This window comes from Cupriavidus sp. GW823-FHT06D04 (genome assembly GCF_058795055.1).
Genome location: NZ_JBXAHL010000024.1, coordinates 56647 through 114317, shown reverse-complemented (window position 1 = coordinate 114317; position 57671 = coordinate 56647). Strand labels below are relative to the sequence as shown.

General features: G+C 66.3%; 46 protein-coding genes, 2 tRNA genes and 1 pseudogene (1 of these 49 running past the window's edge). 34 read left to right on the top strand and 15 right to left on the bottom strand.

The genetic code is table 11. The features are described from left to right. Positions 1–490, top strand: partial view of a hypothetical protein gene (locus AC1Q7H_RS25635; protein ID WP_013953272.1) — the 3' portion only. It extends 404 nt beyond the left edge of the window; the window shows 490 of its 894 coding nt (coding positions 405–894); the start codon falls outside the window, past its left edge; the stop codon is at positions 488–490. Between the two features lie 69 nt (positions 491–559). Here AC1Q7H_RS25635 and AC1Q7H_RS25630 read toward each other — a convergent pair whose 3' ends face one another. Both AC1Q7H_RS25630 and AC1Q7H_RS25625 read right to left on the bottom strand, forming a co-directional pair. Then, the gene (locus AC1Q7H_RS25630) at positions 560–871 is read right to left on the bottom strand and encodes a hypothetical protein (protein ID WP_013953271.1); all 312 of its coding nucleotides are present in this window, start codon (positions 869–871) and stop codon (positions 560–562) included. A 188-nt stretch (positions 872–1059) separates the two neighbouring features. Further along, the gene (locus AC1Q7H_RS25625; protein WP_492378009.1) at positions 1060–1998 is read right to left on the bottom strand and encodes an amino acid ABC transporter substrate-binding protein; all 939 of its coding nucleotides are present in this window, start codon (positions 1996–1998) and stop codon (positions 1060–1062) included. Positions 1999–2481: 483 nt separating this feature from the next. On the opposite strand from AC1Q7H_RS25625, the gene AC1Q7H_RS25620 reads away from it, so the two are divergent. From AC1Q7H_RS25620 to AC1Q7H_RS25595, 6 genes are read left to right on the top strand one after another with little or no spacing between them, the layout of a single operon-like run. Beyond that, on the top strand, positions 2482–3420 hold the full coding sequence (locus AC1Q7H_RS25620; protein WP_013953268.1) for a hypothetical protein: 939 nt from the start codon (positions 2482–2484) through the stop codon (positions 3418–3420). 17 nt (positions 3421–3437) lie between these two features. Further along, on the top strand, positions 3438–4796 hold the full coding sequence (locus AC1Q7H_RS25615) for a hypothetical protein (protein WP_211981665.1): 1359 nt from the start codon (positions 3438–3440) through the stop codon (positions 4794–4796). Between the two features lie 22 nt (positions 4797–4818). Further along, on the top strand, positions 4819–6969 hold the full coding sequence (locus tag AC1Q7H_RS25610; RefSeq protein ID WP_492381878.1) for an 8-amino-7-oxononanoate synthase: 2151 nt from the start codon (positions 4819–4821) through the stop codon (positions 6967–6969). A 12-nt stretch (positions 6970–6981) separates the two neighbouring features. Beyond that, positions 6982–8103, top strand: a complete 1122-nt coding sequence (locus AC1Q7H_RS25605) for an 8-amino-7-oxononanoate synthase (RefSeq protein ID WP_211981663.1) — start codon at positions 6982–6984, stop codon at positions 8101–8103. Further along, positions 8096–8947, top strand: a complete 852-nt coding sequence (locus AC1Q7H_RS25600; protein WP_013953264.1) for a hypothetical protein — start codon at positions 8096–8098, stop codon at positions 8945–8947. The genes AC1Q7H_RS25605 and AC1Q7H_RS25600 overlap by 8 nt, the downstream gene beginning before the upstream one ends. Further along, on the top strand, positions 8944–9681 hold the full coding sequence (locus AC1Q7H_RS25595) for an amidohydrolase family protein (protein ID WP_013953263.1): 738 nt from the start codon (positions 8944–8946) through the stop codon (positions 9679–9681). The genes AC1Q7H_RS25600 and AC1Q7H_RS25595 overlap by 4 nt, the downstream gene beginning before the upstream one ends. A gap of 9 nt (positions 9682–9690) precedes the next feature. On the opposite strand, the gene AC1Q7H_RS25590 is transcribed toward AC1Q7H_RS25595, so the two are convergent. Further along, a complete protein-coding gene (locus tag AC1Q7H_RS25590; RefSeq protein WP_153953457.1) occupies positions 9691–11031 on the bottom strand; it encodes a sigma 54-interacting transcriptional regulator in 1341 nt (446 codons plus the stop codon). 313 nt (positions 11032–11344) lie between these two features. Between AC1Q7H_RS25590 and AC1Q7H_RS25585 the strand changes: the two genes are divergently transcribed. Further along, entirely contained in the window at positions 11345–12394 is a 1050-nt protein-coding gene (locus tag AC1Q7H_RS25585; RefSeq protein WP_085959706.1) for a porin, read from the top strand. A gap of 90 nt (positions 12395–12484) precedes the next feature. Here AC1Q7H_RS25585 and AC1Q7H_RS25580 read toward each other — a convergent pair whose 3' ends face one another. Genes AC1Q7H_RS25580 through AC1Q7H_RS25565 form a run of 4 tightly spaced genes read right to left on the bottom strand, consistent with a single transcriptional unit; the run spans position 12485 to position 16522 of the window. Next, a complete protein-coding gene (locus tag AC1Q7H_RS25580) occupies positions 12485–13543 on the bottom strand; it encodes a VWA domain-containing protein (protein WP_492378011.1) in 1059 nt (352 codons plus the stop codon). After that, positions 13540–14574 (bottom strand): DUF58 domain-containing protein, encoded by a 1035-nt coding sequence (locus AC1Q7H_RS25575; RefSeq protein ID WP_492378012.1) that lies wholly within the window; start codon positions 14572–14574, stop codon positions 13540–13542. Before AC1Q7H_RS25575 ends, AC1Q7H_RS25580 begins: the two co-directional genes overlap by 4 nt. Further along, the gene (locus tag AC1Q7H_RS25570; RefSeq protein ID WP_013953258.1) at positions 14552–15565 is read right to left on the bottom strand and encodes an AAA family ATPase; all 1014 of its coding nucleotides are present in this window, start codon (positions 15563–15565) and stop codon (positions 14552–14554) included. Before AC1Q7H_RS25570 ends, AC1Q7H_RS25575 begins: the two co-directional genes overlap by 23 nt. A gap of 15 nt (positions 15566–15580) precedes the next feature. Continuing rightward, positions 15581–16522, bottom strand: a complete 942-nt coding sequence (locus AC1Q7H_RS25565; RefSeq protein ID WP_153953459.1) for a S1C family serine protease — start codon at positions 16520–16522, stop codon at positions 15581–15583. A 75-nt stretch (positions 16523–16597) separates the two neighbouring features. Between AC1Q7H_RS25565 and AC1Q7H_RS25560 the strand changes: the two genes are divergently transcribed. From AC1Q7H_RS25560 to AC1Q7H_RS25515, 10 genes and pseudogenes are all read left to right on the top strand, one after another. After that, the gene (locus tag AC1Q7H_RS25560; RefSeq protein WP_492378013.1) at positions 16598–17662 is read left to right on the top strand and encodes a VWA domain-containing protein; all 1065 of its coding nucleotides are present in this window, start codon (positions 16598–16600) and stop codon (positions 17660–17662) included. Positions 17663–17797: 135 nt separating this feature from the next. Next, a complete protein-coding gene (locus AC1Q7H_RS25555) occupies positions 17798–18493 on the top strand; it encodes an ABC transporter ATP-binding protein (RefSeq protein ID WP_013953255.1) in 696 nt (231 codons plus the stop codon). 3 nt (positions 18494–18496) lie between these two features. Beyond that, positions 18497–21022 carry an FtsX-like permease family protein gene (locus AC1Q7H_RS25550; protein ID WP_492378014.1) on the top strand — a complete coding sequence of 842 codons (2526 nt, stop codon included), beginning with the start codon at positions 18497–18499 and terminating at the stop codon, positions 21020–21022. Next, complete coding sequence (locus AC1Q7H_RS25545; RefSeq protein ID WP_492378015.1) at positions 21019–22095, top strand: lipocalin-like domain-containing protein; 1077 nt, start codon at positions 21019–21021, stop codon at positions 22093–22095. Before AC1Q7H_RS25550 ends, AC1Q7H_RS25545 begins: the two co-directional genes overlap by 4 nt. A 1291-nt stretch (positions 22096–23386) precedes the next feature. Then, a complete protein-coding gene (locus tag AC1Q7H_RS25540) occupies positions 23387–24148 on the top strand; it encodes a bestrophin-like domain (RefSeq protein WP_249679196.1) in 762 nt (253 codons plus the stop codon). 95 nt (positions 24149–24243) lie between these two features. Next, positions 24244–24386: pseudogene (locus tag AC1Q7H_RS25535) on the top strand (IS110 family transposase); the annotation flags it as partial. A 142-nt stretch (positions 24387–24528) separates the two neighbouring features. Then, positions 24529–27789, top strand: a complete 3261-nt coding sequence (locus AC1Q7H_RS25530; RefSeq protein WP_492381877.1) for an ATP-binding protein — start codon at positions 24529–24531, stop codon at positions 27787–27789. A gap of 120 nt (positions 27790–27909) precedes the next feature. After that, on the top strand, positions 27910–29295 hold the full coding sequence (locus AC1Q7H_RS25525; protein WP_492381876.1) for an FAD-binding oxidoreductase: 1386 nt from the start codon (positions 27910–27912) through the stop codon (positions 29293–29295). A gap of 210 nt (positions 29296–29505) precedes the next feature. After that, complete coding sequence (locus AC1Q7H_RS25520) at positions 29506–29859, top strand: hypothetical protein (protein WP_013953249.1); 354 nt, start codon at positions 29506–29508, stop codon at positions 29857–29859. A 383-nt stretch (positions 29860–30242) separates the two neighbouring features. Continuing rightward, a complete protein-coding gene (locus tag AC1Q7H_RS25515; RefSeq protein ID WP_153953464.1) occupies positions 30243–30710 on the top strand; it encodes a fumarate hydratase in 468 nt (155 codons plus the stop codon). 355 nt (positions 30711–31065) lie between these two features. Here the strand turns inward: AC1Q7H_RS25515 and AC1Q7H_RS25510 are convergent, their stop codons facing one another. The 3 genes from AC1Q7H_RS25510 to AC1Q7H_RS25500 form a co-directional block, all read right to left on the bottom strand. After that, positions 31066–32460, bottom strand: a complete 1395-nt coding sequence (locus AC1Q7H_RS25510; protein WP_153953465.1) for a class II fumarate hydratase — start codon at positions 32458–32460, stop codon at positions 31066–31068. A 5-nt stretch (positions 32461–32465) separates the two neighbouring features. Then, positions 32466–33455, bottom strand: a complete 990-nt coding sequence (locus tag AC1Q7H_RS25505; protein ID WP_013953246.1) for a tripartite tricarboxylate transporter substrate binding protein BugD — start codon at positions 33453–33455, stop codon at positions 32466–32468. Between the two features lie 86 nt (positions 33456–33541). Next, positions 33542–34930 (bottom strand): class-II fumarase/aspartase family protein, encoded by a 1389-nt coding sequence (locus AC1Q7H_RS25500; protein ID WP_153953466.1) that lies wholly within the window; start codon positions 34928–34930, stop codon positions 33542–33544. Positions 34931–35057: 127 nt separating this feature from the next. Between AC1Q7H_RS25500 and AC1Q7H_RS25495 the strand changes: the two genes are divergently transcribed. The 8 genes from AC1Q7H_RS25495 to AC1Q7H_RS25460 all read left to right on the top strand — a co-directional run bounded on the left by AC1Q7H_RS25495 (position 35058) and on the right by AC1Q7H_RS25460 (position 43244). Beyond that, positions 35058–35792 carry a GntR family transcriptional regulator gene (locus AC1Q7H_RS25495; protein WP_041228907.1) on the top strand — a complete coding sequence of 245 codons (735 nt, stop codon included), beginning with the start codon at positions 35058–35060 and terminating at the stop codon, positions 35790–35792. A 520-nt stretch (positions 35793–36312) separates the two neighbouring features. Beyond that, positions 36313–37413, top strand: a complete 1101-nt coding sequence (locus AC1Q7H_RS25490; protein ID WP_013953243.1) for an acyltransferase family protein — start codon at positions 36313–36315, stop codon at positions 37411–37413. Positions 37414–37690: 277 nt separating this feature from the next. Then, positions 37691–38929, top strand: coding sequence for a GTP cyclohydrolase II (locus tag AC1Q7H_RS25485; protein WP_013953242.1), 1239 nt, complete (start codon positions 37691–37693; stop codon positions 38927–38929). Next, positions 38926–40248, top strand: coding sequence for a URC4/urg3 family protein (locus AC1Q7H_RS25480; RefSeq protein ID WP_013953241.1), 1323 nt, complete (start codon positions 38926–38928; stop codon positions 40246–40248). Before AC1Q7H_RS25485 ends, AC1Q7H_RS25480 begins: the two co-directional genes overlap by 4 nt. Positions 40249–40320: 72 nt before the next feature. Further along, on the top strand, positions 40321–41007 hold the full coding sequence (gene upp, locus AC1Q7H_RS25475) for a uracil phosphoribosyltransferase (protein WP_013953240.1): 687 nt from the start codon (positions 40321–40323) through the stop codon (positions 41005–41007). Further along, complete coding sequence (locus tag AC1Q7H_RS25470; RefSeq protein ID WP_013953239.1) at positions 41007–41699, top strand: TetR/AcrR family transcriptional regulator; 693 nt, start codon at positions 41007–41009, stop codon at positions 41697–41699. The genes upp and AC1Q7H_RS25470 overlap by 1 nt, the downstream gene beginning before the upstream one ends. A gap of 76 nt (positions 41700–41775) precedes the next feature. After that, a complete protein-coding gene (locus tag AC1Q7H_RS25465; protein ID WP_153953467.1) occupies positions 41776–43062 on the top strand; it encodes an amidohydrolase family protein in 1287 nt (428 codons plus the stop codon). A gap of 95 nt (positions 43063–43157) precedes the next feature. Next, positions 43158–43244: transfer RNA gene (locus AC1Q7H_RS25460), tRNA-Leu, on the top strand. A 160-nt stretch (positions 43245–43404) separates the two neighbouring features. Here the strand turns inward: AC1Q7H_RS25460 and AC1Q7H_RS25455 are convergent. Further along, positions 43405–45162, bottom strand: coding sequence for a GGDEF domain-containing protein (locus tag AC1Q7H_RS25455; RefSeq protein WP_492378019.1), 1758 nt, complete (start codon positions 45160–45162; stop codon positions 43405–43407). A gap of 265 nt (positions 45163–45427) precedes the next feature. On the opposite strand from AC1Q7H_RS25455, the gene AC1Q7H_RS25450 reads away from it, so the two are divergent. Further along, positions 45428–46321, top strand: coding sequence for a hydrolase (locus tag AC1Q7H_RS25450; protein ID WP_013953236.1), 894 nt, complete (start codon positions 45428–45430; stop codon positions 46319–46321). A gap of 90 nt (positions 46322–46411) precedes the next feature. Here the strand turns inward: AC1Q7H_RS25450 and AC1Q7H_RS25445 are convergent. Both AC1Q7H_RS25445 and AC1Q7H_RS25440 read right to left on the bottom strand, forming a co-directional pair. Next, positions 46412–46488: transfer RNA gene (locus tag AC1Q7H_RS25445), tRNA-Arg, on the bottom strand. 88 nt (positions 46489–46576) lie between these two features. Further along, positions 46577–48274 (bottom strand): MBL fold metallo-hydrolase, encoded by a 1698-nt coding sequence (locus AC1Q7H_RS25440; protein ID WP_492381875.1) that lies wholly within the window; start codon positions 48272–48274, stop codon positions 46577–46579. Between the two features lie 225 nt (positions 48275–48499). On the opposite strand from AC1Q7H_RS25440, the gene AC1Q7H_RS25435 reads away from it, so the two are divergent. The 6 genes from AC1Q7H_RS25435 (at position 48500) to AC1Q7H_RS25410 (ending at position 53602) form a co-directional block, all read left to right on the top strand. Next, entirely contained in the window at positions 48500–48877 is a 378-nt protein-coding gene (locus tag AC1Q7H_RS25435) for a hypothetical protein (protein ID WP_013953234.1), read from the top strand. 215 nt (positions 48878–49092) lie between these two features. Continuing rightward, a complete protein-coding gene (locus AC1Q7H_RS25430; RefSeq protein WP_013953233.1) occupies positions 49093–50433 on the top strand; it encodes a short-chain fatty acid transporter in 1341 nt (446 codons plus the stop codon). A gap of 41 nt (positions 50434–50474) precedes the next feature. Next, the gene (locus AC1Q7H_RS25425) at positions 50475–50771 is read left to right on the top strand and encodes a YciI family protein (RefSeq protein WP_013953232.1); all 297 of its coding nucleotides are present in this window, start codon (positions 50475–50477) and stop codon (positions 50769–50771) included. Between the two features lie 53 nt (positions 50772–50824). Next, positions 50825–51109 carry a muconolactone Delta-isomerase gene (gene catC, locus AC1Q7H_RS25420; RefSeq protein ID WP_211981640.1) on the top strand — a complete coding sequence of 95 codons (285 nt, stop codon included), beginning with the start codon at positions 50825–50827 and terminating at the stop codon, positions 51107–51109. Between the two features lie 39 nt (positions 51110–51148). Continuing rightward, positions 51149–51928 carry a 3-oxoadipate enol-lactonase gene (gene pcaD, locus AC1Q7H_RS25415; protein ID WP_211981638.1) on the top strand — a complete coding sequence of 260 codons (780 nt, stop codon included), beginning with the start codon at positions 51149–51151 and terminating at the stop codon, positions 51926–51928. Positions 51929–52186: 258 nt separating this feature from the next. After that, positions 52187–53602: a DUF1254 domain-containing protein gene (locus AC1Q7H_RS25410; protein WP_041228661.1), complete on the top strand. Its 1416-nt coding sequence runs from the start codon at positions 52187–52189 to the stop codon at positions 53600–53602. A gap of 156 nt (positions 53603–53758) precedes the next feature. On the opposite strand, the gene metE is transcribed toward AC1Q7H_RS25410, so the two are convergent. After that, positions 53759–56137: a 5-methyltetrahydropteroyltriglutamate--homocysteine S-methyltransferase gene (metE, locus tag AC1Q7H_RS25405; RefSeq protein ID WP_211981636.1), complete on the bottom strand. Its 2379-nt coding sequence runs from the start codon at positions 56135–56137 to the stop codon at positions 53759–53761. Positions 56138–56267: 130 nt separating this feature from the next. Here metE and AC1Q7H_RS25400 point away from each other — a divergent pair, with 130 nt between their 5' ends. Further along, positions 56268–57191: a LysR family transcriptional regulator gene (locus AC1Q7H_RS25400; RefSeq protein WP_013953227.1), complete on the top strand. Its 924-nt coding sequence runs from the start codon at positions 56268–56270 to the stop codon at positions 57189–57191. A gap of 7 nt (positions 57192–57198) precedes the next feature. Here the strand turns inward: AC1Q7H_RS25400 and AC1Q7H_RS25395 are convergent, their stop codons facing one another. Further along, complete coding sequence (locus AC1Q7H_RS25395; RefSeq protein ID WP_041228660.1) at positions 57199–57540, bottom strand: hypothetical protein; 342 nt, start codon at positions 57538–57540, stop codon at positions 57199–57201. Positions 57541–57671 lie beyond the last annotated feature (131 nt).

The window sequence follows — 57671 nt, the reverse complement described above, 5'->3', positions numbered from 1 at the left end:
CGAAAGCCAGCATGCCGTCATCAATGCCCGCGCCCGCTACGCGCGCATGTACGGCGAGGCGGCCTTCCGCGGCATGGGCGTGTTCAACTATGCCGGCCTGGACCTGCGCGAGGGCGCCACGCTGGAGGGCGAGACCTTTGAATCGAGCGTCTCGCTGAAGGTCTACCCGCTGGGATCGGATGACGTGGTCAGCACCGTGCGGGCGCAGCATGCGTCGATCCATATCGGCTCGCGCCACGTCGGCAAGCGGCAGACGATCAATACCGTCCTGGGACGCAAGGAATGCCTGCCGGTCACCTACGAGAAGCGCACCTCGCTGGGGCCGGTGCTGGTTGGCGAAGAAGTCGTGCAGGTCGAGCCGACCGTGATGCACGTCACCGACTGGTACTGCCCGGCCGACGCCTTCGTGCTGCGCACGGAAGTGCGCCAGGATGACAAGGTGCAGCGCATCGATGTCACCGCGCTGGAGAGCGACACGCAAGCGCCATAGGCTGGTGCGCCCGGGCAGGACGCAAAAAAACCCGCCAAGGCGGGATTTTTTGCGTCAGGCGCTTGCGGCTCAGCTGGCAGCCGGCGCCGAAGCAGCCTTCTTCTTGCTCTTCTTCTTGGTGGACTTCTTGGCCGGCTTTTGCTCGGCGGCCGGCGCGGAAGCGTCGGTCAGCTCGCTGCGGGTGCTCTTGTTCGCGCCCTGGGTGTACGGGTCGAACTTGTCGCCGGCCTTGGCCCCCTGGGTGTACGGGTCGAACTTCTCACCCGACTTGGCGCCCTGGGAATACGGATCGAACTGCTTCTTGCCGCCGGTCTGTGCCTGCACGGCCAGCGAAGCGGCGCCAAGGCAGAGTGCGATCGCGGTCGCGACGAACTTGTTCATGGTTTCTCCTGAAAAATGCCGCCGTCGGGCGGTCGTGTATGTGGCCTGTCCCTTGCACGGGACGGCTTGGCCCAGTGTCGCCAACATCGTTGATCGCTGTCAACTTGGGGCTTGCCCAGGCGCCACGACCTCATGGAAACCCTGAATTGCGGCCCCAGGCCGATTGAGGTTGGGGACCGCTTGCCGGCTTACTCCGTGACCGCGTCCGACGGGTGCTTCCAGGCCGCGCGCACCTCGCCGGACGGCGCCAGCGCCAGGTTGATGCCGCGGCTGCCGATGGGCTGCTGGAACCAGCGCTTCTGCAGCGCCGTGACCTCCGGGCCGGCAAAGGTGTTGGCCAGCGCCTGGTCGACCAGGCGCTTCCATTCCGGATCGGCCTTGGACAGCATCAGCGCATTCTGCTCCACCGACAGCGCCGGGCCTACGATCACGTACTGCGACGGGTCCTTGGCGCGGGCGCGCAGGCCGGCCAGCAGCACGTCGTCCATGACGAAGGCTTGCGCACGGCCGGATTCGAGCAGCAGGAACGATTCGCCGTGGTCCTTGGCGTAGACGTCGTGGTAGCCGTACTGGGCCTTCATGCGGCGCACGTGGCGGTCGCCGGTCGACCCGGCGCTGGTGACCACGGTCTTGCCGCGCAGGTCGCCGAACGAGCGGATGCCAGAGTCGGCGCGCACCAGCATGCGCACGGTCGACACGTAGTGCGAGACGCTGAACGCAACCTGCTTCTGGCGCTCGAGAGAATTGGTGTTGGGGGCGCAGTCCAGGTCCACCAGCCCGTTGACCACGGCAGGAATGCGGTTCTGCGGCGTGAGCGGCATCCAGCGCACTTTCAGGTCTTTCAGGCCCAGTTGCTGGCGCGCCGCTTCGGCCGCGCGCAGGCACAGGTCGACCGCATAGCCGGCAGGCTGGCCCTTATCGTCGGCAAACGAGAATGGCAGTGCCGACTCGCGGTAACCGAGCACGATGGTGCCGGATTCACGGATCTTGTCGAGCACAGGGCTCTGGGCGTTGGCCAGCGCCGGCGCCAGCGCGGCAGCGGACATGACGGCGAGGGCGACAGCCGCCAGCGAGCGGCGGGCGCGGAAGAGTCGGGCGGACAGTGCGGGCAGGGTGAAGGCAGGCATGCGGGGGAAACCGGAAAGCGGCCGGCAATGCGGCAAAGACGCAAGGGTATACCCCTGGTCAGGGGCGGGCGAAGGACATTGTTGTCATAAGCAAATTCCTGCCCCGAAAGCCTTTTTTCCCCCCGAGGTCCGAGTGGGGGCCATACGTCTGGTTCGGGCACGCCATTGAGATGGCGGCGCTGAAATCTAGCCGCGATGCTGCGCGAGTTGGGCTACGGCAGACACAGGCGCAGCTGTGCAGCCTGCAGCGGCAGGACATGCTGTTTTCGCCGCGGTACTGGATGCCATCGGCGAAGCCTGCTTCGCGTCCAGTCTAGCGATAGCCCTTGAAAGCGAAGCAATCTTCGCGCTCCTGTGGTCCGCCCATCGGCAAAATTCCCCAATAAATCAGCGGCCTACCGTCTTGTGACGCGATGGCACGGCTCCTGCGTTAGCTGGTTCGCGAGGTTCTCTCTCGCCTACCTCAACGGAAAGGAGCCGCAAATGCACGATATCGGAAGCTCGAGGCCTGGCGGTTGGAGCGCTGGCTACAACGAGTTCGAACACGAACTCGCCACGGAAATGTCGGGTGAATTCGAGCAGGAGAACGAATTCGCCAACGAGTTCGAGAACGAGTTCGAACAGGCCGAGCATGAGTTCGAGAACGAGTTCGAGCAGGAAGTCTCGGGCGAGATGCATGAACTCGAGCTCGCCGCGGAGCTGCTGGCGGTGAACAGCGAGCAGGAGCTTGAACAGTTCCTTGGCGGCCTGGTCAGGTCTGTAGGCCGTGCGGCCACGGGATTCGCCCGGTCGGCGGCCGGCAAGGCGCTCGGCGGCATTCTGCGTTCCGCTACCAAGTCGGCACTGCCGATCGTCGGATCGGCGCTCGGCAATCTGGTGGTTCCAGGGGCGGGTGGGTTGATCGGCGGCAAGCTCGCGGGCATGGCCGGCAGTGCGCTCGGGCTCGAGCTCGAGGGACTCAGTAACGAGGACCGCGAATTCGAAGTCGCGCGCCGGCTGGTCAGGATCGGCCAGCATGCGACCAACCACCTCATGTCGATGCCGCGCAATATGCCGCCCGCACGCGCGGCGCGCATTGCGTTCCTGCGCGGTGCGCGGCAGGTGGCGCCGGGCCTGCTGCCAGCGATGCGTGCCATCTCGCAGAACGGTGTGGCTTCCGCACGCCAATTGCCCATGCCGATCTTCGGCGGGGCAACGGAAACTGTGCCCGCGCCCCCGACGTTCGGCGGCGTCCCCGCTGTCAACGGCGCGACCGGCGCTCCCGGCGTTACGGGCATTGCCGGCGCGACAGCGACCTGCCCCACCTGCGGCACCCGCCCGACGGGCCATGTGCATGCGATCCCCGCCCGCGGCACCTGGCGCCGCTCGCGCAATGGCCGCGCCATCATTCTGTATCTCGCGTCGCCGCGGCCGGCGTACTGAGCGCGCGGAGACCCGCCGTGACCAACGCATGCACACACGCGCTGCGCCTGCTCGAGCAGGAGGTGCTGGGCATACGCGCCCGGCTCGATGCCCAGCTGCCCTATGCGCTGCAGATGCCGATGGTGCCCGCCGCCAATGTCAGCGACGAAGCGATGGGGGCCATCGAGCGTCATATGCAGGCCGCGCGCAGGCAGTTGCGCATCCGCATCGCGCGGTTCCTGCGCGATCTGCGGCACGCGCTGCCGGTGCCCGTCGACGTGGCCCGTGCGCAGCAACGCTACGCCTTGCTCAAGCTCTATTTCCATGCGGCACTGACGCACTTCGAGATCTTTGCGGAAGTGCTGACGCAGCGCAGCCAGCATGGCACGGGCATCTGGCTGTCGGGGCTCGACGTGGCGGCGCAGGACGGGCTCAGGCAGCCGGGCCTGTCGATGGCGCCGCCACCGGTCATCTGCTACGTGGAGCGCGGGCATGGCGGTGCCATCCGGCGCGCACGCACGCGCCTGCCGGGCGGTGGCGCCAATCCGGTCGCGGTGATTCGCATGCCGCGCGAACGCATGGTCGGCACCGGCGTGGCCGCGTCGCTGTTTCATGAGGTCGGGCACCAGGCAGCGGCGTTGCTCGATCTCGTGAACAGCTACCGGCGCGCGTCGGCGGCCAGCTTCGGATGCGGTCCGGCACATTCGATCTGGCGGGTCTGGGAGCGCTGGATCAGCGAGATTGTCGCGGATCTGTGGGCGGTGTCGCGCGTTGGCATCGCGGCGACCTGCGGGCTGATGAGCGTGGTGAGCCTGCCGCGCGCGTTCGTCCTGCGCATCAATCTCGACGATCCCCACCCGGCGCCGTGGATCCGCGTCAAGCTGTCGATCGCCATGGGCAACGCGCTCTATCCCCATCCGCAGTGGGCCGAACTGGCGCAGCTGTGGGAGCGACTGTATCCGCCCTCGCAAATGTCGGCCAGCCAGCGAAAGTCGTTCGAGACGCTAGGCGCGGCCATCCCCGCTTTCGTGTCGGCGCTGCTGTCAATCCGCCCGCCGTCGTTGCAGGGACGCATGCTTGGCGAAGCCTTGCGTTTGCCCGACCGCCATCCGCGCCTGCTGCTGCAACGCTGGCACATGGTCAGGTCCAGGCCGCAGCAGTACCTGGCCGATACCCCCACGCTCGCGTTCGCGGTACTCGGGCAGGCGCGCTTCAGTGGGCTGCTGCCCGCCAGTCAGGAACTGGGCGTGATTTCGGAACTGCTGCAGCGCTGGGCACTGGCGGGGTATCTGCCGTGGCGCGCGGGAGACCCGCAACTGAGCGTAGTGCTGAACCAGCGGCGGCCGGTGCCAGCGCCGCGCCAGAGTCATGGGTTGCCGTTTGCGGCGTATGCGTGAAGCTCGATGATCAAGGAGAACGATGATGAGCGAGATCTATCTGCCGGTCCAGCTTCGCCCGCGTGCGGCGATTGGAAAAGGGAAGCACGAGCTACCGAACCCCCGCAGCGTGCTCAAGCACGCATGGGTTGTCGTCCGAGACTGTCAGTACATCGCTGATTCCATGCCCGATTTCCTGAGTTTCCCCAAGGAAAGTAGCGTGGACTACGATCCCGCGTACCGTGTCGAATTGAAAATTTGGCTTGAAGGGCAAGGGGTTGAGAGGGGCCCAAACGGGCCGGACATCGACAAGCAAATAGTCGAATTCAGGCACAAGCTCCAGAGCATGTTCACCTTATCGGACTTTGAATCGCACGCGATGCCGTATACGATTCTGAGCGCGACGCTAGATCATGACAACGGAGTGATGATCTACGCGACATTGGCCGCAGATCAACCGGAGACGGTTGCGGCACCCGCCGTCGTGGCGCCGGCGCCCACACCGGATCCGACGATCATCGCTACGGCCACTGCTCTGCATGCTACGCCGATCGCGATGCCTGCCGAAGCCGCCGCCTCAGCCAATCTGCCGGCGGTAACACCTAAGACGCACCGCTATCTCCCGCTCCCCGACCCCATCACCGAGCGCTCCGGCCCGATGTCGCGGGAACACGACGGTCATCCCAGGCCCGTCACGCTCCAGCGCACCACCCGCGCATTGACCGGTGACGTCGGCTTGTGGATGCTGATCAAGCTCAATTCGGTGACGCTCGGGTGGGACAACTACATCGAACAGATGGACCGCCTGTTCTTCCCGAAATCGTTCGCTAAATCAGGGGATGTCGGCAGGGACGTCGGCACTAACGCACCGCTGTACAAAAAGGCCGTCGAACTCAGTCACCGCCGCTTTCTGCCATTCACGGACACTGATGCCTATCGCGCCCTCAAGGTCGCGACCGAAGCATTCGTCGTGACCTGGGGCGCTGTGGTACCGCCGGCCTCGGAGCTGCAGGCGATGGTAGACCTGCTGATTGCCGATCCCGCTGTTCGCGACCTCGCGAATGAACGGTTGGGGCTGAACCTCACCGAGCCCGATATCAAGGCACTGGCCCTCAAGTACTTCGGCGAGGAAAACAACATTCCGCCGGCCATTCCCTACCTGCAGCGTGTGGCGTTGGCCATGGGCGGTACCGATGCCGCGGGCATGATCGAGAACATGGTCGACGATGAAATCACGCTCGCCGGCGAGAAGCGGGACATGTGTGGCGAGGGATGTCTCTGGCTGCAATTCTGGAACCGCAATGTCTCGGCCAAGCTCGCGCAGCCGCCCCTCGTCGAACTGATCTGGAGTTACTGGATGGAAGAGCTCCAGCTCGTGCAGACGATGAACGCCATCTCGCGCCGCTTCCAGAACGTAGCGTCGGGCCCGAACGATCCGCTTGGCGCACTCGAGATGGATCCGCTGCGGCCGCTCAACAACATGATCTGGGGCTGGGTCCAGGACGAGCAGCACCGGCTGCCGATCGAGCGCCGCGCCGCGGAGTATCTGCACGAATACGGGTTCCAGCTGATCGGCAAGGCGGTGCCGCGCATGCAAGCGGCCGACACGCGCAGCAAGTTCCTCGCCGCGTTCCATACGCTGCTCAATCTGTGCGTGCCGTTCTTCCGCCAGGCCGACGACACCACGGTGGTGCCGGACGGGTTCCCGCTGCTCAACGCGCTGCGCGAAGTCCACCTGATTCTTTCGGAAGGCGCGCACAACCAGTTCCGCGATCTGCCCACTACATCACGCGTGGAAATGATGATGCAGCAATGGATGCTGGCGCGGCCCGAGTTCCGCGAGTTCCTGCCGCGGCGCTCGATGATCGCGTACCCTGAGCCGTGGATGCATTCGGTGGAAAGCATGCGCAAGCTGCAGGGCTGGGGCGACACCAATCCCTACCAGTTCTGGCAGCTCGCCACCATGGGCGAGCAGATCGTGGCGTCGATCCGCTGGAGCGACTGGAACTCGATCCACGATCCCGCGAATGCTGCCAACTGGGCCGCATTCTTCCGGCCTGAGATCCAGGCGTATATCCACTCGTATCGCGCGGTAACGGGCGTCGACGTGGGTGCTGAGCCGGTGGACGTGCAGGTCCCGGGCATGCATCTGCTGCGCCGGTTGCACGAGTACAAAGGGAAGCGGGTGGCGTGAGGGGCCGCGGCCATGATCGACTTTGCCTCGGCGTTATACCTTGGCATGACGCATCCGGCCGCGCGCCTCGGCGACTATGCCGCATTGACGAGCGGTGTGCCCGCATCGCTCGCGGCATCGCCGCAGGCGCGTGGCGTTGCCGCGCGCGCAGCCGAGTTGCAGGGTTGCGAGGCGGGTGCGGTGGCGCCGTCCACGCTGCATCTGGCGATCGATACCTTCGACCGCCTCGCGCGCAGCCACGTGTTGATTGCCGACGAAGCGCTATATCCGGTCATGCGCTGGAGCCTCGAGCGCGTAAGTGGCTTGGGCGCATCGCTGTCGTGGTTCGCGCATGGCGATCCTGCCGCACTGGTAGGCGTATTGCGCCGTAGCAGGGCGGGCAAGCCGCCGGCAGTCATCACAGACGCCACACTGCGGAACGGCATGCCGATCGCGCCGCAGGGATATCTGGAAGCCGTCGCTTCACGCGATGGCTTGCTCGTGATCGACCATAGTCAGGTCCTTGGGCTCCTCGGTGAGCATCCCATACCAAAGCAGCCGTGGGGGCTGGGTGGTGGTGGCATCGCCGTGCACGGCGGCCTGGGGCCATCGGACCCGGTCCTGCTGTTGGCGTCATGGGCCAAGGCATTCGGCGTGCCGCTGGCCACGCTGTGCGGGCCCGCCGCGTTGGTCAGTGACATTGCGTGCAATGGTCCCACGCAGTCGCATTGCAGCGCTGCTAACCAGGCCGCGCTGTTGGCGGCGCTCGATGCACTAGACGCCAATCGGCGCACCGGAGACTGGCTGCGTACGCGCCTGCTCTACTTCGTGCGGCGGCTGCGTGCGGGCCTGCTGTCGCTGGCTCGTACCGTGCTGCCAGATCTGTCCGCAACGCTGCCACTGCATCCGATGCAACGTATTCATCTGAGTACGCCGGGGCGAACACAGGCGCTGCATGCCTCGCTGCGTGCGTGTGGGTTTCGTACCGCGTTATTGCACGATGCCGAGATCCGCCATGCGGTGGTCGTGATCGTGCGTGCCGATCATCGGCTGTCCGATATCGACGGACTGGTGCAGACGATGGCAGCGACGGCGCCTGCGCTGCCCGCGTCCGACGAAACGCTATCCAAGTCCATGGGGAGGCATCATGTTTAAGACCGCAGACGGCGAAATCCTTGACCTGGCACCGTGGCGCATGCGCCGGCTGATGCGGCTCGTGGCCGACGCGCGCCGCTATCCGCCCGGAACGCCGCCGCAGATGCTCGTCAACGACCTGCGCCAGATTGTTGCGCGTGCTCGGCGCGTCAGCACCCAGCCGCGGCTGGGTACCGCGCGATTCGAGAGCCGGGGCGAGGGTGCATGTTGCCAGGCGTGTCTACTGGCGCGCCAGCAGCAGGGCGTGCTGTCGCTGGTGGGACTGAGCTTGTCCCCGATGCCGTCGCTGGGGCACCTGTCCGAAGCCTTCGATGAGGAATTGACACATCTGCGGCCGAAGTTGGCACCGCCGCCCGTGTCATTGGATATCGAACTGAAGTGGAGGCGCTGGAGCTCCCTGGAAGACGCTTCTCGCGGCGTTGCGGGACCTGGGGTCTACATATTCAGTGATGGCGCGGTGCCCACCTACATCGGTCACTCCAATGCGCTCGAAGCCCGGCTTAGACAATGGTTTCAGTACCAGCGGGCGCTGACATGCGTGGGACCGAAATTCATCTGGACCGCTCCTACGCGGAAGAACCCGGTAGCGGCGGCAATCGAGCACACATTGCTCAGCTGGGTGGATCGGAAGCTGCGATTGAACGGAAGGCTTAGATCGGGAATGCCATCGACGCTGGCGAACCGGGTGCTGACCAATCTGGTGACAGTCGGTGAGAAAGACCTTGTCATACGCAACGCCATGCCCCCGGAGCTGGCAAAGGACTTTCGGCCGACGGCCAATACGATGCATATCAAGGCGGGAACGCAGTTCGAAGTGCCTTTCGATGCCTACGCCGCGCCATGATCCTCGACTTCCACGTCCACGCCGGGCAGGGCGATGGCATGACCGGTCCCTGGGACACCACGGCACCGTTGGCGGCTTACGCACGCCGGGCGCGCGAAGCGGGTATCAGCCATTCGATTCTGCTGCCGGTATTCCAGTCTGACTATGCGCAAGGGAATCGCGACGTCGCTGCGTTGGTGCGTGCCGATCCGGGTCGCTGGACCGGCTTCGCGATGGTCCACGCCGTGCGCGACCGTGACCGTGTGCACGCGATGATCGAGGAGGCGGTCCTGCGGCTGGGACTGCGCGGCATCAAGGTGCATAACCACGACGCACCCATCCATCGACAGGTTTGCGATGCTGCGCAACGTTGGCAACTGCCGGTACTCTACGACCCCGGTGGCGATGTCGGTGCGCTAAGCCTGCTGGCGCAGACGCACCCCAGCGTCGCGTTCGTGTTCGCGCATCTTGGTAGTTTCGCCGACGACTGGGCGGCCCAGCGCCGCGTGATTGACCTGATCGAACGGCATCCCAACCTGTTCGCCGACACCGCCGGTGTGCGCCGCTTCGATCTGCTTGAAGAGGCGCTGCATCGCGCGGGGCCGCACAAGCTGTTGTTCGGCTCCGATGGTCCCTGGTTGCACCCGGGCCTCGAACTTGCCAAGATCCGCGCTTTGCGTCCATCCGCCGACGCGTTCGCGTGGATCGCGGGCGGTAATGCCTTGCGATTGCTGCGACGTGTATCGGTTGCGTGAGATCGGGTCCTACGCGCTGCCACCGTCGGGCCGCACCTGCCGTCGCAATTGCAAGGCGCGCGGTGTGACCTGCAATAGCTCGGCGGCGCGGTTGGTCGATCCCGTGCGTCGTTCGGCAGCCTGCACGGCGATGGTCTCGGCAATTTGCCCGATATGTTTTAGACCCAGCCCTGCATCAAGCGCGCCTTCCACCGCAAGCGCCAGCATCTGCGTCCATGCCGCGAGCGTATCGGCAGCGGCAGGGATGGACGGACGATCGAGCGATCCTGTGCTCAATACACCGAAGCCACGCTGACGCTCGGCCATGCGTAATACCACGTTGCGCAACTCGCGCACATTGCCGGGGTAGTCGCGGCACATCAGCTGTTCCATGACCTCCGGCATAATACGCGGCGCGTCGTCATGCTCGCTCAGGAAGTGCCGCACCAGCAGCGGGATATCTTCGCGTCGTTCCGACAATGACGGTGCACGTACGGTCCATTGCGAGATGCGGAAATACAGGTCGCAGCGAAAGCGCCCGGCCTCCACCTCGGCTTCGAGATCGCGATTCGTCGCACAGGTGAGGCGAAAGTCAGAGCGCCGCCAGGTGTCTTCCCCCACGCGCTTGTACATCCGCTCCTGAATCACGCGCAACAGCCGCGCCTGGAGCGGCAGCTCGAGTTCGCCGATCTCGTCAAGAAACAGCGTTCCGCAGTCCGCCAATGCCACGGCGCCGTCGCGCGCCGTGACGGCATGCGTGAATGCACCCTTGGCATGGCCGAACAGTTCGCTGCCGGACAGTTCGGGACTCAGCGTCGTGCAGTCGACCACGACAAACGGACCACGCCTGCGCGAAGGATCGAGATCATGCACCAGCCGGGCCAGCAACTCCTTGCCGACGCCACTTTCCCCAAGCAGCAGACAAGCGCCGCGCCCAAGCCGGCCGGCCTCCGCCACCGCACGCAAGGTGCTGCGCCATGCAATCGATTCTCCGACAGCGCGCCGGCGCAGCCAGTCGGACGTGACGATCTCCTCGAGCTCCGCCAGCCGGGCAAGCCGCAGCGCCAGTTCTTTCAGCAGTGAGTCATCATCGACAGCGGTCACGATATCGCAAACCGACGATGGCCACCAGGATTCGGGGCGGCAATGACAGCGAGTCTCGTCCGTGCAGCCGACGATAAAGGCATCCGGCAACGGCCGCCCGCGCAGCCATTGCTCCGCGGCCTCCGCCACGCGGCTGGGCGCAGCACGCACGACGACCACGAGCAGCCCGTCACCGCTTGCGGATAGGCTCACTCCGTCAGGCAACCCGTGCCTGCACAGCGCGTGCGTGACTTGCCCGGCATCTTCCTGATAGAGAACAGTACGCATTCCGCACCCCGGAGCAATATGGAAGTTCGGTGATGGACTGCGGGGGAGTCGAGGCGCGGTATGGCAGGCGAGCCCTGACAATGGAGTTATCGTAGGTGGCCGCTGTCGGAGTGCAATTGAGGGGTGTTTTATGCTGATATGCAGTTGGTTTCTGGCGTGACTTCAAGCCCGAATGGGTTTTACCAGGACCATCCTTTGGGGGCCCACCGTTTGGATGATTGCCGCGGGCGCATTGCTGGCCAAAAATCAAGAAGAAAGAGGGGGGACCACCATGCGACGACTACGTCTCGTTGATATATCCTTGTTCTTCGCCATGATTGGGTGTTGTGCAAGCGCACACGCCCAGTCAGGGGTGACGCTGTTCGGTATTGCCGACGCCGGTATCGAATTCAACAATAATGCAGGGCGCAACGGCAACAGTCTCGTGCGGCTGGTTTCCGGGAACCAGTCTGGCTCGCGTTGGGGGCTGCGGGGCGTGGAGGAGTTGGGCAGCGGGCTGAAGGCAGTCTTTCTGCTGGAAAGCGGCTTCGACATCGATACCGGCAATTCGGGCCAGAGCGGGCGTCTGTTCGGCCGCAATGCCTATGTAGGGCTCGATAGCCTACACGGCTCACTGCTGTTGGGGCGGCAGCAGACCGGCATGCGCGAATTCGGCAATCTCTATGATCCCAATGCGATTGCCGACCGCTACAGCATCCTCTCGATTGCGCCGGAGTTTGGCGCGCGCGCGGACAATGCCATCAAGTATGTCGGCAAGTTCGGAAAGCTGACTGGACTGGCTTTCTACTCATTCCAGGCTAATGGCAGCGAAGTGGCTGGCAGCAACGTATTCGGACGTAATTTCGGCGCGTTCGTCAACTATGCCTCCGGCCCCTTTGCGCTGGGCGCGGCCTATGACGATGCGCACGTCGGCACGCCGTCAAACCAGGCGCCGGTCCTGAGGCGCGTTTCGGTGGCTGCCACATATGCGGTGGGTGATGCCAAGGTTTATGCGGGCTACCGTCTGGCGAAGGCCCATGATGGTGCTATCGTGCCGGGCGCGCAGGCGGCTGATGCCGGCTCGAACCTCTACTGGCTGGGCCTGGCTTACAAAGTGACGCCGGCTTTCTCCCTGACTGGCGCGGCTTACTACCAGGACTTCCGGCAGACCGGATCCGACCCGTGGCAGTTCGTGCTTACTAGCGATTATTCGCTCAGCAAACGCACCGACCTCTACGCGTCAGTCTCCTACGCGCTAAACAAGGATAACTCGGCACTAGGCGTCAACGGCTTCAACAGTGGCAGCGGCACGTCGGCCGTCTTCAACGTACAGCCTGGCAAGGATCAGGTGGGTGCGGTGATGGGCGTTCGTCACCGGTTCTGATGCGCCTTGCCACGGAGCGCGCGCCAAACCGGGGGCCCAATATTCTGGCAAAGGAACACCCGGGTTTCCTCTGCCAGAGCCAGTCCCTGCCTACATCACGCGCCCGAACCACCACAACGACAGCAGCCCCGCACACGTGGCCAGCAACGCCCCCAGCGCGGCAAAGAACGCAGTAATTTCAACCTGTTCGCGCTTGCCAAACGCCAGCCGCATATTGAGCGCCCGGTACACCCTCTTCAGTTGCGCGGCATCCGCAAGCGGGAAATACTCCGCCCCTGTCGCATCGGCGACTTCCTTCAACACCTTCTCATCCAGCCTGACGCGCGCCGACCAGCCATTGACCGAAAGCACCACACCCTCGGTCGTGCCAACCCCGACGGTATAAACGCGCACGCCGTGCGCGGCGGCAAGCTGCGCCGCCTGCGTCGCGGCCGGGCCGGTGTTGCTTTCACCGTCGGAAAACAGGACGATTGCCCCAGAGGGATAGGAGCCGGGCGTCACGGCTTCGCCGCTGCGGGATGCGTCCGGCTTTTGCAGCGGCGTGGTGTCGCCGTTCATGAGGCGCTCGGCGTCATCAGCCGTCTGCGGCAGCAGCGTCGTCAGCGCGATGAGCAGGCCATTGCCCAGCGCGGTGCCGCCTTGCGGCTTGAGGCGGTCGATTGCCGTGGCCGCGGCATCCTTGCTGCGACTGGGCGCCTGTGCCACGGCGGCGGTGCCGGCCATCGCGACGACTCCCACGCTGACGCCCGCGGGCAGTGCGTCGAGCAGAACCTTGGCCGCTTGCTGGGCGGCGCGGATGCGGCTGGGCTGGACATCCTGCGCGCGCATGCTGCCAGACAGATCGATGACCAGGACCACGGTCTCGACGCGCGAGGGCAGCAGCATCACCGCCTGGGGTCGGGCGATGGCGAAGATCAGCGCGGCCAGGGCCAGCAGGAGCAGCATGGGCGACACGTGGCGGCGCAAGGTCGCGCCGCCCTTGATGGCAACGCCGACGGTTTTCAGGGTGGGATAGTGCACCGTCGCGTGGCGCTGGCGCCTATCGAGCCATACGTAGCCAGCGGACAGCACGAGGACGAGCGCGAGCAACCACAGCATGCCTGGCCACAGGAAGCTGAAGACGGGTAGCCGGCTTATGGCATCGGTCATGCTGCCCCCTTTGGCCCGTTTTCCTGCTTTGCTACTGCAGCGGCCCCTTGACGGTGGCGGCGCCGGCGGGTGAAGTGCAGCAGGGCCAGGTCCAGGCGGGCGTAGGTCGACAGCGTCAGGCACGCCACGCCAGCCTGGGTGAAGGCCAGGCGCAACTCGGCCTCGCGCGCCTGGGCGGCGGCGGCGAAGCGTTTGCGGAAGGCCGGGTCGTGCGTGTCGACGAACATCTGCTCCGCGGTTTCGGCATCCTGCAGCACGACCAGGCCCAGGTCGGGCAAGGCCATCTCCAGCGGGTCGACCAGCCGCACGGCGACGACCTCATGGCGCCGGGCCAGCATTCCGAGCGATGCCTGCCAGCCCGGGGCGCTGATGAAGTCGGAGACCACGAACAGCACCGATCGGTGTTTCGCGAACGCCCGTGCGCGCTCCAGCAGGTCGCGCAAGCGGGTGTCGCCCGGCAACGCGGCGGGTGTGGCATGCATGCGGTCGAGCAGGTGCAGCAGATGCCGGCGCCCCGAGCGCGCCGGCACCACCGACGCGCCCGCGTCTGTGGCCCCGCCGTAGAGCAGGGCGCCGACCCGGTTGCCGTAACGTGTCAGCAGCAGCGCCATGACGGTGGTGAAGTCGCTCAGCAGGTCGCGCTTGCTCACGCTGCCAGAACCGAAACCGACCGATCCGCTCAGGTCCAGCAGGAACCAGACGGAGACCTCCCGGTCTTCCTGGTACTCACGCACATGCGGTGTCTGCAGCCGCGCCGTCACGTTCCAGTCGATGTGCCGTACGTCGTCGCCGGGGTGGTATTCGCGCAGGTCGGCAAGATCCAGCCCAAAGCCGCGGAACAGCGTGCGGTAGTCGCCCTGCAACAGGCCATCGAGGCGGCGCACCACGGTCCATTCCAGGCGGCGCAGCAAGGCCTCGGTCTGCCTTGCGTCGACGCTGGCCAGCGCCGTGCCGGCGGGTGCGCTACCGGGTGCGCTATAGGGTGCGGCTTCCGGGCCGCTCCGGCGCCTAGCGCGCAGGCGCCCGAACATGGGATTCCAATGGGCGCTCCGGAACCGGCAGCGCCTGCAGGATGCGGGTGACGAGCTGGTCGGCAGTCACGCCGTCGGACATGGCCTCGTATGAGAGCACCAGGCGGTGGCGCAAGACATCCGGCACGAGGTCGACCACGTCTTCGGGCAGCGCATAGTGCCGGCGGCGCAGGAACGCCAGGGCGCGCGCGCCTTCGATCAGGCCGATGGTGGCGCGGGGGCTGGCACCGAACGCTATGTATCGATCCAGGTCTTCCAGCCCGTAGCTTCCCGGCTTGCGGGTGGCCGACACCACGCGCACTGCATACTGGACCAGGCTCGGATCCACATAGATCCTGCCGCATTCCTCCTGCAGGCTTGCCAGGCGCTCGGGCGTGGCGATGGGGCTCACGCTGATGCGGGGGCCGGTGACACGGTTGACGATGACGGCCTCCTCCTCTTCGCTGGGATAGCCCACCAGGACCTTCATCATGAAGCGGTCGACCTGCGCTTCGGGCAAGGGGTAGGTGCCTTCCGTTTCTATCGGGTTCTGCGTGGCCATGACGAGGAAGGGCGTGGGCACCAGATGGGACTCGCCGGCGATGGTGACCTGCTTTTCCTGCATGACCTCCAGCAAGGCGCTCTGCACCTTGGCCGGCGCGCGGTTGATCTCGTCGGCCAGCAGCAGGTTGGCAAAGACCGGGCCCCGCACGGTGGAGAACTCGCCCGTGCCCTGGTTATACATGCGCGTGCCGATCAGGTCGGCCGGCAGCAGGTCAGGCGTGAACTGGATGCGCTTGAAGGAGCCGCTCATGGTACTGGCCAGCGTCTTGACGGTCAGCGTCTTGGCCAGGCCCGGCACGCCTTCCACCAGCAGGTGGCCACCCGCAAGGATCGCCACCAGTACCCGTTCCAGGAACTGGTCCTGCCCCACCACCACGCGCTTCACCTCATACAGCAGGCGCTCCATCAAGTCGGCGCTGTCCACAGTGCCCCTGGCTTGGTCGTTCATTTAAGGCCCCCGCGTCTAGAAAGGAGAGGATCCGATGGCAATGCCGGCGCTTTCGATCGTGACAGCGAAGCCGATGCCGAGGAAAGTGCCGCTCTGGTTGGGGTTGAGGATGGCGGTGACGATCCCGACCACCTCGCCATCCAGATTCACCAGCGGCCCGCCCGAGTTGCCCGGATTGGCGGCGGCGTCGAACTGGATGAGCTTGTCCAGGTCCCGCTTGCCGTCCGGCGAAACGAACCTGCGGTCGAGCCCCGACACCACGCCGGCAGACACCGACGGACCGATGCCGAACGGAAAGCCGACCGCGACGACTTCGGTCCCGGGCGCGAGGTTCCGGCTGGAACCAAGCGTCGCCGGCGGCACGTCGTCGGGGATTGAACTGGGCCGGATCACGGCGAGGTCTTTCTCCGGGAACGCCTGCACCACCGAGGCCTCGGCCGTGTGGCCGTCGTGGAATATGACCTCCAGGTGCAGGGCGTCGGCGACGACGTGGTAGCTGGTGAGAATGACGCCGCTTTCGGTCACGACCACACCCGAACCGATGTTGCGGACTTTGCGCTTGCCACCGGACTCGTCCTTGCCGCCCGATGGGTCGCCTTTTGCGAGTTCATCGCGAGAGGGCGGCGGGGATGGCGGGTGCGATTTGGTTTTGGGGCGTGTGGCAGGGGGATCACGTTTGGCGTTTCGGGCGGATGCCGCTTCCGTCGGCTTGTCCGCCGCCTTTTCCGCTGGCGCATAGCTGCGAACTTCCACCACCGACTCGCGAACCGCCTCTGCGGCCCTGGCTGTGCGCGAAGGCAGACGCCTGGTCTCCAACGTGTGCAGCACTGCCGCGTCGATGTCGGATTGCTTTAGGACGCGCGGCGACGGTTGCAACAGCCAGGCAGAGCCCACGACCGCGGCGAGAACCAGTGCGACCGCTGCCGAGACCCATCCGTAGATCGATACCCGTTTCATTGCCGCCCCCGAGGTCCCGTCCCGCCGTGGAAAATACAGTACCATCGTCTTACCCACGCGCCAAGGAGCACGGGTATGCAGTTTCTCTGGCCGCAAATGCTCTGGCTGCTGCTCGTGCTGCCCCTGCTGGCAGCCGCTTACCTGTACCTGCTTGCGCGGCGCAAGAAAATCGCCCTGTTGTATGCCAGCCTTGCGCTGCCGCGCGCCGCCCTGGGTCCCGGCCAACGACTGCGGCGTCACATCCCGCCGCTGCTCTTCCTGCTCGCGCTGGGCGTGGCCCTGCTGGCTTGCGCCCGTCCTACTGCGACGATCACGCTGCCGTCCGACGCCATCACCCTGGTACTGGCCATGGACACCTCCCGCAGCATGGCGGCGACCGACGTTGCACCCACCCGGATCGCCGCATCCAAGCAGGCTGCCCGGGATCTCATCGTCGGGCTGCCGGCCAGCGTGCGCCTGGGCATGGTCTCTTTTGCCGCCACGGCGACCGTGGTACTGCCCCCCACCGACAACCGGCAGGACATGCTCGATGCAATCGATCGCTTCCAGCTCCAGCACGGCACGGCGACCGGCAGCGGGCTGATCCAGGCGCTGGCAGTGTTGTTCCCCGACGATGGCATCGACCTGGAAGCAATCCTTTTCAGCGGCGAGTCGCTCGCACCCGGGCCCGGCGGCAGATCGCTGGCAGAGGCCGCCGCGGCGGACGCCGTCCGCAAGCGCGAACAGGAACGGCCGGCGGCGCAGCCCGGCTCGTATCGGCACGGTGCGGTGATCCTGCTCAGCGATGGCCGCCGCACCACCGGCCCCGACCCGCTGGACGCCGCGCGCATGGCCGCCCAGCGCGGCGTGCGCGTCTATACGGTGGGCTTCGGTACGCCGCAGGGCGCAGCCACGATAGAGTCGGGCCTGTCTTACTACATGCAGCTCGATGAACCCGCCTTGCGGGCGGTAGCGGCGATAACGGACGGCGAGTACTTCCAGGCAGGCTCGGCTGCGGACCTGAGCCGAGTGTATCGCCAGCTCAGCGCCCGCTTCGCGCTCGAGCGCAAGGAAACCGAGATCAGTGCATTGTTCTCGGCAGCAGCGGTCCTGATGCTGGGGGTGGCGTGCGGGCTCTCGATGTTGTGGTTCCGGCGGTGACCTGAAGCATGCTTGATGTAGCGGCCGGGTTCATTCCCCGAGCCATCCATAGGCGCAGCGGGTGTATTTCCAGCCTGGATTTCACCCGGGAACCGAGACGGACAGAGAGGCGCGCCACGCGAGGTTGACAACATTGTGCTGACCCTTACAGACGTCTCCAAGACATACAACGGCGCCCGACCGCGCACCGTTCTCCGCGGAGTCAGTCTTGCGCTGGACGCCGGCGAATATGTCGCCGTCATGGGTGAATCTGGCGTGGGCAAGTCGACGCTGCTCCACCTGATCGCCGGCCTGGATCGGCCCGACAGTGGCTGCATCCAGTTCGACGGACAGGACCTGGGCAAGCTGGACGACGATGCCGCAACCTTGCTGAGGCGGCGAAAGCTGGGGTTCGTGTTCCAGGCCTTCCATGTTCTGCCGAATTTGAGCGCGGCGCAGAACGTGGCGCTGCCTCTGCTGTTGAACGGCCTCGAGTGGGAAAAGGCGTCGGCCCGCGTTGCCGAGATGCTTGCCGCGGTTGGGCTTGAGGGGCGCGAGGACAGTATGCCGCGCGAGCTTTCCGGCGGGGAACTGCAGCGGGTGGCGATTGCACGTGCCCTGGTACACCGGCCGATGCTGCTGCTGGCAGATGAGCCGACTGGCAACCTTGATCACGAGACGGCTGCGCGGGTGCTGAGCCTGCTGCGCGAACTGGTCAACGCAAACGGCACGGCCGCGATTATCGTCACGCACTCGGCACTGGCTGCGGCGACGGCGGATCGCGTCTTGCAGTTGACGCCAGGCGGATTGACGCCGCTGGGGCCCCAGCCGCCGATGAGCGCGGCAGCCTGAGCCATGCGAACGCCGCGCTCGCTCGGCCTTGCGCTACTTCTGGGCGAATTGGGCGCCCATCCCGGACGCGCCATCATCGGCATCCTTGCCGTGGCCATCGGTGTGGCAATGGGCTATGGCGTGCATCTGGTCAACCACGCTGCACTGGCGGAGTTTTCCCAGGCGGTGCGCTCGTTGATGGGGAATGCCGATCTGGAGATCCGCGGGCCGCGCATGGGCTTCGATGAATCGCTCTATCCGCGCATCGCGGGCCTGCCGGAGGTGGCGGCGGCCAGCCCCGTGGTGGAAGTCAATGCGCTGGTGCCGGGGCGCACCGGTGCGCTGACGCTGTTTGGCATCGATGTGTTCCGGGCGGCGCCTGTGACCCCCAATCTGATCGGGCGGCCCGCCGAGGAGCGCGCGGGCAAGCTCGAGGTTCTCGATCCCGACGCCGTGTTCCTTTCGCCGGCGGCGCTGAGCTGGCTCGACCTCAAGCCCGGGGATCCGCTCACCGTACAAGTCGGGCTCACCGCGCTTACGCTGCGTATTGCCGGCACGCTGCCGGCGGCGGGCGAGGGCATGCGCCTGGGCGTGATGGATATCGGTGCGGCGCAGTGGCGCCTCGACCGGCTTGGCCTGCTGCAGCGGATCGACGTCAAGCTCAGGCCGGGAGTGGACACCGACAGCTTTGCGCAAGCGCTGGCCGCGCTGCTGCCGCCAGGGGTGGTGGCGGGATCGCCGCAGGACAACGCGCGCCGAACTTCCAACCTGTCGCGCGCCTATCGGGTGAACCTGAACGTGCTTGCGCTGGTGGCGTTGTTCACAGGCGCCTTCCTGGTGTTCACGATGCAGGCTGTCTCGGTGCTGCGGCGGCGCTCGCAGCTTGCACTGTTGCGCGCCCTGGGGGTGACACGCGGTGGCCTGCTGCGGCTGCTGCTGGCGGAAGGCGCGGCTCAAGGCGCGCTCGGCGCGATGCTCGGCCTGGCGCTTGGCTTCGTCCTCGCTGCCGCGGTGCTCGGGTATGCGGGGGGCGATCTGGGCGGTGGCTACTTTGAAGGTGTAAAGCCCAAGGTCCGCTTCGACGCGCCGGCAGCGCTGATCTTCTTCGCGCTCGGGCTGTCGGCGGCGGTGCTCGGCAGTCTCGCGCCGGCATGGGAGGCCGCCCGTGCGCGGCCGGCGCAGGCGCTCAAGGCGGGCGATGAGGAGACACCGCTCAAGCGGCTGCGCTCGCCGTGGACCGGGCTTGCGGCGATGGCAGCCGGGCTTGGGCTGACGCCACTGCGGCCGGTGGCGGATCTGCCGGTCTTCGGTTATGCGGCGATCGCGCTTCTGTTGGTGGGCGCTATCCTGCTGATGCCACGGCTGGCGCATCTTGTGTTCGGCTTGCTGCCCTCTTGGCGACAGGCTGTGCCGCAGCTTGCCCTGACCCAGCTCGCCGGCGCACCGGGCCGCGCGGCCATCGCCCTGGCCGGCATTGTCGCCAGCTTCAGCCTGATGGCCGCGATGGCGATCATGGTGTCAAGCTTCCGCATCTCGGTGGACGATTGGCTGCACAATGTCCTGCCGGCTGACCTCTATTTGCGTGCTTCGTCAAGCGGCGATAGCGCGTATTTCTCGCCTGACGACCAGGCGGCCATTGCCAGCGTCCGTGGCGTTGCGCGTGCGGAGTTTCTACGTTCGAGCCAGATCCTGCTTGATCCCGAGCGTCCCCCCGTAACGGTCATTGCCAGGCCGATCGATCCGCGCAATCCGGGCGCACGGTTGCCGCTGACGGCTGCGCCCGTCGCGGCGCAGCCGGGTGATCCGCCGGCGGTATGGGTCAGCGAGGCGATGGTCGACCTCTATGGCTTCCGCCCCGGGCAACGTATCACGTTGCCGCTGCAGGGCCGGCCCGTCGCCTTCCTGGTGGGCGGCGTGTGGCGCGATTACGCGCGCCAGCATGGTACGGTGGTGATCAGCCAGGACGACTATCGACGGCTCACGGACGAGCGGCGTGTCACTGACGTCGCCCTGTGGCTGGAGCAGGGCACCGGCCCGGCGCAGGTCAAGGAGAGGCTGCACCAGCGCGTCGCCGGCGGTGAACACATTACCTTCGCCGAGCCTGGCGAGATTCGCACCATCACCCTGAAAATCTTCGACCGCAGCTTCGCAGTGACCTACCTGCTGGAGGGCATAGCGGTCATGATCGGCCTGTTCGGCATCGGCGCCAGCTTCAGCGCGCAGGCCCTGGCGCGTGCGCGCGAATTTGGCATGCTGCGGCATCTCGGCTTCATGCGTTGGCAGATCGGCGCGATGCTGGCACTGGAGGGCGCATTACTCGCTCTGCTTGGCGTGGTAGCCGGTCTTGCGCTGGGATGGGTCATCGCCTTGATCCTGGTTCACGTTGTCAACCCGCAGTCGTTCCACTGGACCATGAGTTTGCATATGCCTTGGGCATTCCTGGCCCAGGTGGCGAGCGCGGTGGTGGCGGCGGCCTCGCTGGCTGCGCTGGCGAGCGGGCGGCACGCGATGTCGCGTAGCGCCGTGCGCGCGGTTCAGGAGGATTGGTGAAGCGGCGCTCATTCCTGCGGTTGTTGCCGGGTTGCGGCGTGGCGGGCGCGGCGCTGGGCGCAGCGCCCGCTTATCCGCCAGTCGACGCAGGCCGAACCCTGGCTTTCCCGCGCGACCACGGCGCACACCCCGACTATCGCACCGAATGGTGGTATGCCACCGGCTGGCTGCAGACGCCGGCAGGAGCGCCGCTCGGCTTCCAGGTTACGTTCTTCCGCTCGCGCCCGCAGTTCGACCAGGCCAACCCAAGCCGCTTCGCGCCGCAGCAACTGCTGTTCGCCAATGTCGCCCTGAGCGATCCCGTGGCCGGCAAGCTCCAGCACGACCAGCGCGCGGCGCGCAGCGGCTTCGGCTTGGCGCTTGCCGACACTGCCGATACCGATGTCTACATCGACAACTGGTCGCTGCGCCGAGAGGCGACGGGGCGCTACCGAGCCAGATTTCCCGCGCGGGATTTCACCCTCGATCTGACAATGGAGCCAACCCAACGGTTGTTGCTACAGGGCGAACGGGGTTTCAGCCGCAAGGGCCCTCTGGCGGCCCAGGCGAGCTATTACTACAGCCGGCCGGGGCTCAAGGTGAGCGGCACCTTGAAGCGGGGCACCCAGCAGGAAACCGTGCATGGCACTGCCTGGCTGGATCACGAATGGTCGTCGACCTTGCTGGCCGACGAGGCCGTCGGCTGGGACTGGATCGGCATCAACCTGGATGACGGCGGCGCGTTGATGGCCTTCCAGATCCGGGACAAGGCGGGGCGCAAGTTCTGGGGAGGCGGCACGCTGCGCGGCAGCGACGGGCGCGTCCAGGTACTGGCTCCCGAAGAGGTCAACTTCATGCCGGCGCGCCGTTGGCGCTCGCCTCGTACCGGCACGAGCTATCCGGTTGCCATGCGGTTGAACGCAGGCGATCTCACACTCGAACTGGTACCGCTGATGGATGATCAGGAACTCGATAGCCGCGCGAGCACCGGCGCGGTCTATTGGGAGGGCGCGGTGACTGCATTGCGGGGAGGCAACGCGGTCGGACGGGGTTACCTTGAACTAACTGGGTATTTCCAGCGCCTCAATCTTTGAGGCGGGATGTCCAGGATGGTGACCTCTGCGAGGCCCGTGTGGCCATGCGCGTAGCTGCAGCTGGAGTCAGAAGCGGCTTGATATCCGGTCGATGGCCGATGAAGGCACGGTATGCCAGTTGCACGCGCACTGACATACCGATTCTGGGTGTTGCAGCCAGATGATTGGCTTTGTTCTCGCGGGCTCGCCACCCCCCTCTTTGGTGGGACCTTCTCCAGGGGAAAGCCGATTGCCCTGCTATTTCCGTCACGCTATGATGATTTTCAAAATGCGCGCCGCGTGCTCCCTACTCCTTGGCAATTGCGGGCAGCGTAAAGAAAGGCCGCGCCGGGCAATGGAGGGGTCAATTGGTAAAGGACGACTCCAAGCACTGGAGACGCCGGTGGCTGCGGTGGCACTCGCGGTCTCTGCTGGCAAGCGCACTGTATTGCAGCGAGGTGAGTGTGATGCCTACCTTAACGAGATGCTGAGGGCATACCTTGCCTACGGCGACTTCACCGAAAACGAAGTTGATTTCATTTTTCGACGAGTCTCCCACGGCGTACGGATGCTCGGGTCACACCTGGATGCATCAGTCTTTGCCCGGCGTGCCCAGGAACGAATCCGAGCCCATGGGCTTAGACTGATGACGGACGCATCCGAGGTCTTCGGCTAGGACCCATAGTGAATGCGAGGCGGGCTACAGTGTCGTGGCCGGTCACACCTCATGCAGTACAGTGTCAAGCCTTCGTGCCGCTGAAACGCCCGCGAAGCTCGCACTTCATCCGGGAGATTGCTTCCCGGAGCCAACAAAAAGCCATGGCGGCTAAAGTAGCTCGCACAGCGGTTCCACAAGAACACTGCCTGCCGGTAACCACTGGCCCGTGCGCTCTCAAATTCTATTCGCTGGCCGCATAAGCCAACCATCACCGCTGGCTTCTTGTCGACTGATCTCTCTTGTTGCGACAAAACTGCGAAAAACACTAAACTTCAATACACTGGCTGAACGATTTCATTAATCCGTTGCATCGACCCGTTTAATCCACAGCTTCCAGTCAGGCAATCACCATTGCGAAAGGTATGCCGCGGGTATCCGGCATCATGAAGCGTCAACGAGACGAGTGAACAGGGGCGAGTTGCCTATCACCAGCAGCGACTGCGGTCACCATGACCTGCGTTACCCGTTTTGCAGCTGTCGCCCGGTTTAGCCACTAGCCTAGTGGGCCCTGATACGGGGGGCCGAGCGCGGGAATGGCCGCCAAGTCGACAAGCTGTATTGGGTGCAATGGATTTTTAAGCGGAGGACGGAAGCGTGAGCCAACTCGTCATCGCCTTGATCACGTTCCTGTGCATCTTCTGCGCCGCACTGCTTGGCCTTTACGTGCGCCGCATGTTGCCGGAGCATCACCTCAGCGAGGAATCGAGCAACGCCATCAAGCTAGCGACCGGGCTGATCGCGACCATTGCCGCCTTGGTGCTTGGGTTGCTGATCTCATCGGCCAAAAGCACGTTCGACACGGTTAAGGGTGACCTTGTGCACAATGCCGCAAGCATTGTTCGCCTTGATCGCCTGCTGGTCCAGTATGGGCCTCCAGCGAAGGAGCTCCGTGCCACTCTTCGGCGCGACTATGCGTTGTGGGTCGATCTGCTGGCATCCGACGACGCAGGCCGCACGGCACGGCTGACCAACCCGGAAATCAGCGCCCGCGTGGAGGCGTTCCAACAGAAGGTAGCGGAACTCTCGCCCACCACCCCCGCGCAACGTGAGATCCAGGCGCGCGCCCTCCGGATCTCCGATGAAGTCTTCGCGTCCCGCTCGCTGGCGCTGCTGCAAAGAGAGGGCTCCGTGGCCCTGCCGCTGCTGGTTGTGCTGGTGTCGTGGCTCGCCATTATCTTTGGCGCATTCGGATTGCTCGCGCCGCGAAACGGGACCATTGTGGTCGCCTTTCTCCTGTGCGCGCTGTCAGCTTCAGGGGCGATCCTCCTGATCCTGGAAATGGATACACCGCTCGATGGCGTGATCAAGGTCTCGCTGGGGCCAATGCGTGAGGCGCTAGCGCGGCTGGGGAACTAGACAGAATGTATTGACCTGTCGCACCTCAAGCGACGTGGATTAGGCTTGAGGTGGGTTAAACCAACAACCCAGAGCCACAATTGAGGGGGCAGGTCATGGACAAGTTTAGCAAGTACGTAGGCTTGGTCGTACACCAGGAAACGATCGCCGTTGCGGTGGCGCAGGCAGGCAGCGAAGTCCGGTACGTGGGGGGATCATGAATACCCCGAAGGCCTGCTCGTCGATGTTGGCCGGATTGGACGCGCCAACGCGAGTATAGTCACGAATGGCGCTCGCGCGGGCTTGGGTGTTGGAGAGTTCCCGCACGAGCGCTACCGCAGTGCGCACCGTACGCTGCCTACAGGAGCTCCCCATCGCTTTGTGCCGCATTGCGCTCCAGCATGACTTCCCAGGCCCGCTTCTCCGTACGCTTGTTTGGCGAGTTCCAGCTCGACGGCGCTGACGCGCCCCTGTTCAACGCAAACTCCCCCCGCTTGCAGGCACTGCTCGCCTGCCTTGTCCTGCATCGCGACGCACCGCAGACGCGGCAGCAGCTCGCCGTGCTGTTCTGGCCTGATTCCTCGCAGGCGCAGGCGCGCAATGCCCTGCGTCAACTGCTGTTTCAGCTGCGCAAGACCTGGCCGGAGGCAGATCAGTTTGTCCATGCCGATGCGCAAACGGTGCAATGGCTGCCCGATTCGGCGCCCGACCTCGATGTAGCGCAGTTCCAGTCCGCGCTTGCGGCTGCGGCCAGGGCCTCGAGGCACGGCGACGCCGGCGCTGAAGAAGAGCTGCTGACGCATGCCGCGGATCTCTATCGCGGTGACCTGCTGGCCAACTGCTATGACGAGTGGATCCGCCCCGAGCGCGAAAGGTTGCGCGAACAGTGCATCGCGGCGCTTGCGCGCCTCGGTCAACTGAGTGAGGACCGGCGCGACTATGCAAAGGCGTTGAAGTACACACAGCAGTTGCAGCGGCTCGACCCGTGCCGCGAACCTACCTGCATGGCGCTGATGCGCCTGCACGCGCTGAACCACGACCACGCATCGGCCATGCGCGCCTATCGTAGCTGTGTGGAAACGCTCGCGCGCGAACTGGGCGTCCTGCCCAGCGAACCCATGCGCGAGGCCTATGCGCGGCTGGCCGGCCAGGCCGCGTCAATGCAGCGCCAACGCCCGCGGGATGCGATGCTGCCAATGATTGGCCGGCATGGCGAATGGCGCCGGTTGCTTGAAGTCTGGCAGCGTACCCAGCTGGCCGACAAGCAGTTTGTCCTGATCCTGGGCGAAGCCGGCATCGGCAAATCACGCCTGGCGGAGGAGCTGCTCGTCCATCTGGCCGAGCAAGGCATCACCGTGGCGCATTCGCGCGCCTATGCGGCCGAGGGACAGCTCGCGTTTGCGCCGGTGACCGGCTGGCTGCGCAGCCCTGGCCTGAGTGGCGCGATCGGCAATCTCGACAGACTGTGGCTGACCGAGGTCACGCGCCTGTTGCCCGAACTCCTCACGCAGCAATCCGGACTGTCGCCGCCGTCGCCCCTTACCGAGTACTGGCAACGCCAACGGTTCTTCGAGGCGCTTGCGCGAGCGGTGCTTGCACAAGGCGGGCCACTGCTGTTGCTGCTCGACGACCTGCAATGGTGCGACGGCGAGACGCTCGAATGGCTGCGCTTCCTGATGCGTTTCGACGGGGCGGCAAGGCTGATGGTGGTCGCGACGGCGCGCTCCGAGGAAATCATGCCGCTGCACGCGGCGAACCGGCTGCTGGACGCACTGCGCCGCGACGACCAGTTCATCGAGATCTCATTGGGGACACTCGATGCTGCCGAAACGGCAAAGATTGCGGCCCAGATCCTGGACCGGCCGCTGGCCGACGCGGAGGCAACCCGGCTGTTCGAAGAGAGCGAGGGTAACCCGCTGTTTGCGGTCGAAATGATGCGGGCTCGCTCCGACACCATGCCGGTCGGGGACGCACAGGGTGGCATGGCGTCGAAGTTGCCGCCCAAGGTTTACACCGTCATCTCGAACCGGCTGGCACAGCTTCCTCCGGGCGCCCGCGATATCGTCGGGGTTGCTGCAATCATTGGACGGGCGTTCACGACCGACATCCTCGCCCAGGCAAGCGACCTCGGCGAGGATGCCCTGGCAGGCGCATTGGACGAGCTGTGGCAGCGGCGCATCGTGCGCCAGACCGACGGTGGTGGCCTGGCCTTTGACTTCAGCCATGACAAGATCCGCGACGTGGCGTACGCCGACGTGAGTCCGCTGCAGCGCCGCCGCCTGCATTTGCGCGTGGCGCGAGCGCTCGAGCAGGCGCCAGGCGATGCGCCCGACGCGGCAAGCGCGCAGATCGCCTCGCACTATGAGCGGGCGGGTCTGCCAGCCCAGGCGGCGGCATTCTATCGACGCGCGGCCGGCGTTGCGCAGAGTGTGTACGCCTATGACGATGCCATTGCCTTGCTGACGCGCGGGCTGGCGCAAGCGGACCGGATTGCCGATCCGCAGGAGCGCGCCAGTCAATCGCTGGCCCTGCAACTCGACCTTGCGCCACCGATTCGCATCGCCCGAGGCTGGGCAGCCCCCGAACTGGAGGCGCCGCTGCGGCGCGCGGTGGAACTGAGCCGGCTGGCGGGTGACACCAATCAGCAAGCACGCGCTCAGGTTAGCCTTTCATTTTTCCTGGTGGTGAGGGCGGAACTCGCACAGGCACGCAGCCTGAGCGAGGAACTGATTGCGGGCTGGGGGCCGCCGGGCTCCGATACTTACTCGGTGATGGCATGGACCAGCGTCATGGGTAGTCTGGTCCAGCAAGGCGACTGGATGGCTGCCGAGCCCGCGTATCAACGCGCGCACGGCGCTTATGACGAGGCCCAGCACGCCGAGCATGCGTCCCTGATGGGCGGTAACTTCGGCGTGCTGGCCGCCGCGTGGTCGGCGCATGGATTGTGGTTCAGGGGGTTTGCCGATCAGGCCCTTCAGCGTGGACGCGAAGCGCTGGAGGTGGCGAACCGCGTAGCACACCCGTTCTCCCAGGCACTCGCGCTGTCCTATCTTGCGACGCAGCATGCGCTGCGGCATGAGTACGGTCTCACGCTGCACTATGCCCGCCAGGCACACGAGATTGCCGAGCAGTACCACGTAGGCTACTACTTCGCGTGGGCAGGCATACTGCTCGCCTGGGCGAACGCGAAACAGGCGCCCAGCGCCGAAGCGGTGGTGGCCATGCAGGCGGCGATCGAGGGCTTTCATGCGACGGGCGCACGCCTGCGCCTGCCGCTCTATCTGGGCATGCTGGCTGAATGCCTGGGCGACGTAGGAGAGACCGAGGCCGGGTTGGCGGCTTTGGACCAGGCGTTCGAATGCGCCGGGCGCACTGGCGAGCACTGGGTGGACGCCGAGTTGTGCCGTCTGCGCGGTGAATTGCTGCTGCGCAGCAGCGCCGACCTTGCCGAAGCCGAGTCATCGCTGATCAAGGCGATCGAGATCGCCACAGCCCAACGCGCGCTCCCGCTTGAACTGCGTGCCACCCTGTCACTGACGACGTTGCGAGCCTCGCAGGGGCGCGTCAATCCGCATGAGGTGGTCGAGGCGCAGCTTGCGCGATTCACCGAGGGCTTCGATCAGCCCGACTTCGTCAAGGCGCGGGCGTTACTCGCGCGTTAGTCTGGGCTCGACCACCGCGCGCCGGTCGGGAGGCAGAATCCCCATGTAACGGTTCACCTAACGCTTTCGAAACGCCGAGGTTGCTAAAACTCCTGCATACCAACCGGACAGGAGACAACCATGGAAGCTTCGTTGAGCGAACCCGTCGCAACCGCACTCAAGGCGCATTTTCGGGGACAACTGATTCAGCCGGGCGACGCGGCTTACGACCAGGCGCGTGCCGTGTACAACGGAATGATCGACAAGCGTCCTGCGATCATCGCGCGCTGCGTCGATGTTGCGGACGTCATCGCGGCGGTGAACGCCGCGCGCGACAGCGGGATGCTGCTGGCGGTGCGTGGCGGCGCGCACAATGGCGCCGGGCTCGGCACATGCGATGGTGGACTGGTGATCGACCTGTCGCCCATGAAGGGCGTGTTTATCGATGCCGGACGCAAGACGCTGCGGGTTGGCGGTGGCTGCACCTGGGGCGAGGTGGATCACGCCGCCAGTGCCTACGGGCTGGCGACGCCGAGTGGCTTCATCTCGACCACTGGCGTGGGCGGACTGACGCTCGGCGGCGGCATCGGCTACCTCAGCCGCGCCTATGGCCTGACGATCGACAACCTGCTCAGCGCCGAGGTCGTGCTGGCCGACGGGCGAGTCGTCACCGCAAGCAACGACGAAAATGCCGACCTGTTCTGGGCGTTGCGCGGCGGCGGTGGCAACTTCGGCGTGGTGACGTCGTTCGAGTTCAAGGCTCATCCCGTAGCCACGGTCTATGGCGGCCCGATGCTGTGGCCGATGGAGCAGGCACGCGAGCTGATGACATGGTGGCGCGACTTCATCCTGAGCGCGCCGCAGGACATCAATGGCTGGTTCGGTTTCGTCACGGTGCCGCCCGCAGCGCCCTTCCCGGAGGAAGTCCACCTGCGGAAGATGTGCGCCGTAGTGTGGTGCTACACCGGACCGCTCGACCAGGCCGAAACGCATTTCCGTCCGATTCGCGAGGCCATGCCGCCGGCGGTGGACTTTGCCGGGCCAATCCCCTGGCCTGTCCTGCAGAGCCTGTTCGACGGACTGTATCCGGCGGGCTTGCAGTGGTACTGGAAAGCCGACTTCGTCAGCGACCTGAGCGACAAGGCCATCGATCTGCACATCAAGTACGCGCAGCAGTTGCCGTCGATGCACTCGACCATGCACCTGTATCCGATCAATGGTGCAGCGCATCGCGCCAGTTGCGACGACACGGCCTTCAGCTACCGCGATGCCAGTTTTGCCAGCGTGATTGTCGGCGTGGATCCCGACCCGGCCAACAACGATCGCATCGTGCAGTGGGCAAAGGACTACTGGCTGGCCCTGCATCCGCACTCTGCTGGCGGCGGCTACATCAACATGATGATGGACGAGGGCAATGACAACGTGAAGGCGTCCTATCGCGACAACTATGCGCGACTGGCCGAGATCAAGCGCAAATACGACCCGGCCAACCTGTTCCGCGTAAATCAGAACATCAGGCCCGCCTGACGTAACACGCTTGCGACATCGGGCGCAAGTACCCCTTATCCAGGAGTCCGGCGCGACGCCGCTGCCACGATGGGATGGCAGCCGGCCCACGCCAGGAAACGGCTTGCACGGCAGAGGCGGTCCCGTGCGGGCGATACCGTTCCGTAGCTGATCGCCTGCACGAGGAGTGCCGTCGCGGCAACGCCGCCGACACCCCTGTTGGAGATTGCAATGCATAAGACCCTTGCCAAGACCCTGCTTGCCGCTGCCGCACTTGCCGCCGGGCTCAGCCAGACCGCCCACGCCGGTGCATATGCTGATGCGCTGATCGTTGCCGCGCCGGAACACAACGGCCAGCGCGACGCCTTTACCGATGGCGCGCACAGTCCGGCCACCGAGGCCGCCATGCTGCCCGTGGTCGCGCATCAGGGCAGGTCCGTGTGTGCTGTCCGTGGCTTTGATCCGTACCTAGACGGCATGCGCAAGCCTGACCCCTACACCGATGGCGCCCGCATCAGCTCGCGCGATGGCTTCACCGACGGCGCGCGCAGCGACGCGCGCGACAGCGGGGAGTGCCTGTCCTGAGCATGGCAGGGCAACGGGGCGGTTGGTCTGAGCCCGCTCCGTTGTCCAGGCGCGGGAGTATGCGCCATGATTCGAGCATGCCCCGATATGCCGCAACCCTGCTGTCAGGCAACCAAGTCCCAATCGGCCAGCCGGTAGTCCACCTTCGGCGGCACCTGCAATGTGGAGGGAAGCGGCGAGGAATCGCTGCACTCTGAGCTTCTCTGATTGAGTTGGCGAACGTACCACATACCAATAAGAAAGCGCTGCGGAAGAGGGGGCAGCATCTCAGTCGCCGACTGATCGCGCTTGGACGCAACATAAAGAAGAAACTGACCTCTATTATGTAACGCCACTCGTGCGGTTATACTCCGCGCTTCACTCACAACTATGAATAACAAAACATGGTCGCAACAACTAAAACGACACGGGTAAGTGCAACTGCCAAGGGCAAGCCTGCCGCAAAGAAGGTGGTCGTGCCAACGAAAAAGGCCAGCGTGCTTGCCCGCGAGGCACAGGCAGCGAAGAAGCGCTTGCTGAAGCTGCGCGCCGACACGAAGAAGGCAATTGAAGCGGCTAAGCGCGAGGTTGCCCAGGCAGTGGAAGCCGCAAAGGCCGCGGCCCGTTTTGAAAAGCAAGCGGCAAAGGACAAGCTCTTGGCGAAGAAGGCCAAGGCTGCAGGCGCCAAGAAGGCGACGGGCAGTAAAGCTGCCGTAACGAAAGCAGTCGCGAAAAAGGCCGCACCCGGTACTAAGGGCAAGGTTGCCGCGAAAGCAGGCCCGAAGGCGGTCGCAGTGAAATTTGTGACGAAGAAGCGGGCTTCGGCGAAGAAAGTGGTTCCGGCTGTAGCGTCGCCTGAAGCGTCGGCGTGATCCTTGCCTCGGCTGGTAACGCGATGTCGCCAACCAGCCGATTGATGCAAGATGGGGGCACTGCTGAGAAATGCTGAAGCCGACGAACTTTGTGCTGACGGCTTTACCCCCCTTCTTTCACTAGAGCATCGAATGAGCTGTCTTGCTGCAAGCAGTCACGGCCGATGATGGCACTTCCATAGATCCATGGTTTGCGCTTGGTCATAGGTATCGGACATTTGATCGAGGCGTGACTGTAGCTTGCCATAACGCGGTCACCGCCGCGTGGGTCGTAGCAAGTCTCGTCCTGGCCGAAAGCAGACGACTAAGTGATCAGCAATTTCGCGACCGTGAGTATCGCCGCAGCGGTTGATGCCTATGGGTTCCCCTTCGCCAGACGCATCGGGTTCACCAGCCGGTCAAATTCCTCACCGCTCAGAAATCCTAGCGCAATCGCGGCTTCCCGCGGCGAAATTCCCTTCGCAACGGCATGCGTCGTGATCTGCGCTGCACGGTCGTAGCCCAGCACCGGGTTGAGCGCGGTCACCGCAAGCAGCGGACTGTCCAGGTTGCGTGCCAGCTGATCTTGGTTGGGGACCAGCCCCTGCACCAGCCGTTGCGCGAACACCCGCGCACTGTCGGCCAGCACGCGCACCGACTGCAGCACGTTGTAGATCAGCACCGGCTTGGCCACGTTCAGTTCAAAGCTGCCGGAGGCGCCAGCCATGGTCACCGTGACATGATTCCCGGCTACCTGCATGGCGGCCTGCACCATTACCTCGGCGATGGTCGGGTTGCGCTTGCCGGGCATGATCGACGAGGTCAGGCCGTCCTCCGGAATCAGCAGCTCGCCGAGCCCGCAGCGCGGGCCCGAGCCGAGCCAGCGCAGGTCGTTGGCGATCTTGGTGAAGGAGACGGCGATCACGTTGAGCACGCCGGACAGTTCGACCAGTGCATCGTGCGCGGCCATGCCCTCGACTTTGCACGGGTTGGGGCGGAAGGCGAGGCCCGTCAGCTGGCTGGCTTCCGCACAAAACGCCTGGGCGAAGCCCGCCGGCGCGTTCAGGCCGGTGCCGGCCGCAGTGCCGCCCTGCGGCAGCAACAGCATGCGGGGCAGGGCGTCGCGCACGCGCTCGATGGCGTGATCGACCTGCGCGGTGAAGCCTTCGAAGGCCTGGCCCATGGTCATGGGTACGGCATCCATCAGGTGCGTGCGCGCGATCTTGAGCACATCCGCAAAGGCGTGGGCGCGCTCGCGCAGGGTGTCGCGCAGCAGCGCCAGCGCGGGCAGCAGGCGGTCTTCCAGTTCCAGCGCGGCGGTCATGTGCATGACGGTCGGGAAACTGTCGTTGGAAGACTGCGACGCGTTGACGTGGTCGTTCGGGTGCACCGGCGCGCGCGTGCCCAGGGCCTGGCCTAGCCGCTCGTTGGCGCGGTTGGCGATGACCTCGTTGGCGTTCATATTGGTCTGCGTGCCCGAGCCGGTCTGCCAGATGGTCAGCGGAAAATGGCTGTCGAACTGGCCGCTGCGCAACTCGGCCGCGGCGGCGATGATGGCCTCGGCGATTGCGGCATCCAGCACGCCGCAGCGCAGGTTGGCCTTGGCCGCCGCCATCTTGTGCGCGCCGAAGGCGTGGACCAGGCAGGCGGGGAAGCGTTCTTCTCCGACCTCGAAGATCGCCAGCGCCCGCTGCGTCTGGGCGCCCCAGTAGCGGTCGGCGGGGATGTCGACCGGCCCGAAGGCGTCGTGTTCTATGCGCAATCCGGACATGGTGCTCAGTCCAGCGAGATGTTGGCCTTGGCCGCCACGGTCTTCCAGCGGGTGATCTCGGACTGGGTGTGCTTGCCCAGCGCCGCGGCGGTGTATTGCTCAGGCGGCAGCATCTGGATTGCCTGTGCGGTCATCTTGCCGGTGAAGGCCTTGTCGCTCATCACCTTCAGGTAGGCCTGCTGCATCTTGTCGACCACGGCCTGCGGCGTGCCCCTGGGCGCGTAGATGCCGTACCACGTGCTGGCTTCAAAGCCGGGCAGCCCCGACTCCGCCAGCGTCGGCACATCCTTGAGCTGCGCCACGCGGGTGGCCGAGGTCACCGCCAGTGGCCGCACCTTGGACTCGGTGATCTGCGGCAGCGCGGTATTGGTCTGGTCGAACATGCCATCCACCTGCCCGCCGATCACGTCGATCAGCGCGGGGCCGGCGCCCTTGTACGGCACCAGCGACACCTGCATACCCGCCGACGCGGCGAACAGCGTCGCCACCAGGTGCGAGGTGGAGCCCATGCCGGCGTTGCTGATATTGAGCTTGCCCGGGTTCTTCTTGCCGTACTCGACCAGCGCGCGCACGTCCTTGGCGGGATGGTCCTTGCGCACCATCAGTACCATCGGCGTATCCGGGAAGCGGAACACCGGCGCAAAATCCTTGACCGGGTCGTAGGGCAGCTTCTTGTACAGCGCGGGGGCCGCGCCCATGTAGCCCATGTGCCCCACCAGCATGGTGTAGCCGTCAGCCGGCGCGCGCGCCGCCTTGGCCGCGCCGACAGTGCCGCCGGCGCCCGGCGAGTTTTCGATGATGATCGACTGGCCGACCTCGCGCGAGACGCGCTCGGCAATGGTGCGCGCCAGCGCGTCGGTCGGTCCGCCCGCTGCGAACGGGACGATCCAGGTGATCGGCTTGGTCGGCCAGGCCTGGGCCAACGCCGGGGTAGCGGCCGCCGCCGTGGCGATGGCCAGTGCCGCGCACGCGGCCAGCTTGCTGATGGGGTTCATGGGGTTTGTCTCCTGTGTCGGTGTTCTTGTGATGGCAGATCGCCTGTGCCTTGTTCAGCGGCATGCCGGGCGACTGGTCTGCGGTTTCAGGCTGCGGATTGCTTGGAAAGGGCAATGGCGCGGTCGACCATCTGCGGCGCGAGGCCCAGGTAGTTGGCCGGATCGGTCATGCGGTCGATGGTGGCGCGGTCGAAGTGTTGGGTGACCTCGGGCAGCGCGGCGAGCGCGTCGGCCAGCGTTCCGCCGTGTTCGTTGACGGTGCGGCAGGCGTCGTAGACTACGTCGTGCGCCTGCTGGCGGCCGATATGGGGGGCCATGCCCATCATCACGGCCTCGGCCACGATCAGGCCCTTGGAGATGCCCAGGTTGTGCTTCATGCGGGCTTCATCGACGATCAGGCCGCCCAGCGCGAACCTGGCCTGGTGCAGCGCGCCGGCGCTCAGGATGAAGCTCTCGGGGATGGCGATCCATTCCGCATGCCAGGGGCCGGTGGCGCGTTCGAAGTCCTGCACCATCGCGTCGACCATCAGGCCGGCGTGCTGGCGCACCGCCTTGGAGGCCGCCAGCATCAGCTCGCTGGAGATCGGGTTGCGCTTCTGCGGCATGGTGCTGCTGGCGCCACGGCCCTTGACGAAGGGCTCGTAGACCTCGGCGAACTCGGTCGACGCCATGATCATGATGTCGAGCGCGATCTTGCCGAGCGAGCCGGTGATTAGTGCGAGCAGGTTCACTGCCTCGGCAAAGCCGTCGCGCGCCACGTGCCAGGTGGTTGCGGGAACGCCCAGGCCCAGTTCTTCAGCCAGGGCTTCCTGCACGACGAAGCCTTTGTTGTCGCCTTGTCCGCCCAGCGACGCCAGCGTGCCCGCGGCGCCGGCGAATTCGACCACGGCCACGCGGGGGCGCAGTTCTGCCAGGCGCTGCTGGTGGCGGTCGAACATGGCCAGCCAGATCGCCACCTTGTAGCCGAAGGTCACCGGCAGCGCCTGCTGCAGGTGGGTTCGGCCCGCCATCGGGGTGTCGCGGTGCTTCACCGCCAGGTCGGCCAGGATGCCGCGCAGTTCGCGGATATCGGCGTCGATGCTGTCGAGCGCGTCGCGCACCTGCAGCGCGACCGCGGTGTCCATGATGTCTTGCGTGGTGGCGCCCCAGTGCACGTAGCGTCCGGCCTCGCCGCACATCGCTACCAGCTGGTGCACCAGCGGCAGGATCGGATAGCCGACAATGTCGGTCTCCTCGCGCATGTGGTCGAAGTCGATGCGCTCCAGGCGCGATTCGCGGGCGATGACCTCGGCTGCTTCCGCCGGGATCACGCCGACCCTGGCCTCGGCCCTGGCGAGCCCGACCTCGACGTCGATATAGCGCTGGATCAGCGCCACATCGGAGAAGATCTGGCGCATCTTGGCGGTGCCAAAGGCATCGCGGAACAGGATGGAATCAACGACGGTGCTGGCGGTGGGGGCAGAGAACAGGGTCATGGTGCTACCTTGAGGGGAAAGGGGCAGTCCGGTAATATGTTCGAACATATCCACATTAAATATGTTCGAACATATTTAGAAAATGAGGGTTAACCCGCGTTCAATGGTTGTGACGCGGCAGGCGGTCATGAATAAATCCAATCCAGCAGAGATCAGCAGGCAACTTATCGAGGGGATCACCACCGGCCGCTACGCGGTCGGGTCGCTGCTGCCCACCGAATTCGAGCTGTGCGAGCAGTACCAGGCCAGCCGCTACACCATCCGTGCGGTGCTGCAGGAGTTGCAGCAGCTGGGACTGGTGTCGCGGCGCAAGAACGTGGGCACGCGGGTGGAATCGGCCAGGCCGCGGCCGGTGTTCCGGCCGTCGCTGGCGTCGGTGGATGACCTGGTGCAGTTCGGCGCGGAGCACCTGCGCGTGGTGCAGTCGGTCGAGGAGGTTGCCGTGCCGGCCGACGTCGCGGCGGAAATCGGCTGCGCGCCCGGTGCGCGTTGGCTGCGCATCTCTAGCCTGCGCATGGATGGCGGCAAGGACGGCACGCCGATGGCGTGGACCGATGTCTACGTGGATCCTGCCTATGCGGAGATCGGCGAGATGGTGCGGGAGTCGCCCGACACGCTGGTCAGCACGCTGATCGAGTCACGCTATGACCGGCAGATTGCAGAGATCTACCAGGATGTGCGCGCGGTTGCGGTCAGCGACCGGCGCGTTGCTGACGCGCTCAGGCTGGACCCTGGCGCCGCGGCGCTGAAGATCGTGCGGCGCTATATGGATGCGGCCGGCGAGACGTTCGAAGTCTCGGTGACGGTGCATCCCGCGGACAGCTTTTCGGTATCGATGCGCTTGCAGCGCTCGGCCGGCTAATCAGGCCGCGGTTGCTGGGGCGCGGCCGGCAAATGCCGCCTACGGAGTGCGCGCCGCAGGTCTCGTGTCGCGCACCGTGGTCGGGGCGGGGTACACGTCGTCGCTGGGCGCAATCGGTTGACGGGGCGGTGGCGGTGTCGCCGCGGTATCCCGCGGGACTCCCTCGCATCCCGCCAGGGCCGCGGACAGAAGGGCGATGAGGGAGCACACAGCCAAGCCGCAACGGAAGGCGTGACCGGCGCGGGAGAAGAGCGTGCGGTGCTGCATAAGCGGGCCCCAGTGGCAATGGTGATTGTAGCTTAGCCTACTGGCGCACAAAGAAACGTCCCTTGAATGCGTGGTTCAAGCCTGACGTCCCCCCTATCCACCCGACAGTTGAATTTTGGGCCGCGACGGCAAACTCGCAACAAGCCGGGGCAGTGTGTAACGAATCTATAGGTAGTGGCGTATGCGCCATATTAGAGCCGGTGCAAGCAGGTAGAATCGCGCCTTCCGTGGCAATTGCAGCATTCCTATAACAATGAGCCCTCGTCCGTCGCGCCTGCCTTGCATCGACGCCCTGAAAGCGGTCAGCTCCCAGTTGATCGTGCTCCATCACCTGGCCTTCTATGGCCCGATGTCCGATACCGCGTATCGGCTGGCCCCGGGGCTGGTGGACTGGCTGTACGACTACGCCCGCATCGCTGTGCAGGTCTTCCTAGTGATCAGCGGCTTTCTCGCCGCGCGCAGCCTGGCGCCGCATGGCCGGCTGGAGATCCGCCAGCATCCGCTGCTGGTGCTGTGGCGGCGCTACCAGAAGCTGGTGGTGCCCTTTGCCGCGGCGCTGCTGCTCAGCATTGCCGGTGCCGCCCTGGCGCGCCATTGGATGGTGCACGACTCGATCCCCGCGCCGCCCGGCCTGCTGCAGTTCCTGGCGCACGTGACGCTGCTGCATAACGTGCTCGATGTCGATGCGCTCTCGGCCGGGGTCTGGTACGTGGCTATCGACCTGCAGCTGTTTGCGCTGCTGCTGGGCGCGCTGTGGGCCGCGCGCGCCGTGGCGGGCGGGAAAGCGCCGGCGGGTGCCGGGGCCAGCATCGGCATCGTGGCGCTGGTGGCGGTGGCGTCGCTGTTCTGGTTCAACCGCGATGCCGCGTGGGATATCTGGGCCGTGTACTTCTTCGGCGCCTATGGCATGGGGGCGCTGGCCTACTGGGCGTCCAACCCCGGCCGCCCGGTGTTGCCGCTGCTGCTTATCGGCGCGGTCGCGCTGGCGGCGCTGGCGGTGGATTTCCGGCTGCGCATCGCGGTGGCGCTTGCCACTGCGCTGCTGCTGGCGGTGGCGCGCCGCGGCGGCTGGCTGGAGCGCTGGCCGCGGGCGCGCGTGGTCGGCTTCTTCGGGCGCATTTCCTATTCGGTGTTCCTGGTTCACTTTCCGGTTTGCCTGCTGGTCAACGCGCTGGTGTCGAACCTGGCGCCGGGCCAGCCGGTGCTGAACGCGCTCGGCATGGTTGCCGCGTGGGGGCTCAGCAATGTGGCCGGCGTGCTGTTTTATCGCTACATCGAAAGCGCCCAGCCGCTGGCGGCGCTGCGTGCGCTGCTGGGCAACGGCCGCGACCCCGCCGGCCGGCAAAGCGTGTAATGCTTGCAGGCACTGCCGCGCAGCGGCGGCACGGTTTGCCCCGGACGGCGCCGTGCCCGCATGGCCGTGCGCGCCTTTTGTTGGTGCGTATGCACCCGCGATGTCCCGCCGCCGGCACGCGATGCGTGCATGCCGCCAGCGCGGACTTGCGTTCGGCGCCACACACATTGCCGCAACACTCGCGTAAACGGGCATTGGGCGATGGCACAAAGGTTGCCTAGTATGGAATCGTAAACCTGACCATTTGGTCAGGATTCCATCGGGAACCGAGGGTGCCATGTCCGACCATATCGTCCTCACCTCACACGCACGCCGCGACAAGCCGGCCGAGCCCATCCACTGGGGCGCCCCCACGGCGGCCGAGCGCGGGCCGGTCATCGCCAGCCTGGCGAATCCGGCACAGCGCAATGTGATCGGCACTCATGCTGGCGCCTACGCCATCTACCGGGCCCTGGCGGTTGCCGCGGGCGCTTTGCAGCGCGACCATCGCACCGACCTGACCGATACCGCGCCGGCGGAAGCCATTGGGCCGCATCCGCAATGGGGCGACCCGGAGAAAATTGTCTCGCTGGATCCCTGGGGCCACCTGGTTTCCACCGTCTTTGCCGACCGCATCGCGGCCGGCGTGGATATTCGCCCGACCATCGCCGTCACCCGTGCGCATATCAACATGCCGGAGCTGGTGTCGGCCATTGCGGCCGGCCGGCTCAAGCCCGACGGCGACATCCTCCATGCCAATGGCGACGTGCGGGTGACCAAGGCGGCGGTCGACCCGGTGTGGTACCTACCCGGGCTGGCGGCCCGTTTCGGCATCAAGGAAAGCGTGCTGCGCCGCAGCCTGTTCGAGCAGACCGGCGGCATGTTCCCGGAACTGGTGACGCGGCCGGACCTGAAGGTGTTCCTTCCGCCCATCGGCGGCATGACGCTGTACTTCTTCGGCGACGTCAGCCAGCTGGGCAAGCCCGAGACCCGCGTGGCGTGCCGCGTGCACGATGAATGCAACGGATCGGATGTGTTCGGGTCAGACATCTGTACCTGCCGGCCGTATCTGGCACATGGCATCGAGGTGTGCATCGAGATGGCGCAGCAGGGCGGTGTCGGGCTGGTGGTCTACAACCGCAAGGAGGGCCGCGCGCTGGGCGAGGTGACCAAGTTCCTGGTCTACAACGCCCGCAAGCGGCAGGTGGGCGGCGACCGTGCCGAGACTTACTTTGCCCGCACCGAATGCGTGGCAGGCGTGCAGGACATGCGTTTCCAGGAGTTGATGCCGGATGTGTTCCATTGGCTGGGCATCCGCCGCATCGACCGCTGGGCGTCGATGAGCAACATGAAGCATGGCGCGCTGGTGGCGCAGGGCATCGAGGTGGTCGAGCAGGTGGCCATCCCCGAGGCCCTGATCCCCGCCGATGCCCGTGTCGAGATCGATGCCAAGGTGGCCGCCGGCTACTTTACGCACTACACGCCGCCGGATGCGAACGAACTGGCCCTGGCAAAGGGCAGGGGGTTGAACGAATGACGATGTTTCCCGAGGATGGCAAGCCCGGCATGGACCGCCAGGGCACAGGTAACGAGATGCGGCCGGGTGCCGGCTGGCTGAGCCCGGTGCCGGAAGGGCATCCCGCCTCGGCGCTGCTGTGTGCCGAGGCGGTGCGCACGCATTGCGCGGCGGTCACCGAACACGTGGCCAGCGGCGCGTCCGAGCTTTTCACCTGGCATCCGGACCGCGTGCATGCAATTGCCGACTATGTCGCCAGCACCATCCGCCAGCGCTATCCGGACCTGCAGGTGCCGTACCACAGCCGCTGGCGCCATTTTGAAAGTGGCGCCGTCGACCAGCGCGCGGACCGCTGGCAGGTGTTGTGCGAGCGTGCCGCGCTGAGCGGGCCAGAGCACCGCGAGGAGCGCGCCCGCATCGGCATCGACCTGGTCATTCCAAGCGTACTGCTGGATGCCGGCGCCGGCCCGGACTGGCGTTACCGCGATCCGGCCAGCGACCTGGTGCTGACGCGCTCGGAAGGGCTGGGCGTGGCCAGCTTCGTCCTGTTCGCGCGCGGCGGCTTCTCGGCCGCGCCGGGCGATCCGCTGCGCGCGGACGCCGAGCGGCTGCAGCGCATCGATGCCGACAGCATCGCCCACGCCTTCCAGGTCGCGCAGCACAACCCGCTGGTGGGGCTGGAAGGCCGCGCCGGCCTGCTGCGCCGCCTGGGCGAGGTGATGGAGGCGACTCCGGCGCTGTTCGGCCGGCCGGCGCGGCTGGGCAACCTCTACGACTACCTGAAGGCGCATGCGGTCAACGGGCAGCTCGACGCCGGCTTCCTGCTGCGCACGCTGCTGGTCGGCCTGGGGCCGGTATGGCCGGGGCGGATCATTGTCGAAGGCGTTTCGCTGGGCGACTGCTGGCGGCATCCGGCCGCGCCGGGCGGGCTGGTACCGTTCCACAAGCTCACGCAATGGCTGACCTATTCACTGCTGGAGCCGCTGGAAGACGCCGGCCTGACCGTGACCGGGCTGGACGCGCTGACGGGCCTGCCCGAATACCGCAACGGCGGCCTGCTCTACGACTTCGAGCTGATGGTGCCGCGCGACCCCGGTTTTGCCGCCGTGCCGCATGCGGTGGATGAGCCCGTGATCGTCGAATGGCGCGCGCTGACAGTGACCGGCCTGGACCTGGTGGCCGACGGCGTGCGCCAGGCGCTTGGCTTGCAGGAAGAAAATTTCCCGCTTGCGCGCGTGCTGGAAGGCGGCACCTGGGCGGCGGGGCGCCGCATTGCCGCCAAGCGGCGCCCGGGTGGCGCGCCGCCGTTCGCCATCATCAGCGACGGCACCGTGTTCTGAGCACGTCGGCCGCCAGGCGGCCGACGTTGCTGGCAGGCATTGCATGTGAAACGTGGCATCAGGAGCGTCACCATGAACGACATGTCCGCTGTTCCCGCTGTTGACCCACTCGATGCCGATGCTGCCGGCCTGCCCGGCGTGCTGGTCGTCGACCACCCGCTGGTGCAGCACAAGGTCACCCTGGTGCGCAGCGAGGAGACCACCACCGACAACTTCCGCCGGCTGGTGCGCGAAATCAGCCAGTTGCTGACCTACGAAGCCACGCGCGACCTGGCCATGGAGACCGTCGCCATCCGCACGCCGATCGCGCCGATGCAGTCGCGGGTGCTGTCCGGCAAGAAGCTGTGCCTGGTGTCGATCCTGCGCGCGGGCAACGGCTTTATCGACGGCATGCTGGAACTGCTGCCGGCGGCGCGCGTCGGGCATATCGGCCTGTACCGCGACCCCGAGACGCTGGAGCCGATCGAGTACTACTTCAAGATGCCGGAAGACATCCAGGAGCGCATGGTGATCGTGGTGGACCCGATGCTAGCCACCGGCAACTCGGCCATCGCCGCGCTGAACCGCCTGAAAGAGGCCGGCGTCACCACCATGAAGTACGTGTGCCTGATCGCCTCGCGCCCCGGGCTGCGCGCGCTGCGTGCAGCGCACCCTGAGGTCGGCATCGTCACCGCGGCCATCGACGACACGCTCAACGAGCACGGGTATATCGTGCCCGGGCTGGGCGACGCCGGCGACCGCCTCTACGGCACGCGCTGATGGACGCGCCCGCCAGCGCCACGGCGCGGCGCCCGCTACCCGCGTGCGATGCCCCGGGCGGGCGCATCCGGCAGGAGAACCAGGCCATGATCCTGCACGCGGCCGAGCATGTCTTCGCGCGCGCGGGCTTTGCCGGCGCCACCATGGCCGAGATCGCAATGCGCGCCGGCGTGCCAAAGTCCAACCTGCATTACTACTTCCGCACCAAGCAGGCGCTGTACCGCGCCGTGCTGGCGCATACGCTGCAGCTGTGGCTGTCGGAGACCGATATCATCCGCGCCGAGCTGCCGCCGCAGGTGGCGCTGGAACAATACATCCGCGCCAAGATGCGGCTGTCGGCCAGTCATCCGGATGCATCGCGCGTATTTGCCAATGAACTGCTGCACGGCGCGCATGAGATCGGCGAGGTCCTGCGGCAGGTGCTGCGCGAGCTGGTGTCGCGCAAGGCGGCGGTGGTGCAGCAGTGGATCGACCGCGGCCAGATGGCGCCGGTCGACCCGCAGCACCTGTTCTTCACGATCTGGGCGGCCACGCAGACCTATGCGGATTTCGAGTCGCAGGTATGCGCGGTGCTCGGCGTCAGCCAGCTGAAGCAGCAGGACTATGCGCAGGCCACCGAGCACCTGGTGGCGCTGCTGCTGCGCGGCTGCGGACTCGAGCCCGAGCCTGCGGCGCCCGACCGGCGCGTATGACGCCTGGACCCGCCCACCGTGGCGCCCGAGCCGGCGCCGTGAGAACATCGCCGTGCCTGCTGCCTGAGAGACCCCCATGCTCGACCTGATCCTGCGGCATTGCAACCTGCCCGACGGGCGCACCGACATCGATATCGGCATTGCCGCAGGCCGCATCGCCGCGGTTGAGCCGGCACTGGCTGCACGCGCCGCCGAGGAGATCGATGCGGCCGGCCAGTTGGTGACGCCGCCGTTCGTCGATGCGCACTTCCATATGGACGCCACGCTGTCGTACGGTCTGCCGCGCGTGAACCAGTCGGGCACGCTGCTCGAAGGCATTGCGCTGTGGGGCGAGCTCAAGCCGATGCTGACGCAGGAAGCGCTGGTCGAGCGCGCACTGGCCTATTGCGACTGGGCGGTGGCGCGCGGGCTGCTGGCGATCCGCTCGCATGTGGACGTGTGTGATCCGCGGCTGCTGGCGGTGGAGGCGCTGCTGCACGTGCGCGAGCGCGTGCGTCCTTACCTGGACCTGCAGCTGGTGGCGTTCCCGCAGGACGGGGTGCTGCGCGCGCCCGGCGCGCTGGACAACCTGAAGCGCGCGCTGGACATGGGCGTCGACGTGGTCGGCGGCATCCCGCATTTCGAGCGCACCATGGCGCAGGGCGCCGAATCGGTCCGGCTGCTGTGCGAACTGGCGGCGGACCGCGGCCTGCGCGTCGACATGCATTGCGACGAGAGCGACGACCCGCTGTCGCGCCATATCGAGACGCTGGCCAGCGAGTCCGTCCGGCTCGGCCTGCAGGGCAGGGTGGCGGGCTCGCACCTGACTTCGATGCATTCCATGGACAACTACTACGTGTCCAAGCTGATCCCGCTGATGCGCGAGGCCGGCGTGGCGGCGATCGCCAATCCGCTGATCAACATCACGCTGCAGGGGCGGCACGATACCTATCCGCGGCGCCGCGGCATGACGCGCGTGCCGGAGTTGCTGGAGGCCGGCGTGCGGGTGGCGTTCGGCCACGATTGCGTGATGGATCCGTGGTACAGCCTCGGCTCCGGCGACATGCTGGAAGTGGCGCACATGGGGCTGCACGTTGCGCAGATGACCGGGCAGGAGGCCATGCGCGCCTGCTTTGCCGCGGTGACCGCCACGCCCGCGCAGATCCTGGGGCTGGACGGCTACGGCGTGGCGCCTGGCTGCCGCGCCGACCTGGTGCTGCTGCAGGCGCGCGACCCGGTGGAGGCGATCCGCCTGCGCGCCACGCGCCTGCGGGTACTGCGTGCCGGCAAGTCCATCGCCAGCACGCCCCCGGCGATGGCCACGCTGGACCTGCCTGGCCGGCCGGCGCAGGTGGACTTCCTGCGGCACGGCGGCGGGCAATAGGGAGCACAAATTTTTTGCGCCAAGGAGTTGACAGTCCCTGTCGGGCTCGGCATAATTTCGTTCTTCGCATCGCGGCAGCAATGCAGCGAAACGAAGCCCAGATGGCGGAATTGGTAGACGCACTAGGTTCAGGTCCTAGCGGTGGCAACACTGTGGAGGTTCGAGTCCTCTTCTGGGCACCAATATTTAGAAAGGCTCGCGCAAGCGAGCCTTTCTTCGTTTCAGCCGGCGTAGGTGACCGAGTCCTTGCCGGGCACCGGCCTCGGATATCTGGAAGAAACCCGCAGCGATGCGGGTTTTTTTCGTCCATCGTTTCCGTGCTGGTTCCGGGGTCGGCCTGGTTCAGCCGGTTGCTACCCCTTCCTCGCGCTGTGCCTCGCGAACGCAGTTGCGCCCTTCGGCCTTGGCGCGGTACATGGCAGCGTCGGCCGCGCCGAATAGCCGCTGCCAGTGGCGCTCGCCGCCGCGTCCGATGGCCACGCCGAAGCTGGCGGTGACGCGCAGCTGGGTGGTGCTGGACAGGTAGACCGGGCGGGATGCGACTTCCGCGCGCAGGGTCTCGGCCAGCGCGGCGGCCTCGCCCGGCCTGCCGTGCGGCAGCAGCAGCGCGAACTCCTCACCGCCGAAGCGTGCCAGCACGCCTTCGGGCGGCACCAGCGCGCGCATCATCGCAGCGAGGTCGCGCAGCACTTGGTCGCCGGCGGCATGGCCGTGGCGGTCGTTGATCTGCTTGAAGCGGTCCACGTCGATCAGCACCAGGCTGGCGCTGTCGTGTGCCGCGTACTGCGCGGCCACCAGCTCCAGCGCGCGCCGGTTCAGCAGCCCGGTCAGGCTGTCGGTGCGCGCCTGGTGTTCCAGTTGCGCGGTCAGCGAGGCGCGCTCGCGCAGCTTGCGGCGCAGGATCTCGATGGCATCGAACAGGCGCCGCATCTCCGCCGCGGGCCTGGTGGACGCCGCTGGCGCAGCGTAGTGCGGGTGGCCGCGCGCCTCGGCCAGGCCGATCACTTCGTCGCCGGCTTGCAGCAGCGGCAGGAACACCGAGCGCTGCGTGAACACCAGCACGTATCCCAGCACGGCAAGGATCAGCGCCGACGTGCCGCACGCGGCCGTCAGCTCGCGCAGCGCCTGTGCGCGCGTTGCGGTGAAATGCGCGACCACCTCATCCAGGAATACGCTGCGCAGCCGCTCCAGCGGCTCCAGCGTGCGCACATAGCGGTTGGTCAGCTCCGTCGGCGTCATCGAGTAATGGCCCGACACGCGGCCCTGCGCAACCAGGCTGTCGATCATGGCCAGGCCCTGGCCGAAGAACTGGTGGCTGGCGTCGGCGTATGCCTGCTCCAGCGCGGGCACGGCGCCGAACATGTTGTACGCCGGCCCTGCCAGCTGCCATAGCTCAAGCAGCCGGCCGCGCGAGCGCGTGGCATCCACCAGGCTCTGCACCGGCATCGGCTGGCGCGCCGCCACGGGCGCCATGATTTGCGAGGCGATGCGCCCGCCATACTCGCGCAGGTCGCCCAGCATCCTGCCTGTCAGGGCCGGCGCCGCCAGGCCGTCGTCGCAGGCGGAGAGCTCGCGCACCTGCCAGGCGAGGGCCGGCTGCAGCGCGTCCACGACCTCGAACATGCTTTCGATGGCGTGTCGGATCTCGTCCATGTCACGGTCCTGGCGCGGGCGCCCGGCGAGATCGTCGATCTCGGCCCGCGCCCGCGCCAGGCGTTCGCGCACGCGCTCGACCATCAGCGGCGGCAGGTGGTGGTGGTGCAGGCCGAAGGGTGCCGGCGGCGGCGCGGCCAAGCGCGCCAGCGCGGCGTCGCTGCGGGCGCGGAAGGTTTGCAGGCGTTCGCGCGCGGCGGTGTGGGGCGAGGGTGGCTCTCCCAGCACGCTGTTGGCCGGTCCGCGTTCAGCGGACAGCACGTTGGCGGCGTCCAGCAACTCGCGGTACGCCGAGATGTCGTACAGGTTCTGCCGGGCCGAGGTGAAGTCGCCATACGAGCGGGCCATCACCAGCGCGGCGAGCACCAGGGTGCAGAGCCCGCCGACCGCCGTGGCGATCGCCAGTTTGCGCTTCAGGCTGCGGCTGCGCCCGGCTGGCGGCGCCATGCCCCCGGGCTCGGACTCACGCCGGCGCGCACGTCGCCACAAGGCCATAAGGTTTGCTCCCGGCGGCAGCATGCCGGGCTATGTCTGCAAGATTTGTCATGACCGCCATTATTGACGAAAAGGCGCAGCGGCCAGGCCAAATTTGCTGGCCGACAGCGTCGCGCGGGGCGCGCGCGGCCGAACACTCCCGGCTAACGCTGGCAGGGCATTTGACCTATGCTCAAACTCATCGGGCAGGCACATATAACGTCCGAAGGTGGTTGCCATGACTACGGTCTTGTCATCGAGAGAAAGGGAGGCGGGGACTTGCCCCGGGTGGCACGCACGTGCTGCGCACCCCGGCATGGTCCTGCATCACCTGCAGTACAGCGTCATCCTGGCCATGCTGATGTGTGCACTGGCCCATGCAGAGGACGCCGTTCCGGAAAACCATGGCGTCTCCGGCTGGGACCAGCCGCTGCAGACGCAACCCGGGCAGGCCGTCATGGCCGACGTGCCTGATCTGCTGGTTGCCGACACCGCTTCTCCTGCCTGGTCCGCCACGCCCGCCGAGCCCGTCACCGTCGAGTATGCCGCGCTGTCGCCGTCGTCCCCATCCGCGTTAACGCTTGCCACCGGCGCCGGGCCCGATGACGATGCTCCCGGTCTTGCCGCGGTGGACCGTGAAACCGCCGCCATGGAGCGCCCGCGCCGGGTGTCGCTGCACCTGGACGACATCACCACCGCAGGCGGTTTTACCGACAGCCGCATGCGCACCATGGCGCTGGCGGTCGATGCCGTGGTGCCGCGCGCAGGCGGGCTGACCATCCAGCCGCGCTTGCAGCTGGCCTACCAGCCTGGCACGTCTCCCGTCTCCGGCATGCCGATGGAAGCCATGCCCGGCGATGCCAGCGCCGCCGGTATCGGCGTGCGCCTGTACGGCGCGCAGCCGACGCGGCTGGCCGGCATCTATCCCTTCGTCGAGGCAGACTGGTGGCAGGACAGCCGCAAGCAGGTCATCAACATCAACGGCACCAAGATCGATGCCGACCTGCTGCGCGGGCTGTTCTCCTTCAACATCGGCGCGCATGGCAATACGTCGACCGGCATGAAGCTATGGTTCAAGGTGAGGGCAGGGCGCAACCCGGGCGGAACGGTCGGGGCGCGCTATCGGTGGTAGGGGTGGTAACAGGGAGGGCGGCGCCAAATGCGAGCGCCGCAATGAAAAAAGGGCTTCCGGAAACGGAAGCCCTTTTTCTTTCTGCATAGGTGGCGCGGCTGGCAGGATTCGAACCCACGACCCCTTGGTTCGTAGCCAAGTACTCTATCCAACTGAGCTACAGCCGCACACGAGAGGCGCCATTGTAGCGCAATTTCTGGTTTGCGCAAGCCCCCCGCCAAAAAACTTCAACTGGCCCCGATGCCCGCGCCAGTGCTACGCCGTGGCTTCCGACCAGACGCCGTCCGCTTCCTGCGCCTTGCCGTCATCGCGCAGCTTGAGCAGGTGCGCCAGCAGCGAGCGCTGCGCAACCGGATGCATGCGCGGCGGCACATCGTCGTAGACGCGCAGGACCAGCTCGCTGATCGGTGCCGGACCCAGTTCGCGCAGCGCGGCAGCGACCTTGGCCTCGCGCTGCAGCCGGTGCCGGACCAGGACGCGGATGGCGTCCTGCGGCCGCGCGATCAGGAAGCCATGCCCCGGCGCCAGCCAGTCGAGGTCTTCGTCCTGCAGCGCGGCGAGCGAGTCTAGGTAGGCGCGCATGTCGCCATCGGGCGGGCCGATGACGACGGTCGAGCCCTGCATCACGTGGTCGCCGGTGAAGAGGGTCTTTTCTTCTTCCAGCAGGTAGCAGAGGTGGTTCGAGGCGTGGCCCGGCGTGTGGCACACGCGCAGGGTGCAGTCCTCGGTGATGGCAAGGCGCTCGCCGTGGTCGAGTTCGCGCTGTGGTTCGAAGGTGGCGTCCTGCCACTGGCCGGCTGGCGCAGCACGCCCGAGCACCGCGGCGCCGGTGGCGGCCTGCAGCGCGGCGGCCGCGGGGGAGTGGTCCTGGTGGGTATGCGTGGCGAGGATCCAGCGGATCGGACCGGGTGCGGCAGCAAGGATGGCGCGCACGTGCTCGGCATCGTCCGGGCCCGGATCGATCACGGCCCATTCATTGCGCGCGCCGCCGCCTACCAGGTAGGTGTTGGTGCCCGGGCCCGTCATCACGTTGCCGTTGTTGGCGGTCACGCGCCAGACGCGCTCGGACAGCCGTACCGGCACGCCCGGTGCCAGCTCATAACGGCCGTGCGTGTTGCCGTCGGGATCGATGCGGCCGATCTCGGCGTAGCACGGCTCGTTGGGCATCACCGGGCGCACGCCGGCCGCGCCGGTGGCCAGCCTCGGCATGATGCAGGCAATGCCGCGCAACTGCGAGTAATAAGCGAAGCAGGTCGCGGCGCTCTCAAACTGTGCGATCGAGCTCAGCGTGCGGCGCGTGACGTGCATCAGCGCCAGGCCGCTGGCCGGATCGGCGGCCTCGCCGGGGCGGATCCAGCGGTGCTCCACGATCTCGGTGCCGTCGGGCACGGCCACCTGGCCTTCGGGGGCGATGGCGACAAAGAAGCGCGTATCGAAACGCTTGGGCAGGCCGGGCGGCGTCAGCCAGTAGCTGTGATAGGCGAGCCGGTCGGCCGCCAGGCGCAGGCCCAGTTGCTCGCAAGCGTGGGCCAGGCCGGGGCCGCCGCGCTGCACCGCCTCGCGCAGCAGCGCCTGCCGGGCGGCGTCGAGCTGGTGCGGCGACTGCAGGCACCCGTCGCGGTCGCAGGCAAACAGCAGGCCGGCCTCTTCATAGCATTCGCGCAAGGCGGCCAGGTAGAAGTCCAGGCCGCTGGCCGGCAGGCCCAGGCGTTCGCTGGCAACGGCGTCGTCCAGGCCGTGGGCATGCGCGTGCAGGGCCTTGTCCTGCGCGTCGAGCGTGCCGCCGGGGAAAACATAGGCGCCGCTGCTGCGGTCGTTGGCGCGTTCGACGCGGCGTACCAGCAGCACTTCCATGCCGGCCGGCGCATCGCGCACGACGAGCAGGCTGGCGGCGGTGCGCAGCAGGGGGGCAGGGTTGGCAGTGCGGTTGCCGCTTGTCTCTGTGGTTGTCATTGTGTCGGCATCATGGTTGTGCTGGCGGCGCGCACCTGGCCGGAACCTGGGGGCGCTGCCGCGAGCCATAGTTTAGCCGCGTTCAAAGATTCGCTATCGCCGGGGGTTGCCCCGGGCTGCCGGGGCGCGCCGGCTTTGGCTTTTCAGGCCGGAGGCAGTAACCTGATAGCTCCGCTTCACTTTTTGGGATGCCCTTGCCGGCGCCCTGCTTCGGAGGAGGTCCGCGTGATCCGAGCTTCTTGCCTGTGCCTGCCGCTGGTGTGCCTGCTGGCCGCCTGCGAAACGCCACCGCAGATGGCACCGCGCCCTGTGCACCCGGCCACCACCCGCATCACCGTCGATCCACAAGCCGCATCCAGGGCCGCGTCCAGGGCCTGCGAGCCGGCCGTGGCGGAAGCCCTCAAGCGCCGCTACCCGCAGCCCGGCAGCGTGATGCTGATGGCCGACCGCGAGCAGTACTACCTGCGTCCCAATGCGCAGACCTCGGTCAATGGGGAGGGTGTGTTCGAGCCTGACGACAGTTCGTCGGCGATCAGCTTCCACTATGCCTGCCTGTACAACGCGCGCACGGGCAAGGTCGACGATGTGCAGATGCGGTATTGATCCTGCCGATCGGCCGCATCGCGGGACACCTGCGCTGAAAATGCCGGGCGGCGAATCCCATAATTGTTGCGCGAAACGGATGTAATCGCGCTTCCCCATTTCCTTGACCTACCAGTCGACCGGCCATTAGCATAGCCCCGCATATTTGCGAAGTTCGCATATAGAACTGTAGTTCTAATGACGTAACTTTGTCTGGCACTGGAGACAAGGAAACTATGAGCAAGATCGCCGGGTTCTTCACCGAACTCATGCGCCGGTATTTGCCGGATCCCTTTGTATTTGCCATCGGCCTGACCTTGCTGACGATGGCGCTGGCGGTGACGGTGCAAGGGCAGGCAGCCCCGGCCGTGATCGTCAGCTGGGGCAAGGGGTTCTGGAACCTGCTGGCGTTCACCACGCAGATGGCGGTGATCCTGGCGATGGGCTATGTGCTGGCCACCGCGCCGTTCACTGACCGCATGCTCGACCGCATCGTCAGCGCGGTGCACTCGCCGCGCACCGCGGTGATCGTCGCCACGCTGGTGGGCGGCATCGGCAGCTACCTGAACTGGGGCTTCGGGCTGGTGATCGGCGGCATCATCGCCAGGAAGCTGGCGATGAAGGTCCGTGGCGTGCATTACCCGCTGATCATCGCGGCCGCGTACAGCGGCTTCACCCTGTACGGGCTGGGCCTGTCGGCCAGCATCCCGGTGCTGATCTCCACCCCGGGCCACCCGATGGAAAAGCTGATGGGCGTGATCCCGCTGTCTGAAACAATCTTCTCCACGCCGATGCTGTTGACCAGCCTGGCGGTGATCGTCACGCTGCCGCTGCTCAATGCCTGGCTGCATCCGCGCAACCCGGCCGATGTGGTGGAGATCCGCCGCGACCAGGAACCCGCCAAGGCCGAGACCGGCTCGGCCCACAGCATGGGCGGCGAGAACACGCTGGCCGCGCGCCTGAACAACAGCCGCATCCTGAGCCTGGCCATCGGCCTGTGCGGCATGGCCTACGCGGTCATCTACTTCACGCAGGGCGGCTCGCTCGACCTGAACCTGATCAACTTCCTGATCCTGTTCGCGGGCGTGCTGCTGCTGGGCACGCCGGTCAATTACGTGGCCAAGCTGAACGAAGGCATCAAGACCATTTCCGGCATCATCCTGCAGTATCCGTTCTATGCAGGCATCATGGCGATCATGGCCGGCTCGGGGCTGGTGGATACGATCTCGCGCGTGTTCGTGGAGATCGCCACGCCGCAGACGCTGCCGTTCTGGGGGCTGCTCAGCTCGTTCGTGATCAACTTCTTCGCGCCCTCGGGCGGTGGCCACTGGATGATCCAGGGCCCGTTCATGGTCGATGCGGCCAAGGCCATCAACAGCTCGGTCAGCCAGACCTCGATGTCGGTGATGCTCGGCAATGCCTGGAACGACCTGGTGCAGCCGTTCTGGATATTGCCGGCGCTGGCGCTGTCCAAGCTGAACCTGAAGGACGTGATGGGCTACACCGTGATCATGATGTTCTGGGTGGGCCTGATCTACATTGCCGCGCTGCTGCTGTGGGGCGCGCAGATTGCCTGACTTTGACCCGCGGCCAGCGTGCCGCTGACAGGAGGACCGCCATGCCGTACCTGATCGAGACCGTCGACAAGCCCAATCACCAGCATGTGCGCCAGGCCACCCGCGCCAGCCACCTGGATTACCTGGAAGCCAACAAGGCGCTGCTGCTGGCCTGCGGCGCCAAGCTCAACGACGATGGCTCGGACGCCGGCGGCGGCATCTATATCGTCGATGTCGACACCCGCGACGCGGCAAAGCAATTCATCGACGCCGATCCGTTCACCGAGGCGGGCCTGTTTGCCGAGGTGCGCATCGTGCGCTGGCGCAAGGCCTATCTCGACGGCGTGCGCCATCTTTGACGAGGCGGCCCGCGCTGCCTCCATCCCACCGTACCCCCAGACAAGGAGACCCCATGTTGTTCATGGCCGAAATGACCGTCAAGATTCCCGCATCGCTCGATCCGCAGTTGGTCGAGCAGCTCAAGGCCGACGAGAAGGCCATGTCGCAGCGCCTGCAGCGCGAAGGCAAGTGGCGCCACCTGTGGCGCGTGGTCGGCCAGTACGCTAACGTCAGCATCTTCGATGTCGGCGACAACGACGAACTGCACACGCTGCTGACCACGCTGCCGCTGTACCCGTACATGGAGATCAAGATCACGCCGCTGGCGCAACACGGTTCGGCCATCGCACCGAACTGAGCGCCTGCCACCCAGCCCACTGATCCTGAGCCAAACGCCATGCCATACGCCGACCTCGCCAACGTCCGACTGCATTACCGCCTCGATGGCACCGAGCACCTGCCGGTGCTGGTGCTGTCCAATTCGCTGGGCACCAGCTTCAGCATGTGGGAGCCGCAGGTGGCGGCCTTCAGCCAGCACTTCCGCGTGCTGCGCTATGACACGCGCGGCCATGGCGAGTCGTCGGTGCCGGCGGGTCCGTACAGCATCGCGCAACTCGGCGGCGACGTGATCGCGCTGCTCGATCACCTTGGCATCGGCGAGGCCAGTTTCTGCGGCTTGTCGATGGGTGGCATCACTGGCATGTGGCTGGCCCTGAACCATGGCCCGCGCCTGCAAAAGCTGGTGCTGTGCAATACCGCTGCCTATATCGGCCCGCCGGAGAACTGGACCAACCGCGCCGCGGCGGTCGAGCGCGACGGCGTGGCATCGATCGCGGCCGCGGTGGTCGACAAATGGCTCACCCCGCCGTATGCGGCCGCGCATCCGGGGCTGGTGGCATCGCTGCGCGCCATGCTCGGCGCCAGCCCGGCCGCGGGCTATGCGGCCAACTGCCTGGCCGTGCGCGATGCCGACCTGCGCGCGGAAATCGAAAAAATCACCACGCCGACGCTGGTTATCGCCGGATCGGGCGACCTGCCCACGCCGCCGCGCGATGGCGTGTTCCTGGCGCAGACGATCCCGGGCGCCCACTATGTCGAGCTGGAGGCCGCACATATCTCCAACCTGGAGCAGGCCGAGGCATTCAGCAAGGTGGTGCTGGATTTCCTGACGCGCTGAGGCCTGATAGAGGGAAAAGCTCCCGGCTGCGGCCATCCGTGCGGCTTTCATCATCCCTTATAGTGCCTTATGATTCACCCCTGACCGATGCCGCCGGCGTTCGGTGCGCTTGCCCTCGCTTCCCGACTTCATGGGAATTGACAGGTCACCGGCGTGCGGGACAAGATGCGCACGGAATAGATGCGCCTTCGGGAAGACATGCCGGCAGTCATAGCCGCAACGCCCGAAAAGCCGCAAAAACATTGGGAAAACGGGGTCATGAAGCCTTCCTTTCGTCAACTGGCGAGCGCGGTCACGCTCGCCGTCATGCTGTCCGGTTGTGTGTCAGCGCCGGATCACGGGGCCAGCCCGGTAGTCGCCGAGCAACCGCCGTCCGACCAGGCCATGAAGGCCTTGTCTGCCGAGGTCTTCACCTTCGCCTATCCGATGGTGCTGATGGACGTGACGCGCGAGCTGATGACGCTGCGCACGCCGGTCAATACCTTCAGCCACAAGCGCACCTTCCCGGACGCAAGCTTCACCGATGTGGTCAGCCCCAACGCCGACACGCTGTATTCGTCGGCCTGGCTCGACCTGTCCAGGGAGCCGGTCATCCTGTCGGTGCCCGATACGCAAGGGCGCTACTACCTGATGCCGCTGATGGATGCGTGGACCAATGTGTTCGCGTCGCCCGGCAAGCGCACGACCGGCACCCGCCGCGGCAATTTCGTCATCACCGGGCCTGACTGGCGCGGCACGCTGCCCAAGGGCATGCAGGAGATCCGCTCGCCCACGTCGATGGTCTGGCTGATCGGCCGCACGCAGACCAATGGCAAGCAGGACTTCCCGGCGGTGCACCGGCTGCAGGACCAGTACCGGCTGACGCCGCTGTCGGCCTGGGGTGGCGGGAGGCGCGTGGCCGAGAAGGCTGCGCCGCGGCCCACGGCCATCGACACCGAAAGCTCGCCCGTGGAGCAGGTGGCGGCAATGGATGCACAGGCCTTCTTCACGCGCTTTGCCGCCTTGCTGCCGGCCAATCCGCCGGCGCCCGCCGATGCCGCCATGGTCGACAAGCTCCGCCGCATGGGCATCACCCCCGGGGTGCCGTTCAAGACCACGGTGATGGAGCCCTCCACCGCGCGCGCGGTGCAGGAGGGCGCCACCGCGGCGCTGGCGGCCATCGTGCAGGGCGCGCGCAAGGGCAATGCCGATGCCGGCAACGGCTGGGTCATGCATCGCGACCTGGGCACCTATGGCACCAGCTACGGCCGCCGCGCGGTGACCGCCTGGGTGGGCCTGGGTGCCAATCTGCCCGAGGATGCCATCTACGCCTCCACCCGCACGGATGCCAACGGCAGGCCGCTGCAGGGCGGGGCAAGCTATGTGCTGCATTTCGACAAGGACCAGTTGCCGCCGGCACGCGCGTTCTGGTCGCTGACGCTGTACAACGACCGGCAGGCTTTCATTCCCAACCCGATCCAGCGCTACGCCGTGGGCAGCCGCGACCGCCTGCGCTACAACCGCGACGGCTCGCTCGATATCTATATCCAGCACGAGCGCCCGGCCGGCGCCAAGGCAGCGAACTGGCTGCCGGCGCCGCCCGATGGCCTGAACATGATGCTGCGCGCGTACTGGCCGGAGCAGGTGCTGCTGGACGGCAACTGGATGCCGCCGGCGGTGATGCGCGTGAACTGACGATCCCGCCATCAAGGACAAAGGCCGCATGCCCTCGCAGGCATGCGGCCTTTGTCTTTTCCTGCCGGCGCAAGGCTCAGAAGTTGTAGCGCACCCCGGCGTAGATGGCCCGCCCGCTGCCTGGACAGAACACCGCGGTATTGGCGCCGCGCCGGCTCAGTGCGCGTGCGTAGCGCAGGCCGTGCACGCGCCGCTGGCGTGGGGCACTGCCGCGGCGGTGGCGGCTGCAGGCTTGCTGACGCGCTTCCATGTCGTTGCGCCCCGCGCCGACAGCTGCGCGCGCAGCGCGCGGGCCGCGCTGACCATATTGGCCAGCGCTGCTTCGGTCTCTTCCCAGCCGCGCGTCTTCAGGCCGCAGTCCGGGTTGACCCACAGCCGCTGCGGCGGCACCACCTCGCAGGCGCGGTCCAGCAGCCGCTCCATGGCCTGCACCGACGGCACCCGTGGCGAGTGGATGTCGTAGACGCCCGGCCCGATCTCGTTCGGGTAGTCGAAGTCGCCGAAGCCTTCCAGCAGTTCCATTGCCGAGCGCGAGGTCTCGATGGTGATCACGTCCGCGTCCATGGCGGCGATGGCGGGCAGGATGTCGTTGAACTCGGCATAGCACATATGGGTGTGGATCTGGGTCTGGTCCTGCACGCCGCTGGCCGACAGCCGGAAGGCGGTGACGGCCCAGTCCAGGTAGGCATCCCAGTCGGCGCGGCGCAGCGGCAGGCCTTCGCGCAGCGCGGGTTCGTCGATCTGGATCACGCGAATGCCGGCCTGCTCCAGGTCGCACACTTCATCGCGGATGGCCAGGGCCAGCTGGCGCGCGGTGGTGGCACGCGGCTGGTCGTCACGCACGAAGGACCACTGCAGCATGGTGATGGGGCCGGTGAGCATGCCCTTCATCGGCCGCTCGGTCAGCGATTGCGCATAGCGGGCGGTATCGACCGTCATCGGCTCGGGCCTGTACACATCGCCGTAGATCACCGGCGGCTTGACGCAGCGCGAGCCATAGCTCTGCACCCAGCCGTTCTCGGTAAAGCCGTAGCCGCACAGCTGCTCGCCGAAGTACTCGACCATGTCGTTGCGCTCGGCTTCGCCGTGCACCAGCACGTCCAGCCCCAGTGCTTCCTGCTTGCGTACGGCCACGGCGATCTCGGCGCGGATGCGCTCCAGGTATTCGAGCGCGCCGATCTCGCCGCGCTTGAAGGCGGCGCGGGTCTGGCGGATGGCGGCGGTCTGCGGGAACGAGCCGATCGTGGTGGTCGGCAACAGCGGCAGCTGCAGCGCCTGGCGCTGGCGCTCGATGCGCTCGGCAAAGGGGCTGGCGCGGTTGGCCATGCCGGCGCTCACGGCTGCCAGCCGCTGCTGCACACGCGGGTTGACCACCCGGCGCGAGGCGCGGCGCGAGGCCTGCGCGGCGTCGGATGCTGCCAGCGCTTCGGCGACGGCGGCGTCGCCCTCGTTCAACGCGCGGGCCAGCACGGACAGTTCGTCGAGCTTTTCGGTGGCGAAGGCGAGCCACGACTTCAGCTCGGCATCGAGGCGCACTTCATGCGCGAGCGACACCGGCACATGCAGCAGCGAGCACGACGGTGCCAGCCACAGGCGCTCGCCCAGCGCGGCCTGCACCGGGCGCAGGGTGTCCAGCACCCGGCGCAAGTCGGTGCCCCAGATATTGCGGCCGTCGATCACGCCCAGCGACAGCACGGCGTGCGCGGGCAGCGCGGCCTGCCACGTTGCCAGCTGTTCCGGCGCCCGCACCAGGTCGATATGGAAGCCATCGACCGGCAGCGCAGCGGCGCGCTGCGCATGGTCGGCGGCGGTGTCGAAATAGGTGGCCAGCAGCAGCTTGGGGCCGGCTTCGCGCAAGGCAGCGTAGGCGGTGTCGAACGCGTCGAGCCAGGCCGGCTCCAGGTCCAGGCACAGCGCCGGCTCGTCGATCTGCACCCATTCGATGCCGCGCGCCTTGAGCTGGCCAAGGATGCGGCGATAGCCCTGCAGCAGTTGCGGCAGCAGCGTCAGGCGGTCAAAGCCCGCCACATGGCTCTTGGACAGCCACAGGTAGGTGACCGGCCCGATCAGCACCGGGCGGGCGCGCAGGCCAAGCGCAAGCGCCTCATCGGCTTCCTCGAAGAACCATGCCGGGCCGCCGTCGAACGTGGTCTCGGCGTCCAGTTCCGGGACCAGGTAGTGGTAGTTTGTGTCGAACCACTTGGTCATTTCCATGGCCGGCTGCTCGCGGTTGCCGCGCGCCAGCTCGAAGTACTGCGTCAGCGTGAGCTGGGCCGGATCGAAACCGAAGCGGCGCGGCAGCGCGCCCAGCAGCGCGGTCAGGCTCAGCATCTGGTCGTAATAGGCAAAGTCGCCGGTGGCGACGGTGTCCAGGCCGCGGTCGGCCTGCAGTTGCCAGTGGCGGCGGCGCAGTTGCGCGGCTACGTCGCGCAGCTCGGCTTCGGTGCGGTCGCCGCGCCAGAACGCTTCTTGTGCAAATTTCAGTTCGCGGCGTTCGCCGATGCGGGGAAAGCCGAGGATATGGGTGCGTGCCATGGATGTTGCTCCGGAAGATGTCTGGCGCACAGTGTCGGTTTGCCCGTAAAATGAATCAAGCGACAAGTTTTAAACAACGTATGAATCAGTTTCATATCAAGATGGGCGGGCGGCAGGTTGGGGGCACGACATGATCGAAGTCCGCCATTTGCGTTCGCTGGTGGCGATTGCCGAGTCCGGCAAGCTGGCCACCGCGGCCGAGCGCGTGCATGTCAGCCAGTCAGCGCTATCGCACCAGATCAAGGCGATCGAATCGCACTACGGGCTGCCGCTGTTCGACCGCACGCGCCAGGGGCTGCGCTTCACGCCGGCGGGCGAACGCCTGCTCGCGCTGGCGCGCGAGGTGATGGCCGCGGTCAGCGCGGCCGACCGCGATATCGAACGGCTCAAGGGCGACACCCGCGGCGAGCTGCGCGTGGTGCTGGAATGCCATACCTGCTTTGACTGGCTGATGCCGGTGATGGATGAGTTCCGCCGCCGCTGGCCGGAAGTGGAGGTGGACCTGGTGGCGGGCTTCCACGCCGACCCGATCGCGCTGCTCAGCGACGGCCGCGCCGACATGGTGATCGGCTCGCTGCCGGCGGCCCGGCGCGGGCTGGAGGTGGCGCCGCTGTTCCGCTTCGAGATCCTGGCGGTCATCGCCAATGAACACCGGCTGCGCAACAAGCGCCGCATCGAAGCCGGGGACCTGGCCGGCGAAACGCTGATTACTTATCCAGTGCCGGAGCAGCGCATCGACCTGATCCGCGAGGTGCTGGAGCCTGCCGGTATCCACCTGGAACGGCGCACGGCGGAACTGACGGTGGCGGTGCTGCAGCTGGTAGCCAGCCGCCGCGGCGTGGCGGCGCTGCCCAACTGGGGCGTGAAGAACTACGTTGACCACGACTACGTGCTGGCCAAGCGCATCGGCGCCAGAGGGTTGTGGAGCGAGCTCTACGCCACGGTGCCGGCGGCGATGGCGCGCCGGCCCTATGTGGCGGACTTTGTCTCGATCGTGCGCGATACGTGCGCGGCGCAGCTCGATGGGATCGAGCTGCTGCCGCAGGCTGCTTAGGCCCGGGTCACGCGGACAGGGCCAGGGCCGGCTCGCGGTCGGTGCGGCGCGTGGCGGCGCGCGGCGCAGCCTCTGCCATGGCGTCGCTGTCCGGGTCATCCACGTCGGCAATCAGCAGTTCCACGTCGAAACCATTGTCGAGGCGGCGCAGGAACAGCCACAGCAGGCCGGAATCCTCCGCCGTCAGGGTGGCATGCAGCACGGCCTGCGTGGCGGCGTCGAAGCTGAGTTGCGCCGGCGCCAGGCCGGTACGGCGCGCATTGGCCAGCACCCATTCCATGGCGCCGAACAGGTCGGCGGTATCGAGTCGCAGCGAGAGGCGCAGGGTGGGGAGGGTGGTGGCTGGCATGTGTCGTTTCCGGCAGGTCGTTCGATAGGGTAAATTTACCAGCCGTTGCCCGAAATTGGCTTCTCTATTTTCTCCGACATGGATCATATTGAAGAATAGGTATCCATGTATGGCAGAATTTGAGGATGTTT

Coding starts and splice junctions, on each gene's coding strand:
- AC1Q7H_RS25575 (WP_492378012.1), bottom strand. CDS start 14,574: ATGTTCGGGCGCCTGCGCGCTAGGCGCCGGAGCGGCCCGGAAGCCGCA.
- AC1Q7H_RS25455 (WP_492378019.1), bottom strand. CDS start 45,162: ATGGCGCCGCCAGCCGGGCGCAGCCGCAGCCTGAAGCGCAAACTGGCG.
- catC (WP_211981640.1), top strand. CDS start 50,825: ATGTTGTTCATGGCCGAAATGACCGTCAAGATTCCCGCATCGCTCGAT.
- AC1Q7H_RS25625 (WP_492378009.1), bottom strand. CDS start 1,998: ATGCCTGCCTTCACCCTGCCCGCACTGTCCGCCCGACTCTTCCGCGCC.
- AC1Q7H_RS25630 (WP_013953271.1), bottom strand. CDS start 871: ATGAACAAGTTCGTCGCGACCGCGATCGCACTCTGCCTTGGCGCCGCT.
- AC1Q7H_RS25560 (WP_492378013.1), top strand. CDS start 16,598: ATGCAGTTTCTCTGGCCGCAAATGCTCTGGCTGCTGCTCGTGCTGCCC.
- pcaD (WP_211981638.1), top strand. CDS start 51,149: ATGCCATACGCCGACCTCGCCAACGTCCGACTGCATTACCGCCTCGAT.
- AC1Q7H_RS25470 (WP_013953239.1), top strand. CDS start 41,007: ATGGACGCGCCCGCCAGCGCCACGGCGCGGCGCCCGCTACCCGCGTGC.
- AC1Q7H_RS25565 (WP_153953459.1), bottom strand. CDS start 16,522: ATGAAACGGGTATCGATCTACGGATGGGTCTCGGCAGCGGTCGCACTG.
- AC1Q7H_RS25620 (WP_013953268.1), top strand. CDS start 2,482: ATGCACGATATCGGAAGCTCGAGGCCTGGCGGTTGGAGCGCTGGCTAC.
- AC1Q7H_RS25590 (WP_153953457.1), bottom strand. CDS start 11,031: ATGCGTACTGTTCTCTATCAGGAAGATGCCGGGCAAGTCACGCACGCG.
- AC1Q7H_RS25440 (WP_492381875.1), bottom strand. CDS start 48,274: ATGACAACCACAGAGACAAGCGGCAACCGCACTGCCAACCCTGCCCCC.
- AC1Q7H_RS25490 (WP_013953243.1), top strand. CDS start 36,313: ATGAGCCCTCGTCCGTCGCGCCTGCCTTGCATCGACGCCCTGAAAGCG.
- AC1Q7H_RS25400 (WP_013953227.1), top strand. CDS start 56,268: ATGATCGAAGTCCGCCATTTGCGTTCGCTGGTGGCGATTGCCGAGTCC.
- AC1Q7H_RS25500 (WP_153953466.1), bottom strand. CDS start 34,930: ATGACCCTGTTCTCTGCCCCCACCGCCAGCACCGTCGTTGATTCCATC.
- AC1Q7H_RS25485 (WP_013953242.1), top strand. CDS start 37,691: ATGTCCGACCATATCGTCCTCACCTCACACGCACGCCGCGACAAGCCG.
- AC1Q7H_RS25410 (WP_041228661.1), top strand. CDS start 52,187: ATGAAGCCTTCCTTTCGTCAACTGGCGAGCGCGGTCACGCTCGCCGTC.
- AC1Q7H_RS25495 (WP_041228907.1), top strand. CDS start 35,058: ATGAATAAATCCAATCCAGCAGAGATCAGCAGGCAACTTATCGAGGGG.
- AC1Q7H_RS25505 (WP_013953246.1), bottom strand. CDS start 33,455: ATGAACCCCATCAGCAAGCTGGCCGCGTGCGCGGCACTGGCCATCGCC.
- AC1Q7H_RS25530 (WP_492381877.1), top strand. CDS start 24,529: ATGACTTCCCAGGCCCGCTTCTCCGTACGCTTGTTTGGCGAGTTCCAG.
- AC1Q7H_RS25600 (WP_013953264.1), top strand. CDS start 8,096: ATGTTTAAGACCGCAGACGGCGAAATCCTTGACCTGGCACCGTGGCGC.
- AC1Q7H_RS25520 (WP_013953249.1), top strand. CDS start 29,506: ATGCATAAGACCCTTGCCAAGACCCTGCTTGCCGCTGCCGCACTTGCC.
- AC1Q7H_RS25580 (WP_492378011.1), bottom strand. CDS start 13,543: ATGACCGATGCCATAAGCCGGCTACCCGTCTTCAGCTTCCTGTGGCCA.
- AC1Q7H_RS25480 (WP_013953241.1), top strand. CDS start 38,926: ATGACGATGTTTCCCGAGGATGGCAAGCCCGGCATGGACCGCCAGGGC.
- AC1Q7H_RS25395 (WP_041228660.1), bottom strand. CDS start 57,540: ATGCCAGCCACCACCCTCCCCACCCTGCGCCTCTCGCTGCGACTCGAT.
- AC1Q7H_RS25465 (WP_153953467.1), top strand. CDS start 41,776: ATGCTCGACCTGATCCTGCGGCATTGCAACCTGCCCGACGGGCGCACC.
- upp (WP_013953240.1), top strand. CDS start 40,321: ATGAACGACATGTCCGCTGTTCCCGCTGTTGACCCACTCGATGCCGAT.
- AC1Q7H_RS25595 (WP_013953263.1), top strand. CDS start 8,944: ATGATCCTCGACTTCCACGTCCACGCCGGGCAGGGCGATGGCATGACC.
- AC1Q7H_RS25605 (WP_211981663.1), top strand. CDS start 6,982: ATGATCGACTTTGCCTCGGCGTTATACCTTGGCATGACGCATCCGGCC.
- AC1Q7H_RS25550 (WP_492378014.1), top strand. CDS start 18,497: ATGCGAACGCCGCGCTCGCTCGGCCTTGCGCTACTTCTGGGCGAATTG.
- AC1Q7H_RS25425 (WP_013953232.1), top strand. CDS start 50,475: ATGCCGTACCTGATCGAGACCGTCGACAAGCCCAATCACCAGCATGTG.
- AC1Q7H_RS25585 (WP_085959706.1), top strand. CDS start 11,345: ATGATTGGGTGTTGTGCAAGCGCACACGCCCAGTCAGGGGTGACGCTG.
- AC1Q7H_RS25515 (WP_153953464.1), top strand. CDS start 30,243: ATGGTCGCAACAACTAAAACGACACGGGTAAGTGCAACTGCCAAGGGC.
- AC1Q7H_RS25450 (WP_013953236.1), top strand. CDS start 45,428: ATGACTACGGTCTTGTCATCGAGAGAAAGGGAGGCGGGGACTTGCCCC.
- AC1Q7H_RS25610 (WP_492381878.1), top strand. CDS start 4,819: ATGATGAGCGAGATCTATCTGCCGGTCCAGCTTCGCCCGCGTGCGGCG.
- AC1Q7H_RS25430 (WP_013953233.1), top strand. CDS start 49,093: ATGAGCAAGATCGCCGGGTTCTTCACCGAACTCATGCGCCGGTATTTG.
- AC1Q7H_RS25525 (WP_492381876.1), top strand. CDS start 27,910: ATGGAAGCTTCGTTGAGCGAACCCGTCGCAACCGCACTCAAGGCGCAT.
- metE (WP_211981636.1), bottom strand. CDS start 56,137: ATGGCACGCACCCATATCCTCGGCTTTCCCCGCATCGGCGAACGCCGC.
- AC1Q7H_RS25570 (WP_013953258.1), bottom strand. CDS start 15,565: ATGAACGACCAAGCCAGGGGCACTGTGGACAGCGCCGACTTGATGGAG.
- AC1Q7H_RS25510 (WP_153953465.1), bottom strand. CDS start 32,460: ATGTCCGGATTGCGCATAGAACACGACGCCTTCGGGCCGGTCGACATC.